The organism is Saprospira grandis str. Lewin (assembly GCF_000250635.1).
In the GTDB taxonomy this organism is placed as follows: Bacteria; Bacteroidota; Bacteroidia; order Chitinophagales; family Saprospiraceae; genus Saprospira; species Saprospira grandis.
On record NC_016940.1, the window covers coordinates 3,659,899 to 3,717,569 of the forward strand.

Genomic DNA, 57,671 nt, shown 5'->3' on the forward strand with positions numbered 1-57,671 from the left:
AACTGGCCCAAAGCCCTCAAAAATCTAGCCCCCACTTTTGTAGAAGAAGAAGTGATCCATTTCGACCGCCAAGGCCAAATCGTTTTCCCCGGCCAAAGAGAATTTCGACCCCTCGATATCCGCAGCTTTAGCCACCGTGGTCCACAGGTCCAAAATCTGGCCCGCACCAATGAGGGCTTCGAGCTGCTGCTCTTTCCCGAAAAAGAACGAAAATATAGCCCTTATCTCTTTACCAACGACCTCAACGGCAAGTTTATCATCGCCTCCTACGATGCCCCCAACCCCGAAGAAAGAGGCGAGTATGGCCAGCTGTTTTTCCAATTCAAAAGCCCCGAATATCCCGATGCCCGCATTTTTGTCTATGGCGGCTTCTCCGACTTTCAAGCCTACCCCCAATACGAACTAAACTACAATGCCGAAAAAGGCCAATACGAAGGCATCCTCCTCTTCAAAAATGGCTTTTATGACTATGGCTACGGCCTGCTCCGAGATGGAGAAAAACAATTGGACCAAGAAGAATTGGAGGGCAATCGCTTTGAAACCGAAAATGATTACTTATTTTTAGTCTATTATCGCCCCTTCGGCGGCCGCTATGACCAGTTGGTGGCCTTCCAAAAAGCTAGTTCTACACATAGATAGTTTTTTGGGGCCTCCCGCCTGCGGCGGGCGCTACGCTTTGGGGCTCGCAAGCCTGCTCGGCCCCGCGGCGGCAAAGCCGCCTTGGTCTGGCCCTTCGGGCCACCCCTCCGCATCGCTAGGCCGTTTGGCCTGCGGCCAGGGCGGCTTCGCCGCCCAATTTTCCTCCCCATTTTGCCAAAATCCCTTTCCTCTTGAGAACAATTTACCAACCCAATAAAACAGCAGCCTGGCCCTATCTACTGGCTATTTTTGTGATTTGTAGTTGGTGGATTGCCCTAGGCCATTTTTATGGACCAAAAAAAACAGCAGAAGGAGTTGTTCCAGTTATAGCTGATACTACTTTGGTCCAAGATAGTACACCCACCCAAGCTCCAAAACAGTATTTTTCGCCTCCCGCCAATCCCGATTCTAGTTGGGCCCTAGCCTTTAATCACTATCTCCAAAAAACAGCGGAAGAAAAAGAATTGGCCCATCTGCAGCAGCTACAAGATAGCGCAGATCAAGCTTGGCTAGCCGCTCAGAAAGCCACTCAGGCCGAAGAAGCCGAAGAAGCCGAACGAATGCGCCTATTGGCCGAGGAAAAAGAACGGCAGGCTAAGGCCATGGAAGAGCTCGCCCGCCAAGCCATGGAAGAAGCCCAAACACTTGAAGAAGAAATACTGGCCGAAGAAGAATTTGATTATAGCGACTACAATAATTATATCCCTCGCTACTGGCAGTTTTTGCTACCTAGCTGGATATTCATTTGGTTGTATTTTTGGCGCAGCCGCCGCAATCGTCGCCAAAAACAAAAGATGGCCGCTCAGTTCCCCTTGGGCCAAAGGCGCCCTTCGGGCGCCCTCAGCCGCGATTTCCAATCTAAAAGTATAGACCCCAGCTGGCGCCGCCAATTGGCCCAAGAACGCAGCCGCCCCCTCTTGTCGGAAAGCAAAGAACAGGACGTACAATGGGCCGAAGGCTTTAAGGGCAGCTATACCACCACCTTCCTTAGACGGGCCATCATTCATTTGTTGCGCTGGCGGCAGCCAGAGCTCGCTCGCCCTGCCGATTTTCGCTATTGGTTAGATGTCTATGATTTGATGTCTCCGCTAGCCGCTGCCCTGCAATGCAGCCTAGCCCTTTGGTTCCTAGATCAAGAACTTTGGCCCTATTTACTTCTGCCTTTAGCCCTGCTCTCTATTTATTATAATGCCGCCGCCCGTCGAAAATCTTGGGCCAAAAATACATACCTGATCCTAGCCTCCAGCCTAGCCCTAATCGCTCATTTCTTCTTTTATCGCAGTAGTTTTGGCTTTAGTGAGCCAGCCCTGTTTCCGGATATTTCAGCTTGGCGCTGGCCGCTGCTGCTGGGCCTGTTTTTGGTCTTCTGGAGCTGGCTAAAGGGAGGCAAACATCTTTTTCAGAAAACCGTCTGGTTCAATGATGAGAGTTTTGTCAAAACTATCCCTTTCTTTATCGCTAGCCTATTTTTCACCATCTTTTGGCCTGGGGTTTTAGGCGAAGCCCTACCCACAGGAAGTCTAGTCGCCTTGCTCTTGGCCTTTGTCCTCTGGATCAGTAGCCCGATGAAAGATGACCGCAAAGCCAAACAATGGCTGCTCTCTGGAGGTACCCTTTTTGGCGGCTTAGTAGGACTCTCTACTTTGCTATTTGTCAATTACAATATTTTTGGTTTAGGATTTATTAGCTATAGCCTTCTCGGTTTTCTTCTCTTAGGAAGCTGGGCCTTTTTCTTCTTTCCCAGAATGGAGAATATTCCCGAAGAACAAAAGCCTATTCCTTGGTGGGAGGACCCCCAAGCTACAATACGAGAAGAGTTGGTCATTAAGGATATGGACCTAGGGCTACAAACAGAGCACTGGAGCAGTTTTAACCGATTTAAGCGACTAAAAACTATTCGTTTAGTCAATACAGAGCTCAAGCATTTGCCTATCCGAATTGCTAACTTGGCCCAATTGGAAGAAATGGACATACGCCATAACCAATTGCGAACAATTCCCTCTATCTTCTTTAAACGCCTACCGAATTTGAAGAAAATCAATTTGGCAGGCAATCCCGTTCCTGCTAAAAAACAGCAGGAATTAAGTCAAAAATACCCCCATATTGAGTTTATTTTTGAGTAGGGGGAAAGATTGTAGTTGCAATCGGCCTAGCGATGCGACGGGGTGGCCGTCAGGCCAGACCAAGCGGGCACAGCCCGCGCAGGGCCGAGCAGACCTGCGAGCCCCAAAGCGTAGCGCCTGCCGCAGGCAGGAGGCCCCAAAAAATATCAAACTAAAGCCAACTGATCTTGAAAAAACTGCACTTCTTCTAAAAAATATTTGAGTGGGGGGGCAAGGTTGTCTTTTGCCCATTGAAGAAATATCTTACGTTTGAAATTAGCGGCTTTGAGTGGAATAATATGGTAGTTTTTTGGCTTTTTCTCTAAAACGGGAATTAAGGAAATGCCAAGGCCTGCGCTAACTAAAGCCCTCGCCATTTCGTCTCCTTTGGCTTTAAATACAGTGTTGATTTTGATTTGGTGGCTTTGGAAGAAGTTTAGAATTTCGTCTCTCTTACTACAATTGCTTCGCTCAATAAAATTGGATTGATCTAAGAGGCGAACATCCACCTGAGGGAGTTGGGCGAAAGGGTGGTTGAGTGGAACGGCCAGCCCCAGCGGGTCTTCTCTAATGAGTTCTTGCTGAACATGCTCTAGAGAAAGAGCCGTTTTGCTGAAAAGCGCATGAATTTCATTCTTTTTTAGCGTTTCTAGCAGCTCCATAGCGCAGCTTTTTTCCACCAATTGGACCTCATAGCTTGGGTAGCGTTTGTGAAATTGCTTGATGAGGGGTAGAATAGCCGTAAAATCAAGGTCTGGGCTAAGGCCTAATTTTAGAACTTGCCGACTTGTTTTTTCTTTAAATGTTTGCATCTCCTCCCAGTTGGCCAGTAGTTTTTTGGCTTTGGGCAAGAGTTCTTGCCCCTCTGTTGTAAGGAATACATTTCTTTTATCTCTGAAGAAAAGAAGACAGTTGAGCTGCTCTTCCAATTTTTTGATGCCCGAGGAGAAGGTAGACTGTACAACATGTGCTCGTTTTGCGGCTAGGGTAAAGCTCTTGCTCTCGGCTAATAGGACAAAGTATTTGACAAACTGCAGGTTCATGATCTATTTCATCGATAACTGTTATTACAATATTCTATTTTGACGATCTAAAGGTATTGCTTTACTTTGCAACAGGCAATATTCTCTTGCCTAAATTTTATTATTTGGCCTGTGAAGGGTTTAAAAACTAGAATCAATGAAAAGTTTTCAAGAAAAAATGGCTGCACTCCAAAAAAAATTAGAGGGGAGAATGCCTGCAGATTATATCCAAATTATGCATAAGGCCACTGCAGATTTGCGGGCTTCTGGGATTCAGGAGGGGGTATTAAAAGTTGGGGATAAATTTCCCGCTTTCACCTTAAAGAATCAAGATGGATCGCCTATTCAAAGTGTAGAGATTTTCAAAAAAGGCCCCGTATTATTTACTTTTTATAGAGGTATTTGGTGCCCTTACTGCAATATGGATTTAGGGTATTTGCAGCAAAATAAAGAAAAGCTAGCCGAATTGGGCGTGCAACTCTTTGCTATATCTCCAGAGCTTCCAGACTTTTTGCAAAAAACCAAACAGCAGCAAAAGCTAGATTTTGATTTGCTGCATGACTTTAAAAGTGAGTTGGGGCAGGAGTTGGGACTTCGGTTCTCTCTACCCACAGAATTAAAGGCATTATATGCCGATAAATTTAAGATTGATTTGGATAAACATCAGGGGCATTCTGATTGGACACTTCCTATGCCTGCTCGTTTTTTGGTGGACCAAGATGGGGTTATTCAATATGTGGAAACTAATCCTGATTATACGACTCGCCCAGCTCTAGATGCTGTATATGCATTAGATTCTCTTAAAAAATAAATGAAGTTTTTTACCTAGAGAAAGTAGGTTTTCTGCTTTGTAATGGAAAAGCCAGTAACTTTTAAGTTACTGGCTTTTTTTATAAAAAGCCCCAACAGTAAACTGTTGAGGCTCAAATCAAAAGCGCTAAGCTTTATAGTTATCCACAGTAATTAATCTAACTTTTGAAGCAAGATGGCTTTTTCTTGGCCCAAACGGAGATAATAGGTTCCTCTTGGCCAATGAGCGCCAATTTCTAGTTGTTGCTCACCCGCAGTCATCTTTTGTTCGGCCATTAATTGGCCCAAACTATTGTAGACCATAATCATTTGGTCTTGGGCCAGGGGCTGCTCTAAACGAAGCATAAAAGAATGCTGACTAGGATTGGGATGTAGCTGAATCTTGTTCTGACTCAGCTGCTGAGGCGCCTCAAGGCCAGTAGGAGAGGCATCCACCACCGAAAAGAGATCAATAGCGCCCTCGGCAATATGGCCGCCATTGCGGTCAAAAGCCAAAACCTCTATCCACATATTATTGACAGGAGGAAGGTAATCGGCAATGCGGAAGCTCTGCAGGTTGGTCCAGCCGTTGGTGTTGGTATAAACCGCCAAAACGGCAGAGTTGAGTCCGTTGTGTAGCGTGACGACCATGGAATCGTTGGGGCTGCCATTTCCACCGCCATTGTAGAACCAGGCGTAGAAGTTAATATAAGCATCGCCATAATCTAAAACATCAAAATTGGGAGAGCGCAGAATAACGTCGCCACCATCAATATCATCGCCGCCAACGGCCCCATTATTTTGGTCTCCAGTAATATAGCAAAGCTCTCCGAGGTCAAAATTGAGGTCGCCATCAGGTGTGGCGGGGCTACCATTGTAGCTAAGGCCCTCAGAGTTGGCGCGGGCCCAATCACCAGAAGTAGCAGTAGAACTGTTGGTCCAGCCCAAATCTAGGGCAAACTCATCGCGGTAACCCGGAACCAATTCTGCGGTCAATTGGCCCGTATTGGCATTGATGTTTTGGCTGAGGAGCTTAGTATGATGTCCCCATTTGCCTACAAGAATGTCATAGTCATCTTGGAACATGCTAGGAACATTGAAATTCCCACTGTTGTCTGTATTGACGCTGTGGCTGTAATCTGGCGATTTTAGCTCGACAATGGCGTTGGCAATAGGGTTGCCACTAAGCGAGTCAATGACCTGTCCCGAAAAGCTAAAGGCCTGCATGGGAACCAATTCTACATCTTCCTGACTGACTTGGCCATGGGCCAAATTGACCGAAATGGTCTTGGGAAAATAGCCTGCCTTGCTAAAGGTGACGCTATAGCTCCCCGCTACGCCATAACCCGTTTTGTACTCTCCCGTGATGCGAGAGTCATCAAAAACAGCAGTATTATTGATTTCTACCCGAGCGCCAAAAATAGGGTTGCCCGAAATGCTATCCCTGACCAAACCCTCTAACCAGCAGGCTCTTTGGTAGTTGGCATCAAAAACATAAAGGCCCGTATTGATGTCGGCAGCCAAGATTTTACCCGAACTAAAGAAGGGGTAAGCTCCCCAGCAACCAAAGAAGCCGCTATTTTGGCCCGTATAAGTATCGTATTTGGCCACTTCCACTAGGTTGTCGGGACGCTGGGCATCGACAACAATTAAGCCGTCGGTATAATAAGAGATAATCAAAAACTCATCTTTGACATGCACATTATGCGGAATCACGCCCTCGCCAATGGTTTCATAAGGCTGCCAGCGGTCTAGTTCTACAATATTACTCATATCAGAAACATCATAGCTACCAATATAGGCATTGGCCCGTTCATCGGTGGTGAAAAGGGTGTTGCCATCATCCGAAATCCAGGCATTATGCGTGAAGTTATCGGGGGTAGATTGACTACCTAATGCAATGGGGTTGGCCTTGTTGCTCACATCATAGCCTGTAAATTCTCCCGCATAAATATCTGAGGTCCAAAGGGTATCGCCTCTAGCATAGACATCATGTGCATAGATAGGAGGCACAAAACCCGCCAAAGTAGGTTGGGCGGGATTGGCATTGAGGTCCAAAAAGAAAGGCTCTCCATTAGAGATATTACTGCCTGCAATATAGGCGTAGCCCCCCTCATCAATATAGATGTTGTGCGCCCGAAGTAGAGTATCGGTATTATTGTTAATGGTCAATTCGGGCTTCCAGAAGTTATAGCTAATGTTGTTGGGCAAGCCCGAAAGGTCAATGATCAACAAACCGTCATTGCCTTGGTCGGTGGTCACATAGGCATAGTTGCCCCAGGTTTTAATATCGCGCCAGATGGAGTTGGAGCCGCTAATCGTCTGCACTTCTACGGGAGCGGCGGGATTGGCCAAACTCACAATAGAGGTTTTCTCCTTGGTGCCCATCAAGGCATATTCTACCCCTGTTGTGGGATGCACCCAGCCCCAAATATCATTGCCATCCTCGGCATAATCAAAATTGGAGAGTAGGTTGAGCCCATAGTTGGTCTGGGCTTGCAAGCCAAACACTAAGGCCAAAAAGGCCAGCGTCAATTTGTACTGCATAAAAAATTGCTTTTCGTTTGATGATGATACTCACTTCAGCCAGAAGCTCAAGGCATTCCGCTTTTAGCAAGTTTGTTTGTTCGTTGTGCTAGTAATCTACTAAATGCCGCCCTATTATAGCCTATTTTTAGCCCCCTTTTTGATTTTGATAAGGCCAAGGGGAAGGAGGAGGATCTTGTTTTGGGGCCTCCTGCCTGCGGCAGGCGCTACGTTTCGCAGCTCGCTGCTCGCTCGGCCCTGCGGCCTGACGGCCTTGGTCTGCGGCTTCGCCGCCCTGCTGCACATCGCTAGGCCTGCGGCCCTACGGGCCTGCTATATGGGCCTGCAGGTTGAAACCTACAGCCAATTAACGAATGTATTTTTATGTTTAATGGAGGGTTGAAACCCTCCATAAATAAACATTTTCAGTCCGTGCTTTATTCTTTGGCGGCTGAGCGGTTTTGGGCCCATGGGCTAAAGCCCTTCTTTGCTGTAAATGATATGGGCCGATGGTTTTAACCTACAGCTATTCATAGCATCCTAGGCTAGTCTCCTTCAAAGGGGCTTGATTTTTCTGTTCGATGGACTTATCTTAGTCCTTAACGGTCTAATACCTTAAAGAAAAATAGATGAATAAAATAATAGCTTATCCGAGAATACATGCTTTAGAAGAGAGGAAGATGGAGTATTTAGGTGAAGATGTAGCAGTCGTAAATCAAGAGCCATATAAAAAATGGTTTATCAAAGCGCTACCTTCTCGCTTAGAGATCGTGCGTAGGCTAATATTACGCAAAGAACTGGATTACAGTTATGAATCCCTATATGAATGCTTTTCTTTTCTAAAGGAGCATTTAGTGAAGCGGGAGACAACTGAAGAAGAAAATTTAAAGCTGAAAGAAGAGCTTCCAGTCTATTATAGAGATTCATTTGAGCCGCAGAAGTATACGATCTTGAGCCCCACTTATTCTATAGCTTATGATATTGGAATTTATTGGGGAGAAATTATGATTAGGAAGTTTAATAAGCAATGGAGTATTTATGAAGATGAAGAGGCTTATAAATATGGTTATCCCATAATTGATTTAGAGTCCAAAAGACATAATGTGGTTTTTTGTCCTATTTGGGTAATGTCAATTACAGCTACAAAGATTGCTCAAGATGATAGTGGATTAGCTGCTTTTAAGGCTTCTGTAAAGACTTGGGATGAAAGTTTTTTAAATGCTTAATTTTTTTGTTGGGAGTAAGGATAACTCTGCTTGGTCTGGCCTTCGGCCACCCTTGCACATCGGTTACTCCCTTTGGTCGTCGAAGACGCCCTAAAGGGCTTGTTGTGGCCGTTTGGCCTTCGGCCATGGCGGCTTTGCCGCTATCTGTAGCCTAAAGGCCGCAGCCATTCTTGTTGGGCCTTGGTCTTTCTCGCCGCAGCGGCTTGAAAGCCCCTGCTTTGTTTGTGGGAAGGATATATTAGGTTTTCAGGTCCTGCGGCTTTTAAGCTGCAGGCCAATTGTTGCTGAGGAACCTGCTCTGCTGTACCTAAATTGGCTGCTGGTTTTAACCTGCAGCCACAGCGAGCAGGCGGCGAAGCCGCCGCAGGCCTAGGGATGGATAGCAGTGGCCGTTAGGCCAGACCAAGGCGCTGAAAGCGCCGAAGGGCCGAGCGAACAGCGAGCTGCGACACAGCCCGGCCGCCAAAGGCGGCAGGCCCCAAAAAAAATAGCTAACCCAAATCATTGGATTAGCTATTTAAGTGGGCGAAAACTGGAGTCGACTAGCGCATACCGCCAGTCACCATAATCGTATCGCCAGTTACATAAGAAGAGAGCTCAGAGGCCAAGAAAAGGCAAACATTGGCAATTTCTTCGCCTTGACCGAGGCGTTGCAGGGCCGTATTCTTGATCATTTGCTCCTTGAGCTCATCGCTGAGTTTGTCCGTCATTTCGGTAGTGATAAAGCCAGGGGCAATAGCATTGCAGCGGATACCTCTAGAGCCCATTTCGTAGGCCAAAGACTTGGTAAATCCGATCATCCCCGCCTTAGATGCGGCATAATTGGCTTGGCCAGGGTTGCCATTGACGCCCACAATAGACGTAATATTGATGATGCTGCCACTGCGGGCCTTGAGCATGGGGCGGGCGGCATGTTTGCACAAATTGAAGACCGACTTGAGGTTTGTAGTCATCACATCATCCCATTGTTGCTCATTCATACGAAGGAGCAGATTGTCGCGAGTGATGCCCGCATTATTGACCAACACATCGATTTGGCCAAACTCCTTCACAATATCCTTAATTAGTTGAGCCGCCTGATCAAAATCAGCAGCATCAGATTGGTAGGCAAGGACCTTAATCCCCTCAGAAAGGGCTTCGGCCTCTTTGGCCAAGGCTTCCGCCTGCTCAGAAGAAGAGCGGTAAGTAAAGACCACATGAGCGCCTTGTTCGGCAAATTTTTTCACAATAGCGGATCCAATTCCACGAGAACCACCAGTGACTAGAGCCACTTTTCCGGCTAGTAATTTCATAGGTTTCTATTTTTAACTTAGCGCAAAGCTAGTAATTTTTAAATCGACTATTATTGTTCGATGCGTTGAATATTGGCCCCAAGGGCATTCAAACGCTCATCAATCCGCTCATAGCCTCGGTCAATTTGATGAATTTGATGAATTCGGCTATTTCCTTTGGCCGAAAGGGCGGCAATGAGCAAAGAAACGCCCGCCCGAATATCGGGAGAGGTCATTTCAATGCCTTTGAGCTGAGATTTTCGCTCTAGGCCAATTACGGTTGCCCGATGCGGGTCGCAAAGAATAATCTGAGCGCCCATATCAATGAGTTTATCGACAAAAAAGAGGCGGCTTTCAAACATTTTTTGATGAATGAGCACGCTACCTCTGGCTTGGGTGGCCACCACCAACAAAATACTCATCAGGTCGGGCGGAAAGCCGGGCCAGGGCGAGTCATAGACATTGAGGACCGAGCCATCAATAAAGTTTTGGATCTCGTAAATATCTTGGGCGGGCACATGAATATCATCGCCTTGGATTTCGAGTTGGATGCCAAAGCGCTCAAAAGTGGGCAAAATATTACCCAACATATCTACCCGAGCTTGCTCAATCGTAATGGCCGATTTGGTCATGGCGGCTAGGCCAATAAAGCTCCCAATTTCAATCATATCGGGTAGGCAGCGGTGGCCCGTACCATAAAGTTGGTCCACCCCCTCTACCACTAGGCGGTTAGAGCCCAAGCCCGTAATTCTGGCCCCCATACTATTGAGCATTTTGGCCAATTGCTGCAAATAAGGCTCGCAGGCGGCATTGTAAATGGTCGTCACGCCTTTGGCCATACTAGCGGCCATAAGGACATTGGCCGTACCCGTTACCGAAATCTCTTCCATCAGGATGAAATTGCCTTTGAGGCCCTCGGTTTCGAGCAAAAAGATATGCTCCTCCCGCACATAGCGGTAGTCTACATTCAAATATTGTAGGCCATTGAGGTGGGTATCCATACGGCGGCGACCAATTTTATCGCCTCCAGGTTTGGGCAAAACCGCCTTGCCAAAACGGGCCAAAAGGGGGCCCATAATCATCACAGAACCCCGAATACTACTGGCTTTTTGCACAAATTCTTGGGTCTGCAGATAATCCAGATCAATGTTTTCGGCTTTAAAGGTATAGCGGTTGTCGCTCACTTTTTCTACCGCTACGCCCAAGCCTTGCAAAAGCTCAATCAAACGGACCACATCCCGAATATTCGGAACATTACTGATGCTTACTTTTTCGGCCGTCAGCAATACGGCACAAATAACTTGCAGGGCCTCATTTTTGGCGCCTTGTGGGCGAATGCTGCCCGATAGTTGGGCATTGCCCTCTACTAAAAAAGATGCTGATTTAGACATGTATATGTTTTTTGGAGGTGGCTACCTCTTTTTATAGAGTTTTTTAATTTTTTTTGGGGCTGCCCCTCCCTTCGGTCGGGTCGGGCTGTGTCGGGCTCGCAGGTCTGCTCGGCCCTTCGCTTTTTCGCTTTGCTCAAAAGCTCGGTCTGGCGCTTTGCGCCACCCTTTCCATCCCTCAGCCGTTTGGCCCTGCGGGCCAATTGGACCAACTTATTTGTTTTTCACCCAACGCAAGCCCGTTAAAAGCTCCGGAATGGCTCTGGCCTCCTTATTATTAGACATAATCACCAAATTGAGGGAAAATAGGCCCAAATAATAAAAGATGTAGAAAGGGACGCCACTGCCCTCATTTAGAAAAATAGCCAATATCCCTAAGTTGAGCAAAAAGCCTTTAATGAGCAGCCGCAAAATAAGCTGTTTAGTACTGGCTTTTTCGCCCTGCATATTCACTAGCCGAAGGCCAAATAAACGCTTGGCCGCAGAAGCTTGCCAGCGGCCTTGTTCCAAAATAAAATGATAGCCTAAGGCAATACCAAGATGAATAATCCAGATGAAGATAAATTCTGCCTCAGATCTAGAAAACTGCCAGAACCGAAAAATACTCTTATCTAAAGTAGTCTCTTCGATGAGATAAAAGCTAGTAAATCCGGTAAGGACGGCTAAAAAGACTGCATCAAATAGGAAGGAGGCAATGCGGTGACTCGCTTCTGGGGGGCTAAGAAGGGATTGGGCCATGGGGAATTGGTTTTAACTAAGTTCTTCAACGAGTTCCATCCACTGCATTTCTTTTTCGTCTAGCTCTTCTTGGATGGCATTGAGTTCTTTAGATAGTTCTACAATTTGCTCGGCGCTCAGGCTGTTATCATTAAAGCCTTCAGAAAGTTTTTGTTTTTTCTCTTCCAGCTTTTCGATTTGGCGCTCTAGCTTTTTGATTTCTTTGCGTTCCTCTTTAGAGGGGTTTCGGCTTTTTTTGACTTCTACTTTTTGCTTTTCGGCCTTTTTTTCGGCTTCTTTTTGTAGTTGTTCGGCTTTTTGGGCCTCGGCTTGGGCTAGGCGATAGTCGGTATAGTTGCCGGGAAAATCACGGACCTGACTGCCCTCGCCCAAAACAAAGACATGTTCTACAATGCGGTCCATAAAATAGCGGTCGTGAGAAACCAAAAGCACGCAGCCAGGAAACTCCTGCAAAAACTCTTCTAGGACCTGCAAACTAACAATATCTAAATCGTTGGTGGGCTCATCCAGAATGAGGAAGTTGGGGTTATCCATGAGGATACAAAGCAAATGCAGACGGCGCAGCTCTCCACCACTCAATTTAGAAATGAAGGTTTGTTGTTTGCTGGGGTCAAATAAAAAGCGCTCCATCAGTTGGGAGGCCGATAGCTTTTTGCCACCATTCATGGGAATATAATCGGCAATATCGCGGACCACATCTAGGGCCTTTTTATCGGTTTTGATTTGCATATTGGCTTGGGTATAATAGCCAATTTTAAGGGTTTCTCCATGCACCACTTTACCTGTATCGGAGGCCAGATTTTGGGTAATAATATTGAGTAGGGTAGATTTCCCTGTACCATTTCGGCCAATAATGCCTAGGCGGTCTCGTTTTCTGAACTTATAATCTAGCTTCTCGAAGAGAACTTGTCCACGATAGCTTTTAGAGACATTATGGAGTTCTAGAATTTTGGAGCCTAGGCGGCTCATTTGGATATCCAGTTCGAGTTCGCCTTCTTCGGTTTTTTTCTTGGCCTTGGCTTCAATTTGGTAGAAATCATCTACTCTAGATTTGGCCTTAGTGCCCCGAGCTTGGGGTTGTCTGCGCATCCATTCCAGCTCTTTTTTATAGAGTTTTTTGGTTCGGGCCAAATTGGCGGCTTCATTGGCTTGGCGCAGGGCTTTTTTCTCTAAAAACTGGCTATAATTGCCGGTGTATTTAAAGAGTTCTTGCTGGTCCAGTTCTAGGATTTGGTTACAAACGGCATCTAAGAAATAGCGGTCGTGGGTAACGGTCAGCAAGGTGATTTTAGCTTGTTTGAGATAATCTTGCAGCCATTCGATCATCTCGAGATCGAGGTGGTTGGTGGGTTCATCTAGGATGAGGAAATCGGGTTCATCGATAAGGACTTTGGCTAGGGCCACCCGTTTTTTTTGTCCACCAGAAAGTTGGCCGAGGGGGCGGTCCAGATAATCCACTTTAAGGACCGAGAGGATCATTTTGACCTTTTGGTCATAATTCCAAGCATTTAGGCGATCCATATCGCTAAGTGCCTGTTGGAGGCGGTCGCCATCTTCTGGATGCTTCATGGCCTTTTCATAGTTGGCCAGGGCTTGCATAATAGGGTTGGCCGATTGGTAGACGGCTTCAAAGACGGTAAGCAGGGGGCTCATATTGGGCTCTTGCTTAAGAAAAACGGTTTGAATATTGGGGTGTAGCCAAACTTTTCCGCCTTCTGGGCTTTCTTCGCCAGCGAGGGTACGGAGCAAAGAGGTTTTGCCCGTTCCATTTTTGGCCACCAAAGCTACTTTGTCGCCTTGGTTGATATAGAAGGTAATATCGGTAAAGAGGACGCGATCGCCATAGGCTTTATTCAGGCCCTCTACACTAAGGTAATTCATTTTTTATCGTAATTTTAGAGGGCCAATTTACGAAAATTAAGGGAACTTCCTGCTTTGCCAGGGGCCAAAACTATTTTGCGTTTAGAAGCGGGCGCAGCCCGCTGGCCTAGCGATGTGCAGGGGTGGCCGAAGGCCAGACCGAGCCAGCTTGCTGGCGCAGGGCCGAGCGAATAGCGAGCTGCGGAACGTAGCGCCGAAGAGCGAAGCGAGGCGGAGGCCCAAAAACAGCAGCGAGCTGCGACAACAAGAACTTTAGTTCGCAGTTCGACGACCAAAGGGAGTAAACGTAGCGCCGAGGAGCGAAGCGAGGCGGAGGCCCCAAAAAACAAAAATAAGATGATAAAAACAGTAAGTACCCTTTTTTTACTGGCTATGTCTAGCTGGCTTTGGGGGCAAAAACAAGCGGCCTTAAAGGCCTTAGAAGCGGCTTATCCCGATGCTTTCTTGGAAGTAAATGAGCGGGAGATTATTTGGAAAGACGGCAGCCGCATGCCCTTTGACGATGGGCGAAAAAAAACATTTTTGCAGCTATTGACGGAGCCAGATTTGGAGGATCAAATTGCGGCCATGCCTTATCCTCGAGGTTGGAGCAAGGCGCCTTTGCGTGGGGAAGATCCTGGTCGGGTGCGTTATGAACCCTTTTTTAAGAAGATGTATGGGGCTTCGGCGGCGGAGGTGCGCAAAAACTTAAAAACCGTAATTTGGTTGCCTAAAACCTTGGGGGTCAAGTTACAAATGACGGAGGTGAATGGGGTAGCTGATAAGTTGCAGGCCTTGTCTAATCGTTTGGATACGATGCCTCATTTGCATAAATACTTGCAAAATCCGGGCGGGACCTTTAATTGGCGAAAAATTGCGGGGACTGATAGGCAGAGCATGCATAGTTTTGGTATGACCATCGATATCAATGTGGCCTATTCGAACTATTGGCGTTGGGCCGTCAAAGGCAATGATCCGGAGGGAAAGCGGATCATTGCCTATAAAAACCGGATTCCGATGGAGCTCGTCCTTTTATTTGAGGAATACGGTTTTATTTGGGGCGGTAAATGGTATCATTATGACACCATGCACTTTGAATATCGGCCCGAATTATTGCAAAAAATGCCTTAGAATTTGAGGTGGCGAACGGTCAAGCCATCGTTCATGATTTGCTTGAGCGAGCCAATGCCCATATCGAGATGTTCCTCAACATAATTGGCGGTCACCTTATGGTCGCTGCTATCGGTTTTTACGCCTTCTGGGGTCATGGGCATATCGGAAACGAGCAAGAGGGCGCCGGCAGAAATCTTATTTTTGAAAGCCGTAATAAATAGGGTAGCGGTTTCCATATCGATAGCGAGGCAGCGCATTTTGCGGAGATACTCCTTAAAATCCTCATCATACTCCCAAACGCGGCGGTTGGTGGTATATACCGTACCGGTCCAATAATCTAGATTGTGGTCGCGGATAGTGGTCGAGATCGCTTTTTGGAGGGCAAAAGAGGGGAGGGCGGGAATTTCTGGTGGAAAATAGTCATTAGAGGTACCTTCTCCACGGATAGCGGCGATAGGCAGGATCCAGTCGCCCACCTTATTTTTACGGTTGCGCAAGCCTCCACATTTGCCCAAGAAAAGGCAGGCTTTGGGTTTGATGGCCGAAAGCAGGTCCATGATTGTGGCTGCGTTGGGGCTTCCCATTCCAAAATTGATGATCGTAATACCGTCGGCGGTGGCGGTTTGCATGGCCTTGCCTTTTCCTTTGACCTCTACGCCATAGCGGTCGGCAAAAAGCTGTACATAATTGCTAAAATTGGTGAGCAAAATATACTTGCCAAATTCTTCTAGTGGGGTATTGGTATAGCGTGGGAGCCAGTTTTCTACAATTGCTTTTTTAGTTTTCATTAGCTATGTTTTTTGGTTAAAAAATATAGGGCATTTTTTCAAACTAATAAAAAAGCTCGGTTTGCAAAAGACTTTTTGAGAAAAAAAAAGGCCGTCTTTAATTTTTTCTAAATTAGAGACGGCTTCTAAGGTAATTACTTCAGTTTGATGAGTTGGTTAGCAATTTTGTCTAGATTAGCCTCATTCAATTCGGGAGCTGGAGCGAGGGGGAAGAGTTGTGCTCCTGCTCTGCTAATAAAGGCTGTACGCCAGTTGGCCCAAATTGCCCCGGCGATATCCCAACCATGAGCGGCAATCAGCATACAATCTTGGGGTTGGACGCCCATTTTCCTAGCGGCCCAATCATAAGCATCTGCATGAGGCTTATACTTTCCAATATCTTCTACACTTAGGCGTTCGTCAAAGTAGTCGAGCAATTGAGCATTGGTAAATTGGGTTTTCACACCAGCATTAGAGGAGTTGGTAAAGGAGACCAGCTTAAATCCGGCTTTTTTGAGTTTAGTTAGTGCCGATTTAACCTCTGGATGAGGGGGTAAAGAGCGGAGTGGGCCAACAATGGCTTGTTTTGCCTCTTCGGCACTTATGGTTATTCCTTGATTAGCCGCCACCATTTGTAGGGCAGCAGCGCCAATAATGCCAAAATCCTGATATTGGCGAGCCGAGGTCATCACCAAAGAATACTGTAACATAGTGGTAAACCAAAGAGGAAGCAGGTCTTCACGGTTATTTAGCGCTTTAGCTACATTTTTGCGCATGGCGGTAAGGTCAAGAAGTGTTTCATTGACATCAAAGAATAAAACTTTAGGACGATTTTCGTTTTTTTCTGTTTGCATATTTTCTTCTTTTTGTTGAAACTGATTGAGCGAAAGGCCGCCTAGGGCAAGTAAGGTGGAGGACTGCTTGATAAAATTTCTCCTGCTATTCATTTATACCTATATTTATATTTGTGAATATATCAATTTTAGACTAAAAATTAACCTTGCCGAAATTTTTCAAGGGGTTTACTTTTTTTTTAACGAGTCTAGATAAATTTTAACAATTTAGTTTAAATAACCGTTTAGTTAATCTATTTTACAGGGGACAAACCTTATGTTTTACGTTTAGAGACTTAATTTATGCTTAGTCGATTTCCCCTGGCTTTATTTATTTGCCTGATCAGTAGTTGTTTGTGGGCGCAGCCTTTGTCTAAAAAGGCGATTAAAAAGTTGCCAGCCTGTGATGCGGCCGATGAGTTATTATCAGCGCATCAGCCTCGAGAAGATCCTTATAAGGGCATGCGGATCCGTTCTTTTTATTTATACATGCGAGATAGTACGGCTTTGGCGATAGATCTGTATTTGCCTAAAAACATAAAGGCGGGAGATCGTTTGCCGACCATTGTACGGCAGACTCGTTATTGGCGGCGGCCGCAGTTGCGCTTTCCCTTTAGTTTGTTTTCTAAGGGCTTATTGGGCCGAACGGGCAAGATGGTACAGCGCTTTTTGGATGAGGGCTATGCAATTGTGAATGTAGATGTCCGGGGTTCTGGGGCTTCTTTTGGGCAGCGCTTGCACCCTTGGAGTCCAGAGGAGCAGGCCGATGGAGCTGAAATTTTGGATTGGATTGTGGCGCAGCCCTGGTCCAATGGCCAGATTGGGAGTTTGGGCGTTTCTTATGGGGGCACGGCTGCCGAGTTTTTGGCTATACAGCAGCATCCTAATCTCAAGGCGGTGGCCCTGATGTTTTCTTTATATGATGTGTATGCGGACAATGCTTTTCCGGGCGGTATTCATAACCGCTGGTTTACTTCTAATTGGGGTGATGCCAATGCCTTGATGGATGCCAATGAGTTGCCCCCAAATGCCGAGGCCTACAAATGGTTGATTAAAGGGGTGGCGCCTGTGCGCAAGAAAAAGAAGCAATTGGGCAAGGCGGTGAGTAGCCATGAAGAGAATAAAAATGTGCATGAAGGGGCTTTAGAGGTTGATTTTCGAGATGATCGTCCTCGGCAAGGGGCGGGCCGCAAAGTCGATTATTTTAGTCCCCACCATTATATTGATGCCCTGCGTGCTTCTGGGGTGGCGGTTTACTCTTATAGCGGCTGGCAGGATGGGGCCTATGCCGAGGCGGCCATCAAGCGGCATTTAGATTTGGGGGCGGGGGCGCATAAATTGATGTTGGGTCCTTGGGAGCATGGCGGCGCCTACAATATTAGTCCCTATTGTCCGTCTTTGGCCCAATTCGATCATGCGGGCGAGCTGCTCAAGTTCTTCGATTATCATTTGAAGGGGCAAAAAAATGCCTTGGTCCAAGAAGCGCCCATACATTATTATAGCATTGGGGCCGAGTGCTGGCGGGCGGCTCAAACTTGGCCTCCTGCGGCAGTCGTTTGGGACAGTTTATTTTTGTCGGATGCGGGTTTGCAGCCTCGTTTTGCCCCCTTAAGTGAGCAAAAAATAGTGGCCGATCATCAGTTTGGTACGGGGAAAGTGAATCGCTGGACCGCCGTGAATGGCAAGGTGAAGAGTCCTTACACTTATGCTGATTGGGCCCAGCGCTCTGCCTCTTTACTGCATTTTGATGGTCCTCTTTTAGAGTCGCCGCTAGAAATTGTAGGGGAGAGCAAATTGCAGTTGCAGCTACAATCTACCGAAGATTTGGCCGATATCTATGTCTATCTTTCCGAGCTCAAGGCCGATGGCAGTGTTCATTATATCACGGAGGGCCAATTGCGGGCCAGTCATCGCCCCAAAACTGCTTGGCAATCGAGCCATTTGCGCAAAGATGCCCAGGCGGTTGTTGCCCAGCAATGGCTAGAATTGCGTTTGCAGCTTTTGCCAGTGGCTTGGCAGTTGCAAAAAGGCTCTCGCCTGCGCCTTTCTTTGGCCTCTAGCGATAAGGACATTTTTGAGGGCGCTTATACCGATAAAGAATACGATTTGTTGTTCCGCTCGATCCAAGAGGCCCGCTCTTTTTTGCTGCTCCCTGTTTATCAAGAGTAAAGCTGCTTTGCCAGCCACACACAACTTTAATCATCATTTAGGCATCTTTTATCTATACCTATCTTATACTAAATAGCTTAATGATGATTAGATTTAGCCTCTTGTTTTTAGTTTTATGTTATGCCCCTTCTATTTTGTATGCGCAAAAAGAGGATAGTAGCGCTAATATTATTGTGGATGGATATCGAGAGCCGCTAACTATAGATGAGTTAATCCCTGAAGTTGTTCGATCAGCGATAGATACAAACTGCTATGATGTTTTTTTACATAAATTAGACTGTATTAAGCTAGGGATACTGTTTAATAAATTTGATCAATGTGAATCAGGGAGTATTTTTTTGCTTAGGCATATAGATGCACCCCAAAAAGTGATCGGTTATGGAGAACTAGAGTCGCTAGAAAACTCTATTTGGTTTTATAGGGAGGAAGATGTTTTATATACCCTTAAAATTGAAGATGGGAATTATAAAGTGCATGCAAAAGCGTTTAAAATAGAAGGTTAGGGGCCTCCCGCCTTCGGCGGGCGCTACGTTTCGGGGCTCGCAGGTCTGCTCGGCCCTGCGGCGCAAAGCGCCTGGGTCTGGCCTTCGGCCACCCCTGCACATCGCTAGGCCGCTCAGCTGTCTTTTTTCTTTGGGCTATTTTCTTCGGCGGCTGGGCAGTTTTGGGTCCTTAGAAGCAATGAAAGCGAACAAGGACTTTAGTCCGTCAGTTCGCTCAAGGCTACAACCCTGGGCTTCAGCCCAGGGCAGTAAGGATAGCGACTTACTAGTCCCTCAACTTTTTCTTGGGAATTTGGAAAAAAGGGAGGGGAAGAGAGAAGAAGCCTTTTCAGAACTAGTTGGTTTTGGGCCCATGGGCTAAAGCCCATGCTTGTGGGGCTATGCAAACTGGCGGGCTAAAGCCCTTGTTTGCTATAAAAATGGAAAAGGTTCGCTCCAAGAAAAAACAATAGCTCAACTACAACGGTAAAGAAAAATCCCCTCGAAGGAGGAAATGGCGATTTTTTAGATAGAAACTCCACCTTAAATTAAGAGCCTCCCGTTGTCTGCAGCTTTGTTGTGACCGAAACTTGGTTTTAGCATTAAATTTAATAATGACTACGCTTTTCGTAAAGTTTACCATTCTTCTTATAGAGGGACTAAGATATTTGATAGAGTAATTGATGGTGATAAAAAAGTTTTAAATCGAAGGTTTGGGCCTTAAAAATATAAATATGAAGTTTCTTTTAGTTTTTTTGATATCTATTCCTTTTGTTTTGAGAGGGCAGGAGTTAGTTGTAACTCCTGAAATGTCGTTAAAGACGATATCTAATGATACAAACTATTATTCAAAGGTTTCTTTTATATTCGGTGAATGTAAGTTCATTTCAGAAGTTGTAGAAAAACATCAAGATGTCTCATCACTAGGTATCGATGTGGCATCATTTAGACAACTTAAAAAGTTTTTGTGCGAGTTTAAGAATTTAGATACATTATCATTAGGGGAATTTACCGATAGAGCTGAAGTACGTTATAAAATACCTAAATGTTTTTCTTCAAAAGGAATAAAGTCTTTTGAAACTTCTTGGAAGTTTAAAAATCGAAAAAGCATTGAAGAATGGTTGATAGTTAATAATTCATGGACCAATCTATTGATGCACAATCAACATGTAAAAAATTCCACATTTCAATATTTAGTAAGATTGCCAAATATTTACGAAATAGCTGTAGGAGGAGATAATATAAAAATGATCAACTTAGATAAAATATCTCCTTCACTTAAAGCACTGTATTTAAATACAGATAAAACCATTTACTTCAATACTTTGAACTATAAAGATTCTATATACATTGATGGTTGTAAACTAGATCTAGAAGACAGTATAACTTCAAAGTTGTTATTGAGTAAAAGAGTATCTGTAACAGGGTTAAACTTAAGAGGGGTGAAACAATTTTCTCCTGTAATTTTGGAATTAGATGATGTCAATTATATAAAGTTAAATTTAGGCGATATTACAGCAACTAATTTAGACATTATGAAGAAAATGAAAGGGCTTAAAACACTCTTTATTTTTGTTACAAAAAACGATTTTCTGAAGAATAAGTCATCGCTACTAAATATAAGAATGTTGAAAGGGGTGGAAAGTATTTTTTTTCAAACTTCTACTAATTCAGTTAGAAAAAAAATCCAAGGATTAGAGAAGAATATGTTTGATCAAATTATTCATAGTTCTTATTACGGGAAGGAGTTGTATTATCAAATTCGATAGTCTTAGGTGCTCATCCATATCAATAGCCCCGTCTGTATTGATTTGCAGTTGGGGCTTCCCGCCTTCGGCGGGCGGTTACTCCCGTTGGTCGTCGAACTGCGAACTAAAGTTCTTGTTGTCGTTCGGTGGCTCGCTGTTACTTGCTTCGCTGCGTCGGCTCCCGTTGGTCGGGTCGCTCGGCTCTGCGCGGGCTGTGCCCGCTGGGTCTGGCCTTCGGCCCCCCCTGCACATCGGTTACTCCCTTTGGTCGTCGAAGACGCCCTAAAGGGCTTGTTGTGGCCTGCGGCCCTAGGGGCCTGCTATATGGGCGGGGCTGTTGAAAAAGACATTAGCTAATTACTTTTACCCAAAAACTATATAGGTATATAGTTGTATAAGTTGTCTATTTTTTGTAAATTTAAGGATGAAAAGAAAAGCTGTATTTCGCAATAGCCAACAAAATCAGATGAGCATGTTTCCTGAGGATTTAGGAGCATGGATTCCAGCAGATCACCCTGTTCGAGTTGTCAATCAAGTGATTGAACAAGTCAACTTGAAACGCCTATATGATAGTTATAAAGGTGGAGGAAGCTCATCTTACGACCCGAAAATGATGATTAAAGTGTTGATTTATGCCTATTTAGACAACACTTATTCTTCTCGAAAAATAGAAAAAGCCTTAAAAGAGAGTATTCCTTTTATTTGGTTGAGTGGCCGTTCTACTCCAGATCATTCTACGATTAGTATATTTCGCTCAAAGCGCCTACAAGGCTTTGAGGGAGAGATGTTTAAAGATATATTTACAGATATCGTTTTGCTACTTGCAGAAGCAGGTCTAGTTGATTTGCAAGATGTTTATACAGATGGGACAAAATTAGAGGCTAATGCAAATCGCTATACTTATGTTTGGGCCAATCGTTTATCTAGTAGTAAAGAAAAAATCAGAGAGCGCCTGGAAGGTTTCTGGGCTTATTTAGAAGGCCTGTATAAGTCTGAGGAACAAGAGATTGAGCCCTTAAATTTAGGGAAAAAGGCTAGCTCAGAAAAGATACAAGAGACTGTTGATAGAATCAATCAGTTAGTATCAGATAAGGAAATAAAAGCAAAGATCGCCAAGGAAGAAAAAAAAACTTAAGGGCGATAAATAAATTTGCAGATCGCTATAAACGTTATGAAGATCAGGAAGCTATTATAGATGGCCGTGGAAGTTATAGTAAAACGGATCATGATGCCACCTTTATGCGAACTAAGGATGATCATTTAAAAAATGGCCAGCTTAAAGCAAATTACAATATTCAATTTTCGACATCCAATAGAGTAATTACTCATTATTCAGTAGAGCGAACATCTTCTGATATGGCCACCTATATCCGTCATTTAGAGGGATTTAAAGAGCGTTATAATTTTTATCCCAAGCAAGTTACCGCAGATGCTGGCTATGGAAGCGAAGAAAATTATCTTTTTTTAGAAGAAAAAGGAATAGAGGGTTTTGTAAAGTATGGCTCTTTTTACAGAGAGCATCGAAGAAATTTTAAAACAAAAGAGTTTGCGAATGCTAGAAACCTTCACTATGATGAAAAAGGTGACTTTTATATTTGTCCTGTTGGGAAAAAAATAAACCGAATAGGAGAGACTAAAAAGACACTTCGGTCAGGCTACATTAAAGAAACAAATATATATGAAGCAGCAGACTGTAAGGGCTGTGCGCTGATGGAGCCCTGCTTAAAACAGAACTCAAATAAAAAAACCTCTACAAATCGAAGAATCCATAGAACGCCTAATCTAGAGCGATTAAGAGCCAAAGCAAGAAAATTACTTTTAAGTGAAGAGGGGATTAGAAAACGAAAACAAAGATCAGTAGATGTTGAAGGCTGTTTTGGAGAGCTAAAACAAAACAAAGGCTTTCGGCGACTGATGCTTCGAGGATTAAAGAAGGTGAATATAGAGGTCGGCTTGCTTGCTATGAGTATGAATATTGCCAAACTAGCAAAGCATAAAGCTCGAACTATGGACGAAGTCTGTCCAAAAACATCAAAAACGACTCTTTTTAACAGAAATAACAAAAGTATTGCCGCAAAAAGAGGGTAATTAAGGGGCAAGTATTGCCTTTTTGTAAAAAAATGGACACTTATTAACATTTTTTATTTTTTTAGTCCTAAAAATGACTTTTGACTTCCTCAACAGCCCCCCAATTAACGAATGCATTTTTGTGTTCAATGGAGGGTTGAAACCCTCCATAAATAAACATTTTTCAGCCCGTGCTTTCTTCTTCGGCGGTTGGGCGGCTTTGGCCCATGGGCTAAAGCCCATGGTTGTGGGGCTATGCAAACTGGCGGGCTAAAGCCCTTGTTTGCTGTTTATTAGAATGCATTATGGGCCGATGGTTTTAACCGTCGGCTCATTTTCATTGCATCCATCTAGTATGGCGACTTTTGTTGCTGTGGGTTTTAACCCACTGGTCCAAAACAACAACCGCCAAACAATAAGCGCAAAGAAAAATCCCCTCGAATGAGGGGATGACGATTTTTTCAATAGCCTAGGGCCTTGGCCCTAGGGTTCCCATAAAATTTATGGGGGAGAAAAAAGAAAATCAAACTACCGAATAAAAAATAACCCTTGTTCAAAGCGGTAGAGGATTTTAATCCTCTCCGCACTATAGATGTAGAATAGGGTTGTTGTATGGCTGCTGGTTTCAACCTGCAGCCACAGCGAGCAGGCGGCGAAGCCGCCGCAGGCCTAGGGGCCTGAAAGGGGGCCGCGCAGCGGCAGACCCAGCCAGCTTGCTGGCGCAGGGCCGAGCAGACCTGCGAGCCCTGAAAGGGCCCGGCCGCCGAAGGCGGCAGGCCCCAAAAAAATAGGATCATTTAAATGACAAATTACTCCTGCAGCTCTTCCCCAAAGCGCAAAATCAAGGCAGGCAAAAGCAATAAATCCGCTAAAAGGGCCAAAAACAAACAAATACTGGTGTATAAGCCAATGTAAAAGGTGCCCATAAAGCTAGAAAAGAGCAGGCAACTAAAGCCGCTAACCAAGATCAAAGTGGTGACGACAATGGCTTTGCCTGTACCCCGAAAACAGCTTCGTAGCGCCTCGGCTTTGCTTTTGGCCTCTTGGCTGGCCAAGCGATAGGCCGCCATAAAATGGATGGAGTCATCGACCGCAATGCCAAAGGCAATAATGAATAGGATAGAGGTGGAAATCTTGATGTCTACGCCATTCCAGGCCATTAGTGCGCCCACCAAGGCCAAGGGCAAAATGTTGGGCAAAAGCGCAATGCTCGCCATCCGCCAAGAGCGAAAGAGGTAGAGCATGAGCAGAAAAATAAAGAGAAAACAGAGCAAGAGCCCATAAAAGACATTATCCGCAATGCACTGGTTGTTGATGTCCATCAGATAGGCAGAGCCCGTCAAGCGATAGTCTATGAGCTGGTCGAGCTCTTGCTCTCGGATAAATTGGGCCAAGGCCGCATGCCGCTTTTGGGCCTCCAAACTGCCCATATCGGGCATTTTTCCAGCAAAACGCCCCCTTTTTCCTTGGGGTAAAACCACCAAGGGATAACGCCCATTGGCCAAGAAATTAGCCTCTATTTTTTGGGCCTTTTTCCATTCGGACCGATTCTGAGGTAGCCGATAATAGTCCGCCTTGCCCGAATGCGTCATCCGATTGGCCATTTTTAATCGGGCCAAAGGACTAAACATACTCCCCAAACCATAATCCTCCAGTAAATAGCGCTCTAGTGGGTCCAAAGCCCGCAAAACTGCCGTATCCGACAGGCTTTTACTGCTGTCTCGCAAGATGATTTCCATCTCAAATTGACGGGTTCCCTTAAACTCATTTTCAAAAAAACGAGAGTCTACAATCTGTGGGTGCCGCTCACTCAAATCATCCAGGACATGCTGGTTGATCCGCAACTGACTACTGCCCCAAAGCCCTAGAGCCATCAGCAAAAGAGAACCGATGATGATTTTCCCATAATGCCCCTCTACCCAAAGCGCCAAACGGCCCAATTGCTGCTGCCAAAAGTCGTCTTTGGCGGCTTTTAGTTGGAAGTTTGCCTGGCTGATCATGAGCAGGGCCGGGAAAAAACTATAGGTTAGTAAAAAGGCATAAATAAGGCCCAAAGCCGCAAAAGCACCTAGGTTAATCAATGGACTCACATTGGAAAATAGTAGGCTCAAAAAGCCGATAATCGTGGTCCCGCTGGTCAAAATAGTAGCCCGCCCAACTTCTTTGATGGCCTGCTTGAGCGCTAGCTTTTTGGCCTGCCCGGCCTGCAAGCCGAGCAAAAATTTACTAAATAAATGAATCACATTAGAAATCCCAATAATGAGGATAATCGTGGGAATCATATTGGAGATAAAGTCTAGCGAAAACCCTAGCCACATCATCGTTCCTAGGGTCCAAAGTACGGTAATTCCTACTACCGAAAGCGGCATCCAAACGCCCCAAAACCTTCTATAACTAAAGAAAAGGGCAATAATAATGACCAAAATAGAGAGGCCGACAAAGGTGGCTACCTCCTGTCTAGACAAGTCGACAAAAGTGGTTTGTCCGTAGCATTTTCCCGCAAAATGCAGGGCCTTAAACTCCTCAAAAGGCTGAATCAGACTATCTATCCGCCCAATTAGCCGCTTGCAATCTTCATATTGCATGCCTTCTTTTTGCTGCATCAAAATCAAGACAGATTGCTGGTCTTCGGCAAAAAGTTGGCCCAACAAATCGGGCCGCTCCACCACCTTTAGGCTATCCTGAGCTAGCCGAGCCGCCGAGCTATCTAGGGCCAATAAAGGGCTGCTATTCATCAGGTCCATAAAAGGAACATAGCGATAAATTTCTTGCTTTGTTGGCCCAATTAGCTGCACAATTTCCTCCAATTGTAGCAAACTATTACTCAAACTATCCACCTCTTTTAGAAAAGCCGGCTGATAAATATGTGCCCCCTTGCATTCTACGCCCAACAAAATATAATTGTTATCCCAGCCAAAACGCTCTACATATCCCTCAAAATATTCGGTTTCTTCATGCTCTAAGGGATAAAAATTTCGCAGGTCAAAATCAAATTGTATTCGGCTAATGATGCCCCAAAGCATAAAAAGGCTAATCAGGGCAGTGGCTAGCAGGATGCTAATATGCTGTTTTTTATTCAAGGGTATATTGTTTTCTATTTTTGGGGCTTCCCCTCGCTTTGCTCGGGTCGGGCTGTGTCGCAGCTCGCAGGTCTGCTCGGCCCTGCAGTTTTTTTCGCTTCGCTTCAAAAAACTTGGGTCTGGCCCTTCGGGCCACTGCTATCCATCCCTAAGCCGGGCGGGCTTCGCCCGCCTCTGGACCAGCTGGTTTCCCCAGATTCGTTTTGCAGGGGCCCAAGTTCGCAAAAATAATAGAGAACTCTGATCCTGTTCGATATTTTGTGTGAACTCCCTTTTTGTAAAGGCTACTTCTTGGAGCGCTATCTTGAGCCCAAACGTTATTTTATTAGTCCCTCAACTTTTTCTGTGGAGATAGTAGAGAGGAGAATGTAAAGGAAAGGGTTTTAACCCACTGCTCCAGAAAAATAAAACCAAAACCGCCGAAGAAAAACAATGGCCTGAAAAAATTAGATGAGCGGCTGAGGGATAGAAAGCAGTGGCCGAAGGCCAGACCCAGTTTTTTTGAGCGTAGCGAAAAAAAACGCAGGGCCGAGCAGACTTGCGAGCTGCGACATAGCCCGACCCGAGCCAAAGGCGAGGGGCAGCCCCAAAAAAACAGAAATGATCAGAAAATCTTTTACAGTTTGTATATTTGGGAGAAAAGAAAGGCATGAAAAAATGGATATATATGCTGGGCTTTGCGCTGGCGCTTTTGTTGGTTTATTGTAGTGGGGGAGCAGAAGAAAAGGGAGTTTCGGCAGATCATCGCTTTCGGAATTTGGGAGATTCGGCGACTTATGTGGGCATGACGAGCTGTCAGAGCTGCCATGGGAATGTGCATCAGAGCTATGTGAAAACGGGCATGGGCAGATCCTTTGCCAAGGCGCATCAGGCCAATTCTGCGGCAGATTGGGCGGGGCATCAAAGCATATTTGATACGGCTAGTCAATACTATTATCTGCCCTTTGCTCGAGACTCGCAGCTTTATGTCTTAGAATATCGTTTGGGGCCAGAAGGCGACACCACTCATAAGCGTTTGGAGCAAATCAGCTACATTATTGGTTCGGGGCATCATACCAACTCCCATTTAATCAACCGCAACGGCTATGTATATCAGGCGCCAGTGACCTACTATACGCAGGATGGGCGTTGGGACTTGGCGCCGGGCTTTGAGGAGGGGCAAAACAGTCGCTTTGATCGTTTGATTGCGCATGAATGTTTGACCTGCCACAACCACTTGCCCAAGGCGGAGGAAGGCGGGCTGAACAAATACCTAGAAATGCCTGAGGGAATAGAGTGCGAGCGTTGTCATGGGCCAGGGAGCATTCATGTTAAAGAGAAATTGGCGGGTTTAATTGTAGACACCAGCAAGCAGATCGATTACAGCATAGTCAATCCGCGGCATTTGTCGAGAGAGCTACAAATGGATCTTTGTCAGCGTTGTCATTTGCAGGGCGTAGCGGTCTTGAATCCGGGCAAAAGCTTCTATGATTTTAAGCCAGGTATGCCCTTATCATCGGTCATGCAAGTCTTTTTGCCTCGTTTTAGCAATTCGGATAAGCGTTTTATTATGGCCTCACAGGCCGACCGGCTGCGTTTGAGTCCCTGCTACCTAAAAAGCGAAGAACTATCATGTATTAGCTGCCATAATCCGCATCATGATGTAAAATCGAGGACCGAAAACCGCTACAATGAAAGCTGTTTGAGTTGTCATGCGCCTACTGCGCCCAACTTCTGTTCGGTAGAACCCGCCAAGCGTTTAGAAAAGCAAGACGATTGCGTGAGTTGTCATATGCCGAGATCGGGCAGCATTGATATTCCGCATGTGACCATTACGGACCACAATATCTCCAAGGCAACGGCTCGTTCGGCCATGGCCCTAACCCAAGAAGAGACCGAAGAAGTAGCGGCCTTTTTGGGTTTAGCTTGTTTGAGCAAAGACTCGCCCAGCAATTTGGATATGGCGAGGGGCTATTTGGCCCTTTACGACAAATTTATGGGGCAATCAGCCGTTTTAGATTCGGCTCGATACTATTTGGATCAGGAAAAGGAAGAAAATGAATTGCAGCGGCAGACCAAAATTCACTTACTTTTTGCTGCGGGCCGTTATACAGCCCTAGAAGAGCTAGCCTTGCAGGCCAAGGCAGCGGAAGAAAAAGATGCTTGGACCGCCTATCGTTTGGGCGAGGCTTGTTATCGGCAGCAGAATTGGGCCAAGGCTTTGCCCTTTTTCAGTCAGGCGGTTGCTTTATTGCCTTACCATTTAGATTTTAGAGAAAAGCTGGGCGTTTGTTATGCGCGTTTGGGGCAAACTGCCAAGGCCGAGCAACTATTTCAGGAGGTCCTTTTAGAGGATCGCAAGCGGCCCTTGACCTATGCCAACCTAGGCTTTATTGCCGCCCAAAAAGGCAACTTTAAGCGGGCCCACTACTTTTATGATAAGGCTTTAGATTTAGACCCCCTGCAAGAATCGGCTGTTTTCAACAAAGCCGCTTTGTCAGTAAGAGAGGGCAATAAGGCAGCTGCCAAAGCCCTTTTGGAACGTTTGGCAGGAAATGCAAAGGCGGCACAGGCCTTGAAGGCGCTGGAGTAGTTCAATTACGCCTTAAAAAAATGTATGAAAAAGAAAATTGTGATTATCGTTGGGCATCCCGATAAGGAAAGCTACAACTTTAGCTTGGCTGCAGCTTATAAAGCGGGGGCCGAGCAATCGGGAGCCGAAGTTCGAGAAATCAATATTCGGGACTTAGATTTTAATCCCAACCTAGAATACGGTTACCGAAAGCGGACCGAATTAGAGCCGGATCTACTCCACAGCCAAGAAACCCTAAAATGGGCCGATCATATTGTTTGGGTGTATCCCGTTTGGTGGGGTTCTGTTCCCGCCATTATGAAAGGCTTTTTAGATCGAGTGTTGTTGCCAGGCTTTGCCTTTAAGAAGCGAGACGACTCTTTGTGGTGGGATAAGTTTTTTACCGGAAAAACCTCTAGAATCATCTCGACCATGGATCAACCTAACTGGTATTATAACTGGATATATAAAGCGCCTAGCCATAATGCCATGAAAAAATTGACCATGAATTTCATTGGCGTGAAATCGGTGAAAATCACTTCTATTGGCCCTGTCCGAATGTCTAAAGATGCCTTTAGAGCCAATTGGCTCAAGAAGGTAGAGGAACTAGGGCGGAAAAATAAGTAGGGGAGAGGAGAAAACTTATTGGGATAATTCCAGTAAGTTTTTTATTTTTTGAGACTTATTTCATCCTCAAAATTTACCCGATGCAAAAACTAAAATGGATTTGGCTGCCCTTTAGCTTAGCCCTATTGGTCATGGCCTGCGGCGGCGAAAAAACACAAGCGCCCCAAGAAAAACAAACAACGGCCGCTACCACCAACAACCAAAGCGAGGGCCCAAGCGAAGCCGCCCCCAAAGAAGCGGCCCCCAAAGGCATCCAACTCATAGGAGAGCAGCCAGAAGCGCTTCCCTTTGACCATCAAGAAAAGGAGTATACAGATGTTTTTGTCTCTTCTAGTCCCGGCCTAGGCAAGGAGCTGCTCAAAATAACCGCCAGCAATAAGCTGATGTATCATTCTAAAAAATACCCCAAAGGGGTAGAACTGCAGTTGGTCGCTGGAAAATGGGACGATATGCTGCTAGAAGATCCCAAAAAGGCCCCCGGCTTTAGCTTCCCCGGCCAAAAAACGGTCTACAAAGTTTACCGCCCCTGTGGCCCCTGTGGCCTAATCTCTATCAATCCCGACGGAAGCAAACAGGAGTTTAAATCACTCTGGGAGGCCGAAGGTAGCCGAGGCATGTTCCGCTGCAAAAATGCAGATGGTAGCACCGAATATCTCTATTTCAAAAATGAAGGGAAAAACATTTATTATGCTTCCGATAAACGCCAGAAGTTCGAAAAACTAATCTCTAGCGAAGAACAACGAACCGATATGGGCGTCTATTACGGCAGTACGGTGCAGTTTCAAGGCAAGCCTCAAAAATATATCCTTAGCTATGCCGGGGGAGAAGGCCCCGGAAATCCACCTGCTGTAGAATGCAAAAATCCAGACGGAACCATCCAAAAGTTTGAATGGCTCAATAGCCTAGATTTTAAAATAGATTAGGAGACCGTCTTTCATGTTAGCCTAATTTTAAATTTTATTTTTCAAGAAAAAGTCAAAGCCTGATATTTCATCGCTTTGGCTTTTTTATTTACATTTGAGCCCCAACTAACTTAAAAGAACATTATATAACTATTCAATCTAAGTAGATGAAAAACCTATCCCTATTCGCTTTCTTGCTTTGCTTCTCTATGCAAGGCCTTTATGCTCAAGTAGACTTGGCCGCTGGCCTAGAGGCTTATTATCCCTGTAATAACAGCGGAGAAGACCTCTCTGGAAGTACTGTAGCCCCTAACGACTTGACCGTAGGAGCCGACCTTACCCTAGTGGCCGACCGCTTTGGTAATGCCGATGCCGCTTTTAGCTATGTCAATAATACCACTAATGGACGCCTGTATGGGGGCAATTTGGGCGGCGGTGTCTTGCTCGATGAAACTCATTATAGTATCGTTGTTTGGGTCAAGCAGGCCGCAACAACAAATGATGGCCGCTTGGTTTATATTAACGGCACTGATATCAGTAACCCTAATGCAGTGAACAGTATAGCACTAGAATTGGCGGGATCTGGCTCTACCGTTACTGTAGATGCTAGCCAAAATTCAGAAGAGGGAACAATTCCTTGCAGTTCGATCGGATCTGTCTCTTCTGATGTGAATACTATGGATATTGGCGATGGAAACTGGCATCTTGTGGCCCTAACTCGAGTCAATGATACCATGCGCCTTTATGTGGACACGGTAATGGTCTCTACCACAGCGCCTAGCCCTAATGTTTGTGGTGGCCCTAGTCTAGAGTTTATCCAGTTTGGTGCTGCCGGTTTTGGCGATGCTGGAGTAGCCGCTTTTGACGATCCTATGATCTATAGCCGCGCTATCAACGCCCAAGAGGTGGCCGCTATCTTCAACCTTACTGCTGCTTATGGCAACCCCACACTATCTAATGATATCATCGCCGAAGCCCAAACCGCTTTCCGCCTTTTCCCTAATCCTACCCAAAATAGCCTAACGGTTAGCTTGAAAGAGGTGGAGGCCGAACAATACCGCATCTATAACGCTTTGGGCCAATTGGTGGCGCAAGGACAGTTTGTCGGCCAACAAGAAGAAATTAACACAGCTAGCCTAAACGCTGGCTTCTACCAGCTCGTTTTGCAAACCACTAACGGCCAGCAACTCAGCCAGCAGTTTGTTAAACAATAAGATCGATCTCTTCTGATCTAAACTATTAGGTCCTTCCTTACCAAGGAGGGACCTTTTTCTTTTTTGGGGCCTCCCGCCTTCGGCGGGCGCTACGTTTACTCCCTTTGGTCGTCGAACTGGCGCCCCTATAGGGGCTGGTTGTCGGGGCTCACTGCTGTTTTGGGGCCTCCGCTGCGGCTTCGCCTTGCGGCGCTACGTTTCGGGGCTCGCAAGTCTGCTCGGCCCTTCGCCGCTTTCAGCGGCTCGGTCTGGCCTGCGGCCACCCCTGCACATCGCTAGGCCAAGGCGCTTCGCGCCTTTCTGGACCAGCAATTATCCGCCGCAAAAAGGCCCAACTCCCCCTTATTTAAAGTCCACTAAGCCAATCTTCTTGACAGAGTTCTTTATTTTTAGGTATGAAAAAACGATTACTTCTCTTCCTCTTTTCTTGCTTGGCCCTAGGCAGTTTTGCCCAAGATAGTAGCCAGCTTTCGTTTTGGCAGCCCGCCCCAAAATTTCATCGGGGCCGCTTTTGGACCGTAACGGGAACGGTCGGCGCAGGCTATTCCGCCACTTCTTATGCCCTGGCCAGAGCTTGGTACGCCAATTACGACCGAAGCTCTTTCCATTTCTTTAATGATAATTATGGCTGGCGACAAATGGATAAAATGGGCCACCTCATGACGACTAACTTTGAGGCCAAATGGCTGGGCCATTTGTACCATTGGGCGGGAATGCCTAAGAAACAGGCGGCTTGGGTCGGCTTTGGCGGCAGCATGCTCTTTCAAGGTACCGTTGAGCTAATGGATGGCTATTCTGAGGCCTGGGGCTTCAGTTGGGGCGATGTTGGCTTTAATACTCTGGGCGCCTCGGCCTATTTGGCCCAAGAACTCTTTTGGGAAGAGCAAAGAGTGCTCTTTAAACTCTCTGTGCACCGACCCAATTACGCCAATTCCCCCATCTACGCCCGAAACAATCCCTTGGCCGAAACAAGTTTGCAAGAACGAGCCAACCAACTCTATGGAAACAGCTTTCCCGAACTCTTTTTTAAGGAATATAATGGGCAAACGATCTGGATGTCGGTCAATATTGCTTCCTTTTTGCCCCAACGCCCAAAATATCTGCCCCCCTGGCTCAATATCGCCTTTGGCTATGGCATAGAAAACGTCTTTGGGGCCGAGCGCAACCGCTGGTACAATGAAGATTTGGCCGTTTTTGAGGCCCCCGCCAATTATCCCCGCATGAGCCAATACTATTTATCTCTAGATGTAGACTTTGAGCGAATCCCAACCAAATCTAAAAGCTTAAAGTCCTTTTTCATGATGCTCAATGTCTTTAAACTGCCTTTTCCTGCCCTAGAATACAACAGCCAAGGACAATGGCGAGGCCATTTTCTCCATTTTTAACAAAGATATAAGTTGCAAAGCTGCCAAAAACTACTAGCTTTGCGGCCAAATGAAGGAAAGATCTTTTTGGACCTAGAAGGCGCTGGCCAGCAGCCAGCGCCTCGGCTGAGGGATGGAAAAGGGTGGCCCAAAGGGCCAGACCCAGGCGGCAAAGCCGCCGCAGGGCCGAGCAGACTTGCGAGCCCTGACACAGCCCGACCCGACCGAAGGGCGGGGCAGCCCCAAAACCAAAACAACTAGATTTTTCCAATTCAAGAACCTAAGGGTCTTGTCCAAAAATGGGCAAGTTAAAAGGGAAAAGGGTGAAACTCCCTTGCTGTCGCGCAACCGTAAAGCCGGATCGCTGCCCTGAGGTTTCCGCCAGAACATCTTCGCGTCAAAGATGGGCGGCTTGGGCCTGCTTTGTCTGCACAAAGGGGGGCGAGCTGTGTATACTTTGCGCTATTTTTTTATACTTAATCTTTATCTATGCGCTTATTAAGTTTATGCTGCTTTGCTCTTTTGAGCACTGGCCTTTGGGGCCAAAAATTATTGGTTTTGAATGGGGGCTTGTTTGGCTCGGCCACAGAAACCGCCAATTTGGGCGTTTATGATCCCGCCGATGATAGCTATCAGTTTTTGGATAGTATGGGGACCAATTCTGTGCAAGATCTTTTGATTGAGGACGATCAATATGCCTATGTGGCGGCTCAAGACAGTATCTATAAATATGATTTGCAAACGGGCGACCGCCTGGCTGCCGCCGCTTTTGGTAGCGTCAGTACCATCAAATTGGGCCTTTATCAGAACAAATTATTGGTGGGCAATTGGTATGGCAGCAGCTCCGATAATCTACGCATCTTTGATAAAAGCGACCTGAGTTTTCAGAGCTCTATCAGCCAAATTGATAAGGGCGTGAAGGATTTTGTTGTGCTTGGCGACACCCTTTATATTGCGCAAAATAGCAGCACCGCTAGCTATACCGATACTTTGGGCTATTTGGCCAAGGTAAATTTGACCGATAACAGCTATCTGGGCAATGATACTTTGAGTAGCACAGGCAGCGAGCTAGGCCGCCTATTCAGCCTAGGCGATAGCCTCGTTGTAGGCATCAATAACGAAAGCAACAGCCTCTCTTATTTGAATATCAATAGCGGACAAAAATGGACGCAGAGCGCTGCCGTAAACTTTCAGGCACCTAGCTATGGCAATGCGGTTCAATTGGACCAAAACGGCATCGCCTACACCGTTTATAATGGCGCTATCGGCAGCTATGATTTTATCAATAATACCGTAATTGATACGGCTTTAATTCCCTACGCTTCTGGTGCTTTTGCCCTAGATGCTCAAAATGGGTTTTTGTATGTAAGTCAAGTAAACTTTGGCAACCAAAGCAGCAACACCGGCATTCGCTACAACCTTTCTGGCGATAGCTTGGGAACATTCCCCGTAGGCTTTTCTCCTGAGGTTTTGGTCATTTGGAATACCCAACTGCTCAACAACTTGACAGAAGTAGAAAGCGCCACTTTTGACTTTGGGCTCTTTCCCAATCCTACTAGCCACAGCCTAACAATCAACTTGGAAGAAGCTCAGCTAGGACAATACCGCATTTACAATAATTTGGGCCAATTGCTAGGGCAAGGACAGTTTTCTGGCCAGCAAAAACAAATTGATGTCCAAAACTTGGAGGCAGGAATCTATCATATCTTGCTAGAAAGCGAGCAAGGCCAACAATTAACAAAGCAGTTTATTAAGCGATAAATCTTAATTGGCCAGCCCCTAAAAAGGTCCTTTCTAGTACAGAAAGGACCTTTTTTTGGCTAAAACTGAAAGTAGATAAAAGGCGCCACATCAGCCGATTGAAACTGAAAAATGAGCAGAAGGGCCAACAAAAATATTAAGGCCTGAAAGGCCCAGGGCAGCTGCCCAAAAAAGTGTTGCATATTCTGCTTGTCCCGATCCGAAAACAAATGCAGCAAAAGGGCCAAGCCCAAAAAGACGACCACAGTAGGCCGCGCCATCCAGAAAGCTTCCCATTGAGCCAACTGCCAATTCGTAAACAAGCGGCCAATCAATAAATTGCTGCCCTCAAAACTGCCCATCCGAAAATAGACCCAAAGAAAGGCCACAAAATGAAAGTTGAGCACCCAAGCCAAAACCGCCCAAATTTTGCCCTTGGGCCGATTGCCCCAAAGTTTCCAGGCTTTGTGCAACATCAAGCCCAAACCATGCATGCCGCCCCAAAATACAAAGGCCCAAGAGGCTCCATGCCAAAACCCACCGACCAACATGGTAATCATCAAAAAGAGGTATTGCTTAAGCGGCCCCTTGCGGTTGCCCCCCAAGGGAATATAGATATAATCGCGCAACCAAGAAGATAAACTGATGTGCCAACGCCGCCAAAAATCCGTAATATTCAAGGCGCGATAGGGCCGACGGAAGTTGTCGGGCAACTCAAAACCTAAAAGCAAGGCAAGGCCAATCGCCATATCCGAATAGCCCGAAAAATCCCCATAAATCTGGATGGTATAGGCATAAATGCCCAGCAAAGCCTCTAAGGCCGTTTGCCCTTCGGGCTGACTAAAGACCAAATCTACATATTGGCCCAAATAATCCGCTAAAAGCGCCTTTTTGAGCAAGCCCTTCAGAATAAGGAAAAGTCCAGTACCCAAAAGCGCTTTATTTAAGAAAAAAGCCTTGCTGTTGGCCTCTTCTTCCCGAGCGGGCCGATAATAAATTTTGCGTCCCAATTGGGGCAGAAAATCAATAGCCCGCACAATAGGCCCCGCGACCAATTGGGGAAAAAAACTGAGGTAAAAGGCAAAATCAAGCAAAGAAGTCGCTACAGGAATCTTTCCCTGCCGCACATCCACCAAATAACTAATCGTCTGAAAGGTGAAAAAGGAAATGCCTACGGGCAAGACCAGATTGTCAATCAAAGGATAATCTAAGCCTAAGCCATTGAGGTTGCCAATAAAAAAATTGGCGTACTTATAATAGAGCAAAAAGCTAAGATTGACCAAAATGCCCAGGCTTAAGAGTGCTGGCGGCGATTTTTCCTCCTCTTTAGGTGGAAGTATTTGGGCAAAAAAGAAATTGAAGAGGATACAAAAGAGCAGCAAGAAGAGAAAGCCCCCACTAGAAATATAGTAGAACAGCAGACTAAAGGCCGTCAAATAGGCTAAGCGAGCCGTTTTATGGCCAACCACCAAGCCATAGGCCGCAAATAAAAGGCTGAAAAAGAAGAGAAAACGGCCGCTATTAAAGATAAAGGGCATATTCTCCTGATAGGTCAGCAGGTCTAAGAGCGCTTGCATCTCGCTTATTTGTTGAGTTCTAGAATACGAACCGAATGCCCCAATGCCCGCTCTGGTAATAGGCTATCTAATTCGGTTTTTACATAGGTTCTTCGTTCTGATTTGGTCAAGGGCGGCCAAATCCAGCAGTGATTTTTATAGGCACTTTGCTCGGCAAACCATTTTAAATAGGCCTTGGCCCAAATGACACTAGCCTTTCGAGTGGGATGCGCCCCATCGCTTTTGCGGGCCAACTGATCGCGCAACTCAATAGAAGGGTAGTAGCAGCTATCGCCAATTTCTTCTTTCAAAATCTGGTTAAAGCCATTATCCTCTTTCCAGTTGGGCGGGCCAATCCAAATAAAGGGAATTCCCTTGGCCTGCGCCTTGATGTCTTTGATATAAGGCCGCCGATCTTCTATATTTCTAAAGAGGGTTTCATTTCCCCCCACCGAAAAGAAAATAATATCGGGCTGATAGTCTTTGATTAACTCCTTGAGCTTTTTCTTTTTGCTCCATTGGGTCGTATGCGAGCCATACCAAATACAGCTAATGATTTGATGTCCATGAGCCCTAGCTTCCTTTTTGATCGTTGCCTTAAAATGCTCAATCATCGAATCGCCAGCCAATAAGATATATTTTGAGCTGCTATCTTGCTGACTTTTGGCCGCCGTTTTATCTTCTTTTTGCTCCTCCTCTTGTTCCAAACTATCGTTTTTTGACCGAGAGTCGGGAATATTTACTTGCTCTTCTACTTCTTCATCTTGCAGCCAGGCTCTTAGGCCAGGCGCATCAAATGAAATGCTCCAACTTGGCGGCAGTTCTATTTTGGCCAAGGCAAAAAGGCCCAGCCAAAGCAAAATCAAGATGCCCAAAATTTGCCAATAATACCGCATCCTACAAAAAGTCTACATCTACCGCATAAGGGTAGGTCATGAGAAAATGAATGGCCCGCTCTAGCTCCATCCCCTTAAACACCACCCGATGCACAATTTCAAAAATGGGGCTATTGATTTCTAGGGCCTGACAAAGCTGGTTGATAATCTCCAAGGTCCGAAACCCCTCTACCATATCGCCATCTGCGCCCACAATTTCTCGCATGGGCGTTCCTTGGGCCAAAGCCACTCCCGCCTTATAATTTCGACTTTTGGTCGAAGAGGCGGTGGCAATCAAGTCGCCAATTCCGGCCACACCCAAAAAGGCTTTTACATCAGCCCCCATGGCTTTGCCAATATGAATCATCTCCGAAAGTCCACGAGTGACCAATAAGGCCCAAATGTTCATGCCTAGTCCCTTTCCGCCCAAAAGTCCAGCCGCCAAAGCGACCACATTTTTTAAGGCACCCGCTAGCTCGGCGCCCAAAATATCATGGGTGCCATAAACCTGAAAACGAGGGCTGCGCAAGGCCGCCTGTCCCATCTTAATGACTTCGGTATATTTGCTGGCAATGAGGGTAGCCGCTGGCTGATGTTCCTGAATTTCGGAGGCCAGGTTAGGGCCAGAAAGGCAGCCCACCCGACAAGCCAAACTCTCCAGTTCAATCAACTGGCTCATGGTTTTAATATGCTCAGGCTTGATTTTTCCTTCCTTAGGTGCCAAAGAACTATCCAAACCCTTGGTGGCATGAATCAAAAAGTGTTGCGGATTGAGCAAGGGGCCCAATTGCTGCATCATATTTCTAAAGCCCTTAGAGGGAACCACCGGAAAAATGAGCTGGCAATCCTTGGCGACTTCTTCCAAAGAGGTCGTTACCCTAATTTTGGGCGAAAGCTGGGCATATTCCCCTTTTCGAGCCTGCATTTTCGCCTTATTTTCCTCTCTGCGGGTATAAATCAGAATATCCTCCACATTTTCAGCCAGCAAACCCGCTATGGTTAGGCCAAAACTACCGGCCCCCACTACACCTACGGCCTGCTTAATCTGTATTTTTTGATACTTACTCACGAGTATTTATTTTTTCTGCTGTTTTTGGGGCTGCCCCTTCCGCTGGCTTGAAAGCCAGCGCAAAGCGGTATCGCTTTGCGAAGATATACAAAATGAGGGTTGAAACCCTCATGAATTATCGGTCGGGTCGGGCTGGGTACTCCCGTTGGTCGTCGAACTGGCGCCCCTTCGGGGCTGGTTGTCGCAGCTCGCAGGTCTGCTCGGCCCTGCGGCGGCTTTGCCGCCTGGGTCTGGCCTGCGGCCACTGCTGTCCATCCCTCAGCCGATGCGGCGATTCCGCCGCCAAAGGCATTTTTATGATATAGCGGCTAAAGCCGCTACTTGGACCAAAAGCCCCTTTTCTTAGGGGCAAAGAAAAGCCATTTTCTGGCAACTTAGACAGAAAATGGCTGAATATTCTTTTTGAGGCCCTTATTTAATCTTCTTCCTCATCTTGGCGCTCCAACTGAAAGCCCGTTTGGCGGAAGGCATAATCTAGGGCATCTTTCATGCTGCCCGTCGTCTTCAATTTGTCAATGTCAATGCCTAGGTCCACAATAGTTTGAGAAACCGCAGGCGTAATACCCGACAAAATAGAGCGGCAACCCATCAAGCGAGTCGCTTTGGCAATTTTAATAAAATGATTGGCCACGAAAGTATCTACTACGGTCACCCCAGAAATATCTAAGATGAAAATTTTGGCCTGACTACGGGCAATTTCATGCAAAACCGTATGCAGTACATCCTCCGCCCGCTTAGCATCCATAAAACCAACCAAAGGAAGTAACAAAATACCCTCCCAAAGCTGGGCAATAGGCGTCGACATCTCGAGTAGCGCACCTTCCTGCTCACGGGTCAAACGCTCTAGCTCTTCATTCTGAGACTCTAGCTCAGAACGACTAACTACAGAAGATTCTAGTTCCTCTGCTAACATATTGATACCTAGAGCAATTGTGTTTAGTGGGTTGTCAGACTCATCAACTAGGGCCTTTTGTGAAAAGTCAAGGCCAGCCATTCCACTAATGACTTCAATGAGGTTATTTAAGCGATCTTCATCGTTAAGAAAGTCCATCTTTATGTTGTTTTATGGCCAGAAGGCCCTTGTAAAACCCAAGGTAACAAAACTAAATAAAAAATGCTAAATTTTTATACTCCTTTAGAGCTGTTTTAACCAGTCAATCGCTTTTTCTTCATTGGTGAAAAGCCTAGTTTCTTGATCTCCTTTTAAGGTGCCTAAGACAAAATTACCAAGCATTTTAGAAAGTTGGCTAGAGGTAATTAGTGCAGTACCTTTAATATAAGGAGAGAAGCTTTTTGCTTCTGCACTACGCATATACTCTCTAGTCTCTTTAGCAATTCTCCGCACTTTAGAAAAATCGACAAGTATTTTTAAGGGCCTGTTTTCTTGAATAGACAGCTCTTTCAAATAGAGATAACTGCTTTTCATATGCTCTAATTCTAAGGGAACATTTTCTTGTTCTGAATTTAAGTATATGAAATTATCGGATGTTCTATAGTACTTTGTTGGGCCAATAGTTTTGAGTAGTTCTAGCTGTTCGTTGTTCATCAGACTTTTTAGTATTGTTCAAGGGCCAAAACTAATGAAACGATTTTATTAGAAGAATGAACTAGCTGTTAATTTTAGACTAATCCTTTAAAGCTGTTTTAGCCAGTCAATCGCTTTTTCCTCAGTAGCAAAGAGCTTTATTACTTGTCCTGTAACTAAAGTCAAAAGAAGATTCCCTAATAACCTAGATAAACTATTAGAGATCACAAGCGCTGTAGCTTTGCTGTTTTCGTGAAATTGACTTACTTCTTTAGAACGAAGATGTTTGCGCACCTCTATAGGTAAAGAGGGCATTTGGTGCAAATTGACAAGTACTAAAAGTGCTTGTCCCTGAATTTTGGCTTGCTCCTCTAATAAAAGTAAACTTTCATCAATGTCTTTTACTGTTAAGCTTTTTTTTGACGCGTCAAATTTGGCATAAATAATTTTATCTGGCCGCAGATAGTAATCTATAGGCCCAATAGATTTTAGACGGATGAGTTCTTCTGTCATCATAATTATTTGGGGATTGATGTTCTTTCCGCTAATGTACATTTTTTTAAATAAAAAAAAATAGTATTTGTTGCCAAGCATAAAAAAAAGCTCAAAACTATTGCTTCGAGCCTTTTTAGACCATAAAGTTTAATATTTCCTTAAGCTTTTGCGAAGGCCGACCGAAGGGAGGCCTGGCCTAGCGATGTGTAGGGGTGGCCGAAGGCCAGACCGAGCTTTTTGAGCAAAGCGAAAAAAGCGAAGGGCCGAGCAGACCTGCGAGCCCCGAAACGTAGCGCCGACGACCGAAGGGAGGCGGAGGCCCCAAAACATCTGCGAGCCCCGACAACCAGCCCCTATAGGGGCGCCAGTTCGACGACCAAAGGGAGTAAACGTAGCGCCGCAAGGCGTAGCCGCAGCGACAACAAGCCCTTTAGGGCGCAGTTCGATGACCAAAGGGAGTAACGCCCCAAAACAACAACAAGAAACAGCGGCCAAATTACTTTCTGATCTGCGGATAATTTTCTTCAAACCAGCTAATCGTTTTCTTTAGGCCCTCATAAACGGGCGTAAATTGAAAGTTGGGCAGCAGCGACCGAATTTTACTGTTATCGCTGGGTTTACGAAACTGCCCATCGGGCTTGTCGCTTTGCCAAATGAGCTTGCCCTTAAAGTTTAAGAGCTCGACAATCATTTCGACCATTTCTTTGATAGAGACCTCCTCTGAAGTAGAGAAAATCAAAGGTTCGGCTTCGGTATAATTGCTGACCGCCCAGTCACTAAGTTGCGCCACATCTTCTGAAAAAATGAACTCTCTGAGCGGTTTGCCCGATCCCCAAACCGATAAATCCTCGCCTTTTTCACGGGCCAAAAAGCAGCGATGAATGAGGGCAGGCACCACATGTCCATTCTCCAAATCAAAGAGGTCGTTGGGCCCATAAATATTGGTGGGAATGACCGAAATATACTCCAAACCATACTGCTCCCGATAGGCCTGCAATTGCACATCGACCATGCGTTTGGCATAGGCGTAGGCATCATTGGAGCGGTGTGGGGGACCCAAATGGATCTTTTGCGGATCGAGAGGATAACTCACTTGGTCGGGAAACACACAGGTGGACAAAAAGGCCAGCAATCGCTTGGTTCCATGCAGTCGAGCGGCCTCAATAACATGGGTGTTCATCAAAACATTTTCTCGAAAGAAATCTCCTTTTTGATGCATATTGGCCCAAACTCCACCCACCTTAGCGGCGGTATGAATGACCTCCTCGGGCTTTTCTTTTTCAAAAAAGGCATTAACGGCCTGCCAATCGCCCAAATTGCAATCTTTGCGGCCAATTTTTAGGTCGGCCGGAATAGCAGAACCCACCATGCCCGTGCCGCCAGTCACTAATCGTTTTGCCATAACTTAACTGCGGATATTAGGATTTTTCTCATAGAAATCAAACCAGTGATCGACCATCTCGTCCATCATCTGCTCAAAGCTATATTCGGGGGTCCAGCCGAGCAATTCTTTAGCTTTGCCAGCATCTCCTTTTAGGTCGTGCAATTCTTCGGGGCGGAAATAGCGCTCAGAAGTCGTCAGCTGCGTCTCGGTATCCAACCCTAAGCGATCAAAAACATAATCGACTAGATATTGGACCGAATGCGAAATGCCCGTAGCGCAAACAAAATCATCGGCCTGCTCATGCTGCAAAATCATCCACATAGCGCGCACATAATCCTTGGCATGTCCCCAATCTCGGGTAGCCTGCGTATTGCCCAAGACCAATTTATCGGTATAGCCCAATTTGATGCGTACCGCTTCTTTAGCTACTTTATTTGTTACAAAATTAACTCCTCGTCTAGGTGACTCATGATTAAAGAGAATGCCATTAGAGATATACATTTTGTAAGAGTTGCGATAATTGCGGCAGATATTATAAGAGAACACCTTGGCACATCCATAAGGCGAAACTGGGTTCATGGGCGTTGTTTCTCTTTGGTAGCCATCGGCATCGATATTATTGCCAAACATCTCCGAAGAGCTTGCTTGATAGATGCGGGCATCGGGGCAAGTTAGGCGGACGGCCTCCAGCAAATTCAGGGTACCCATACCCGTCACCTGAGCCGTATAAATAGGCTGGTCAAAGCTAATGCGAACATGAGATTGGGCGGCCAAATTATAGATTTCGCAGGGCTGGGCCTTTTGCAAAACCTGAATCAACGAGGCCATATCGAGCATATCGGCATAAGCCAATTTTAGGCGCTCGTGTCCATAAATATCATTGAGGCGATAGGTTTGGTTTTCGGCAACAGAATTTCGTTTGAGGATTCCCCAAACTTCATAACCTTTATCAAGGAGAAACTCGGCCAAATAAGAGCCGTCTTGTCCGTTAATACCCGTAATTAATGCTTTTTTCATGAGACGCTAACTTAACTTTAGTGTGAAATTTTACCTCTTTTGATGGCCTGCCCAAAGATTTGAACATGCTCCCAAAGGGTGGGGAAGAGGCCAAAATGCTGGCGAAGAATATGGAATCGCTCAATCAGAGAAGCTCTGCGGTTTCTGGCCGAGAGTCCCCCTTTGAGAAAGGAACAAAGCACCGTTTCGGTATCTCGAAAGCTTTTGGCTTGTTGGAGCGTACGGATCGACCAATCGAGATCGGCCACTAGGCCATAATCCTCAAAGCGGTAATCGGTCCAAATATCTTTATGCGGAAACATCGCCTGATGGCAAATCACCATCCCATTCCGAAAGCTTTTCCAGCTCAACTCCTCTGGGGAGGGATGCTGTTTATGCCAAGGAATTTCGGTCCCGGCTTCATCCAGTACTTTCACTCGGCCATAGACAAAATCTTCATTTTGTCCAGCCGCAAAAGCTTGGCTGAGGGTAGTGGGTTCTAGGGCCAGATCGCCAGCATGCAAAAACCAGACATAATCGCCAGTGGCGTGTTTCATGCCCTTATTCATGGCATCATAATTATTTTTGTCTGGCTCCGAGAGCAAAAAATCCACCTGCTCCCCATATTGCTCTACAATCTTCAGCGTATTATCCTTACTGCCCCCATCAATAATGAGGTATTCCATATTGGGATAATCCTGCGCCGCCACCGATTCCATGGTTTGGGCCAAAACCGCTTCGCAATTATAAGCTACGGTAACAATAGATATTTTGGGTAGTTCCTTCTTTTCCAAATGTTCGCTGTATTAGATTCTCGCAAATGTAAGAAGCCCTAAGCATAAGTAGGGGAGAAATGCCTAAAATATTTTGTGGGGGAGGGATTTGGGGCGTTACTCTCTTCGGTCATCGAGGACAGACAAAAGTCCTTGTTGTTGCAGTTTATTGTTATTTAGGGGCCTCCGTCTCGCTTCGCTCGTCGGCGCTATGCGCCTACCCCAATGCTTAAACAGAAAGTCCCTTAGTTTAAGGTGGAGGTTCTTCAGGGAGGGGAGCTAGCTCCCCTCCCTAGAGAAGATGCTGAAGAAAAATATCTTGAGGAGTTTTATATCCTAAAGAACTATGAAGCCTGTGATTGTTATAATAATTAAAATACTCTTTAAGTCCTTTGTGTAAATCTAAACCATTTTCATAAGCTCTCAAATAAATATGCTCATATTTTACGGACCACCATAATCTTTCTACAAACACATTGTCTAAGGCTCGGCCTTTCCCATCCATGCTGATCTTAATTCCTCTGTTGAGCAACTCAGACGTAAATTCTAGAGAAGTAAATTGGGCTCCTTGATCAGAATTAAATATTTCTGGCTGCCCCCATTTCCAAGCTTCGTCCAGAGCCTCTAGACAAAATCGCTTATCCATGCTGTTCGAAATCCGCCAGCTCAAAACATATCGACTATACCAATCCATGACAACGGTTAAGTACATAAAACCCGCTTGCATAGGAATATAAGTAATGTCAGTTGCCCAAACTTCATTTGAACGGCTCACTTTTAGGCCTCGAAGTAAATAAGGGTATTTCTTATGGCTTTTGGCTGATAATGAGGTATTTGACTTAGGTAAAACAGATCGAATATTCATCTTTTTCATCAAGCGAGCAACTCGTTTTCTATTGCAAGTCAAGCCGGAGGCCCTTAAATACTCGGTCATCCTAGGGTAGCCCCATTCTGGATGTGACAGATGAAACTCGTCAATTTTACGCATCAGCTTTAAGTTTTCTGCACTTTCGCCCACAGCTTGATAGTAGTATTTTGATCGGGAAACCGACATTAACTCACATTGCCGAGCTATGCTAAGTCCTTCTAATACTGCTATTTGGCTCAGTCTTAAAGCTTCATCACATTCCTCTATATTTTTTTTTAAGCCAGTCTAGCTCAAACTGCAACTTGCCTATTTGCTCATATAAACGGGCTTCTTTTTCTTCATCAACATCCACTTTGGGCCCTCGCTTTTTTTCATAAAGCAAAAAACTATTGGCCAAAAGCTCTTTCTTCCAGGCCGATATTTGATTTGCATGTAGCTCATATTTTGTCGCTAATTCTGCCAAGGTCAATTGCTCTTTTAGCGCTTCTAAGGCTACTTTTGCCTTAAATTTAGAACTGAAATTACGACGCTTCTTTCTCATCTCTTTTGTAATTTAGTGCTTCATTATACGACTTTTTTCTTTCGTTTTTCCACCTTAAATTACTGTCCTAATTTTGGGGGTAAGGGCACTACGTTCGGCAGCTCGCTGTTCGCTCGGCCCTGCGCAAAAACAAGTTTTTGCTTGGTCTGCGGCTTTGCCGCACTGCCTACCATCGCTAGGCCAGTCGCTTCGCTCCTTTGTGGCGGCTGTGCCGTTTGTTTGTTGCTAATTGGACGATTAAAGAAAAGCCTATAAGCAAATACAAGCTTATAGACTTTTCTCTACAATTCATTATCGATCTAGGAATAAAAGACCTCGAAGTTTTTCGTCATCTTTTGCGAAGTCAATATCTAATTCTTGACCTTCATCGGCATATGCATTAAGTAAAATGTATTTCCAGATTTTGATTCCTCGTTTGGCAAAATCTTCTTTAGTACAGTCAATAATATCTTCGTAACCAGCTTCAGCTAAAATATTCTTTTTATCTTCTATGGATAGAGCCGATCTAAATTCTTTCAATTTATCACCAGTGAGGTAGTAGTAGTTGCCTAGGCTGTAATGAGCTTTAATACTTTTGTTAGCGGTCTTCCAGTTTGCATCATGTAAGTCTTGTTCATTATAAAGCTGTACGGCTTCGCCATTTTCGGCTAAGTTTAGTTTTTCCAAACCTGAAACTTTTTCTTCATAATAGAAGCGACTAAGGATATGGGACAGTTTGTTGTAACTTTCATATCCAGACTCATTGCGAAAACTCTCTTCTAGACTTAACTTAAGTTGGTTATATCTTAGATATCCATTAGGTGGAATCACCCAATCAGAGATTACTTTTGTCATATGCTGGTCAATATCATTAACTCTTCTCTCCTTGAAAGATTTGGAATTGAGATTGTCCATTGAGATTCTACAATTATAGTAATGAGATGCTAGGTTTCTAAAGTGGCTGCGTCCAGTAAAAGAACGGCGTCCCGATACTTTGTAGATTAGTAGAGTGAAGGCTTCTAATATTTTTAAATACTTCAGAGCTCCATCTAAGCCATTTAAGTCCCGTTCTTCCTCAATTGCCATAAAGTTAGCTAAGAAAAAAGGCGTAAAATTGCTATTCTGTAAATCTATAATCCGTTTTAATCGAACAAAAATCTCCTTACTATAATTTGGAAACAAAATCTCACGATCTTTATCATTCCAAGCATCTTCAGGATGACGGATTAAGTACCAAAATCTAGCTGCACGCTTTAGTGAAAGTGCATAGTGACTAATTTTGTCAATCATTTCGCTGCCGCCTGTAGGGAAATCCAACTCTGCAGGAAAATTCTTATCGACATCAAATATTACATCAAAGAGCGCTTTTTTATAAGGCTCTTTCTCTTTTGAAAAAGAATCTGTTGCAATCCAATGGTTATTTAGTAGGGCATCATCCGTTTCAAATAACCGAGGGTGTTTACCCAGTAGCTCATAAATTTTTGTCCAACTACTATTGACTACTTTAATTGTAGAGTTGACTTTTTCGTCACTACTAGCAGCTACTTGTGTCTTAAGAGAGCACAAATAGAGTAATCTATTTTTGAGTTTTTCTAAATTTGATAAAGCTTTTCCTCGACTATTAACTGTTTCAAAAATCATGTGAGTATTTAACTCAGAATCAATTTCTCGAAAGTCAAATTTGAGGTGATTCATTATTAACTGACAATAGGCTTGGAATTTATCTTCAGTGTCAATATGAGAATCAACTTTGGTTCGCCAAAACTTTTTAGCCATGTCTAATTTCTCTGCATATACACTAGCTTGAACAGTAGTGGGTATATCTTGAAATATAGTTTTGGTAAGATATTCATTTAAAGGGTTTTCACTGTAGTATGATAATTTAAATTTTTTTTCATCATCATTCATGATGAATAAATTAAGACCAAACCCAATGTATTCTCCTTGAAGTGGTTGTCCATTAGCTGGATTCTTTAGAACATATTTAGACTTATTACCTCGCTCGTACAAGGTTAATAAAAATATAAGAATGCTTGTTAGGCGTTGTTGACCATCTACTATATCATAAACTTTTAGGCTACTCATCCCCCCCCACCATTTTTCTTTCCAGATGAGTGGATATTTATTTTCATCAACACAAGTGACCAATAAAGACCCTGTATAATGGTAAAAATTTTCCTTTTTTTTATCTCCTTTTTTATGGTATATTCTTTTGTATAGCCTATTTATGTCTTTCCATAGGTCTTCTAAGTGTTTTTCTTTCCAGCTATAGCCTCTTTGGTAGTTTGGAATAGTGAAAAGTCCTTCATCTAATACTGATCGGAGTGTTTTATACTTTATATCACTCATATTCTATGCTGATTGTTCGTTTATAAATTGTTTGTAGTTTTCTTCCAAGAAATCCTTGATGTCTTGGGGGAAGATTCTTTCTTGGTGGAAGTAATAGGTTAAGTTATTTGTTATTCCCGCAGATTTGGGAGTCAAAAATGCCAACGGTTGCATGGAATTAACTCTGTCTTTTTTTATAAATTCTCCAATAAGGTACTTGTATAAGTATTGATTTTCTTTACCTTTAAATATGCTTAAATAGCTTAGATCTGATGTTTTTTGTAGAATAGTTTCATATTCATTTTGTATTAGTGTGCTGTTTGGATGTGACTTGTTTTGGGAAATAATTGAGTTGAGCTCATTTAAATTAGGGTAGGCATTTTTAAAAGCATTGTTAATACTTTCTTGACTAGCATTGGATAATAACTCTTTGTATATAGTGGGCTTTTTTTTGCTGTCTTCATCCTGTATTTCTACCTTTATTTTATGCTCAACTTCTAATTTGTGTTTTAGAAGTTGAAGAGATCCTATTTTTCTGATGAAATTGAGTACTTGCTCTCCCTCTGATTTTAGAGGAGCTATTTTTGAGGAGAAATCATCTCGACTCAAAAGCTTGCAGCCTGCTATTATTTTTTTATTTTCAGTTTTAGCATTAGAATTCTTCATAGTGTAGTATTCCCTAATACGTTCTAAGAGACGATCAAAAGTACTTCCTTTAATATTAGGCAATGTTTCTAGAAAGTAGCTTTCAAAGGAATAGTATTTTGTGAGAAATAAATTTCTAGCTTTAGTCGACTCATCAATGTAGGATATATCAGAAGAGGTTTTTAACTTGTGGTTAAGTGTACATAATAGTTGATCAAAATCTCTATCTACAAAGTGCATATAATAAATTGTATGCTTTCCAGAATATTTAGCTGGGTTTTTTTTGATTGTTTTGTGCAATGCAAGGTTTTCAGCTTTACCAGAGCTAATTAAAAAACCAACATCTAAAGTGGATAGTGATTCAATTTTATTGCAAAATATTTCGTGAACAAAAGGTCTATAAAAAGGGATATCATCTATTCCCTCGACAACACATATAATTTTATATGAACCTTTTGTGATGGGTTGAATATTGTATTCAAGATCAAAAATAGCTTTTCTTGCGGTACTTTGGTTTCTAAAAGTATGAGCTTGTTTGTCTTTTGTAGTCACTTTGACTTAGGTTTTAGATAGGTGAATTAGTTTTAAATCTATTTACTCCCCATAAATAACTATCGTAATCCTCTGTGATTAGAAAAGGGGAATGACTGGCTAAAAAGATACCTACTAGTTTTTTATTAAGTATACTTATTGACTCAGTAGGTTCAACTTCTTCTACCAAATGGTCTTTTGTCAGCTCATCAAGTGATTTGATAAAGGACTCCTGCCAGTTTCCGTTAAACGAAATCTCTGGCTCATCAATGACCATATAGATACGCTTTTCTTTGGCATATATTAACGGAATTAAGAAGGCAAGCAGCTGTTTTTCTCCTGAAGAAAGCTGGTTAAATTGTTGGAGCACATCTTCTTGAAGCTCAGTAGTCTCTAAGCTTATTTTTGATAAAAGACTAGGGAAATAAGTTCCTAAAAGTTGCTTAAGTAAGGCACTTCTTTCTTCAGCTTGTTCTTCACTTAGGATAATCTGTTGATAAAGTGGCTCCCCTCCAAAGTTAATTACCTCCTCATAGCTTAGATGATCAATATTATCAGAGGTTTGTCTATTTTGGTTTTTACTGTAATATTCTTCTAGCTCATCACCTATAAAAGATTGGATACTATTCTCTTCAAAGTCTTCATTTGCATCTTCTGTATCTTCAAAGTCTTCACTTAGATTTTCTTCTGGAGAGATGAATTTAGAGTACTTGTTAAAGATAGCTGTAGCTAGACTGCCTTTTAGACTTGGAAACACTTCAGAAAAGGAACGTTCACTCTGTCTGTATGTAGGATAGTATAAGATCAGTAAACTGTTTTCCTTTGACAAGGATAGTTTTTGAGTTAATTGTTTATCTAGTTCGAGGCGTTGTGTTCCTTCTGCATGAGTAAGGATCTTGTTTATAAGGTTTGGCGGAAAGTCATAGCTTTCTGTAAGAATGGCTTCATATTTTATAAGGTATTGCTTGAGTGTAAGTAGACTCCCTGCTTTTTGCTTCTCGTAGTTGTGTACTATTTCTTGCCAGCTATCATTTGATCTGGGTTGTTCTTTTAAGAAAGCACTTTGTAAAGCATCCTGATTTACATTAAGATGATTACTGTTAAACTGTAATGTAGAGTCATCTTCGAACTGCATTTCTGCTGACTCTACAGATAAAGTTTGAAGTATTTCCCATTGTCCAGTAAGAAATAAGTAAAAGCTTTTTAATACACGACTTTTACCTTCTCCATTACTCCCAACCAGCATTAAAGTGTTTTTAATAAAGGGGAGGTTGACGAAACTAGGTCCACCTTTAAAATGGACTGAAAAGTGTTTTATGTTCATGATTTGTTTAGTGAAAATAACTAACTAATGATCTTACGCCATGTAATATAGTGTTTTCTTCAACTGTCTCCAAATAAGAACATTTTTTGTGGTAAGTATGCTTAGAACTTATTCGGAATACATCTCCCAAAAACGGCCTAAGCATACCGCTTAGGCCATTTTTTTGCCCGCAGAACTACTCTACAATCCATATCAGCAAGAAACAATAGACTAAAAACTTCAGCATAGCCTAGTTGCTTTTGCAAAAACAGCTCCTTGCCATCAGCAGGATCTAATTATTTTGTGAGGATAGCTCCTTGTCACCTGCAGGGAGTAATTATTTTGTGAGGAGAGCTCCTTGTCACCTGCAGGATCTAATTATTTTGTGAGGATAGCTCCTTGTCACCTGCAGGGAGTAATTATTTTGTGAGGAGAGCTCCTTGTCATCAGCGAGATGTAATTATTTAGCGGGAACAGCTCCTTGTCTTCTAAAAGGGAGCCTGCTCGCTAAAAGAAGTCCCGATTTGCAGAAGAATGCAGACCAAAACTGCCGAGCCGAAAAGCCTAAAGAGAAGAAAAATAGCTTTTCCTCAATAACTAAAGCCGTAATTTTATAAAAAAAGTAGCTCTAAAAGTTACTTTTTTTATCCTGGGCCTTGACTTTATCATTTGCCGACTGTATATTAATAACGTTAATGTATTTCTAAGTATTTAAAGCCCAAAATTATGGACGATTTAGTCAGTTGGTCTCAATTGATCAATTTTTTTATTAGCAGTACCAAGAATTCTAGCCGAAAGATGTATCTACTCGCCTCCGATCATTTGCGCAAGCTAGAGTCGATGGCCAGCCAAGACCCTTTTTTAGAAGATTTATGGTTATTTTTATTGCCCTATTATCAGGCTTTTGTGGCCCAGTACCGCAAAACGAATCAGGATCGTATAGAAGGCGCACAAAAGACGGCTGATTTTACAGAGAAGATAAATCTGCTGTCTTCTCGCTTGATTCGCCGCTGGGATGCTCAAATTCAGCTGGTCTATGATATTGATGACAACCGATATAAGAAGTTTTTTCCCTACGGAAGAAAGCCTTTTCACCGAGAAACTTATGAGTTACGGATTGAGGCTGTCCTCAGTTTAGGAGAACGCCTATTGGCCGAGCCCCAACTTCAGCAGCTGGGCCAAACGGTTTTGGCTTTTGGCCAGCAATTGCAGGCTTTGCGTATTCAGCAACAGGGGTTCAAGGCTTATAACTCGGTTAATGCTAAACGCTTAGAAAAAGAACGACTGCAGTTGGCCCAAGGGTTGTATGCCGTATTTTGTCGACTTAAAGGATACTACTATCAGGAACTACATCAGGTAGAAAAATTCTATAGTCTGCATTATTTTCGAGCAAAAACCAAAACTAAAGCCGCCTCTAGCCAAGAAGAGCGAGTAATTATGCTAGATTTAGCCCCCCATAGCCGCTTGGCCCAATTTCAAGAGCAGCTAAAAGGAGGCGAGGAAATCCATTTGCGCCATATTGAGGGGCCTAGCCTAAAGTATTATACCTTGGCCCATGAAATGGACCAGCCCACTCAAATAAAAGATTTGCCTCCTTTAAGTCAGCAAGCTCTAATCGTTCCAAAAGGCCACCGTCTTTTGCTGCTAGAAAATGATCAGCCACTGCCCGCTAAACTGCAAATAGAAATAGTATAAGGGAGTGGCTCGCTGTTTTGATGGCTGGCTTGATAAAAAACAACTAGCGTACAGATATATATCTACCTAAATTAGAAAAATATATGATTAGGATAAAAGGCTGGTTTATAAGACTGATAGCATTACTCTTGCTAGGGGCTTGTAGTTCAAAAAACGATAGGCCTAAAGAGGACTACTTAGCATTTTATCTAGAGCAAAAAGAAAGTTATTATAGTTTTGCCCCTAGTCAAATTAACCTACGAAAAGTAGACTACTATACTCCAAGGGATAGTGTTAGTGCTCTGTTGTGCTCAACTATTCCTAGTTTGTCTAAGGAGTGTATAGAGAATATAAATGAAGTAGACTTTGGAGAAGGGAAGAAAGTTTATGAAGTGCTGTTTTGTGCTGATTTAGCCTCTTCTTTAGGTGGAGCCGCTTGTGTAATTCCTTTGGCATCAGGCGAAACATTGGTCTTAGTTAGTTCTGATAAGGTATACTACTATGGGGACTCAATAATCCTTAGTAGGAATGTTTTTCGGAATAAGTCTTATTTATATGGAGTACACTTGCTGGATGATCAAACAAATGTTTTTCATTTAAATTCCTTTTCCTATATCTATGAGGACTGTTTTGAGTGGAGCAATGAACCCCAAACAGTTAATTTTGAGGATGGAGTTTTAAGGCTAAGCTCAAGATGTGAGTTAACGTTTAGCTGTGATAGTAATCATGCCGAATTTTATCCCACTAAAATGTTTAAAAACCTACTAGAATATAAAGTTGATATGGAAAACCAATATAAAGTTGAGCTTAAATATGGCCATTGGAGCTCTTCCTCTCTAAGGAAGTAGAGCGATTTTTTGGGGCCTCCCGCCTTCGGCGGGCGCTACGTTTCGGGGCTCGCTGCTCGCTCGGCCCTGCGCGGGCTGCGCCCGCTTGGTCTGGCCTACGGCCCCCCCTGCACATCGCTAGGCCGTTTGGCCTTCGGCCATGGCGGCGAAGCCGCCTGCTGTTCATAGCCTAGGGACAAGCCCCTAGGCTAATCCCATGGAGTCAGCCCTAAAGGGCCTCAAATTATGATTTACGGCTTTGCTCTGTTGTGATTGCAGAGAAGGGCCATATCCAAAGGCCCTCGCAGAGGGCTGTCTGAAAAAGCTAGCCTAGGGGCTTGTCCCTAGGCGCAGGAAAGGGCAGATACAAGATTTTAATATTAGTCCCTCAACTTTTCTTGGACCTTTTAAAAAAGGAGGAGGAAAAGAAAGCGTCTTTTAGCGGTTGGGTAGTTTTGGGATCATGGGCTAAAGCCTATGCTTTTGGGCCTATGCAAACTGGCAGGCTAAAGCCCTTCTTTGCTGGAAAATGGAAAAAATTTAGCTCTAAGAAAAACAATAACCGTCCAACCACAACCGCAAAGAAAAATCCCCTCGAATGAGGGGATGACGATTTTTTCAATAGCCTAGGGCCTTGGCCCTAGGGTTCCTATGAAATTTATGGGGAAATAAAAAACCAAAACTACCGAAGAAAAAATAACCTTTGTTCAAAGCGGTAGAGGATTTTAATCCTCTCCGCACTATAGATGTAGAATGGGGTTGTTGTATGGCTGTAGGTTTCAACCTACAGTTAAAAGGGCCGAAGGCCCGTCGGCCTAGGGGCCTGAAAGGGGGCCGCGCAGCGGCAGACCAAGGGCGAAGCCCGCAGGGCCGAGCAGACCTGCGAGCCCTGTAAGGGCCCGGCCGCCGAAGGCGGCAGGCCCCTAAAAAAACTACTTCAAAATGCCCAAATGCAAAATGCGGCCACCAGAACTATTGACCGGACTGACGCTTTTGCCAATGATAATACCCGCCTGCGGAGCGCGATACTCCGCAATGCGATCGCCAAAGATGTTTTCCTGATGCGCAATGAGCTGCCCCTTTTCAATATAATCGGTCACTTTGGGGTGAACATGCAAAAGCCCGCCCTTGCGAGTGTAAATCCATTTGGAGGACTGACAAACGGGAATGTTGGCCCCCTCCTGAGATTCATAGGCATGATCGAACATATTGAGCATGGCCAAAACATTGTAAACGCCCTCGAGACTTTGGGCAATGATGGCCGGCTGAAATACATTGGGGTTGCCCAACTCTAAGGTGATGGCAGGAATCCCAATTGCCTCGGCCGCCCCTCTTAAGGTGCCATTGACGGCGGGGTTGTGCAAGATAATCTGCGGGTTCTGCCGACGAGCCATTTCAGCACTGACCTGATTGCTCATGTCGGCCCGAATGTAATAGGAGTTGATGCGGCCAAAACTAGCCGTATGAAAATCAATGAGATAGTCGACCTGCTCTACAAATTTGTGGAAAAAAGCATAGGCATAGGCCTGACTCACATTGCCCCGAGCTTTGCCCGGCATAATGTGGTTGAGGTCTACATTGTCCTGAAACCGACGGCGTTTTCGGAGAAAAGAGGGAATATTGACCACAGGCGCAGCCAAAATGGTCCCAGAAAGTTGGTTGGGGTCTAGCTCTCTAAATAGTTGCTGAATTACGGGAATCCCGTTAATCTCATTGCCATGAATGGCCGAACTTAGGCCCAATATAGGCCCAGGCTTGGCGCCCTGCGCCACAAAAATGGGAATAGACAAAGGGTCGCCAAAGCCATCGGAGGTAAGGCTGAGCCAAAAGCGGTAGATCTTCCCTTTTTCTAGAAGATCCAGATCGAGTTGCTTGATTTTAGCTGCTTTCATTAAATAGAATCAAAGTAGTGAATAAGTCCCTCTATCGTATCGTTTAGGGCCGCTGCTCCCGCAGGAGCAATGCCGCCAATACTCAAGGTGTTGAGTTCGGACAGTAGGCGCTGGCCATCTGCCCCCATCAGGGTATCGAGCCCATACAATAAGATGCCTTTTTCCTGAAGAATAGGGTGGAGGGCGGCCACCATGGCTTTTTCTTCGGGGCTAGCCTGACTGGCTTCGGCATGTCCGCCCTGTGCCACATTGCACATCCAAGAATCTTTGGCCGGAAAACGCAGGGCGGCCGTAATAATTTTTCCATTACAAACGACAATGCGCTTGTCGCCCTCGGCCACTCGCTGCATATACTCCATGCCCAGATAATCGAGCTCCTTTTGTTGGCTGGCCCATTCGGCATAGGGTTGTTTGTTGTTGCCCTCCCAAACATAATCGTCGAGAATGCGCAAAACGCCCTGTCCGCCATAGTTGAGCAAAGGCTTGAGCACAATTGGAAAGCGAGCCTTAAAGGCCTCTAATTCTGCCAAAGAGCGAATTCTTGCCATCGGCGGGCAATGCTCAGCAATCTCTAGCAAAAAAGCTTTGGAGCTGGTTTGCAAAATCCCCGAAGGGCGGTTAATAATTCGTTCTTCTGGAAAAACCTGCCCCAACCACTCCAAAAAACCATCGGCTAGGGGGCGGGGCAGACGAAGAAAGATAAAATCATAATCACTCAATTGGCCGGAAAAGCTAGGCGCAAAACAGCTTTGGTCCTCCCTAAAGGCAAAATCCGCCTTTACTTCGGCCAGCTGCAGTTGCTGGCTACTCATCTGATAGAAAAAAGGGGCATTTTGGGTCAAGGCTCTACTCGCTAGATGCACCGCCGCTACCTTAGAATGTTGGCTAAGGGTTCGGGCCAAACCATAAAGAGAGTTGGTCGCTGTATGGCGACTAGGATCCGTGAGGATGAGGATTTTATAAGACATAGATTAGTGTAGAATTTGGTTGAGGAGCTGGCTGTCGTTGTTTAGCGATTCAAATAGCTTTGTACGCATCCGCCCTTTGCTGTTGAGTAGTGTGCTGGCCATTTTATCAATGGCAATCATTGAAAGTGTGGTCTGAATGTAGGCTTCAATCAAGTCATCTAGACCTACCCCCAATTTATTAAAGTCTCTGCGGTCCATCAAAATCAAACGGTTGGTATCGCTGTCCCAACCCCCATCTTCTCGCTTGATCGAGAGGTTGGTGCCTAGCATGCCCCAAGAGTCGGTCCCATCAATGAGTTCTTGGGCCAAGGGGAGGGCCGCTCGACGAGCATAGACGCAAAGCGGGCGAATTCCGTCTGCGGTGGCCTGAACCATTACGCGAAGATCAGCCACAAAGCTTTGTCCTTTGGCATTGGGCAAGGTGCCCACATGATAGAGTTTTCCCAATTTACTGGTCGAGCTCCAGTTGTAGTTACCAATCAAGCTCTGTACAATAAATTGATCGTACTCAAATTCTTGCGCCATGAAATCATCTAGCTCTTTTTGGCTCACAATGGTATAAACACCCTGCCCCGCATTGCTATAAGGCACCTTGATCACGGCTTGTCCACCTAGTTTGCGGACCCAAAGCGGAATCTCATTCTTAGAGACGTCCCAAATGGTTTCGGGCGTAAGGATATTGAGGCCCGAATCGGCAATTTCTGAGTTGTAAATGTCGTAGGCTTTGGCGGCCACCATTTTGTTGCGTCCACCAGCCAAACAGGCAATAGACGGATTGAGAATTTTGGTCTTGCTATAAATCGGCAGACGGTCCCAAGGCCGCTGAGTGAGGTAGCGGAAAGCCGCCCGAATGGGCTGCCAGTTCCCCTCTGCATCTCGAACTTCCATTTGGGCATCCACAAAACGAACCGAGGGATCGGGATCATCTTTGGGAAAAGCCACATAATAGACCTTTTCTTGCATCACATCGGCCATAGCAGCGGCATAGCCAGAGGCTTCCATGGGGTTTTTGTCATAAATAACGGCCAAACCTCCCTTTACTTTTCCTCTTTTGAGTAGGGGGGCAAAGGTTTTTTCCATGAGTAAACGATAACCGCCTTGCTCCTGAAAATCATCGGTCAGGGGCATAGATTTTTGGCCAGAGGGACAAGAGTTGGTCTCAATCACCACCATTTTGCGGTTCCCCTTTTCGGTGGTCACATGAATGAGGTCGGCCCCCGCCCAGCGAAACTGCTGCGGCTGATAGTTGAGAATGGTCCGCAAGCTATCGTAGCTTACTTTGGGGTGAATATGGCAATAGCGTCTTAAAATCCGCTCCTGATCTAAGTTCAAAAAGAAGTTCACCATAGGGTGAATGGTCGCATTTAATGCTTTGGGATACCAGTGTCTGTCGGCTTCAAAATGGCCGGGCTGAATGATTTGGGCAGCTTGGCTTTTGGGTATAGACATATCTTAATGAGGGAATTAGATGCAATTTGTCTTGAATTGCAGCATGAAGTAATGATTTCCGCATTGAAGATGCAGCTTTTCCCCTAAAGTCAAATTTTTTTGCCTCTTTTTTTGAAAATGTTTTTTTTTAGTGCTGTTTTTGGGGCCTCCCGCAGCAAGCTGCGGGCGGTTACTCCCTTCGGTCGTCGAACTGCGCCCTAAAGGGCTTGTTGTCGTTTATTCCCGTTGGTCATCGAACTGGCGCCTCTTCGAGGCTGGTTGTCACAGCTCGCTGCTGTTTTGGGGCCTCCCGCAGCAAGCTGCGGGCGCTACGTTTCAGGGCTCGCAGGTCTGCTCGGCCCTGCGGCCTGACGGCCTTGGTCTGCGGCTTCGCCGCCCCCTTTCACATCGCTAGGCCGTTTGGCCTTCGGCCATGGCGGCTTTGCCGCCTGCTATTCGTCGCCTAGGGACAAGCCCCTAGGCTAATCCAATGGAGTCAGCCCTAAAGGGCCTCAAATTATGATCTACTGCTTTGCTCAATTGTTTTTGTAGAGAAGGGCCATATCTAAAGGCTGGTTTTGCTTTTTGGGTTTTTTAAAAAAAGGAGAGAGGTAAAGAAAGTATCTTTTAGTGACTGGCTGGTTTAGGGCTGAGGCTTAATGGGAAGCTATGAGTAGAAAAAGCGAACAAGGACTTTAGTCCTTCAGTTCGCTCAGTTAATAACCCTGGGCTTCAGCCCAGGGCGGTAAGGATAGCTGCCTGTTAGTCCCTCAACTTTTTCTTGCTAGTTATGAAGGGCGGGAAAGAGATAATAGAGAAGAAGCCTTTTCAGAACTAGTCAGTTTTGGGGCCATGGGCTAAAGCCCATGGTTGTGGGGCTATGCAAACTGGCGGGCTAAAGCCCTTGTTTGCTGATCTGGCCTAGGGAAACAGAAAATCCCCTCGAATGAGGGGATGACGATTTTTTCAATAGCCTAGGGCCTTGGCCCTAGGGTTGGCCGAAGGCCAAATCGGCCTAGGGGCCTGAAAGGGGGCCGCGCAGCGGCAGACCAAGGGCGAAGCCCGCAGGGCCGAGCAGACCTGCGAGCCCTGTAAGGGCCCGGCCGCCGAAGGCGGCAGGCCCCAAAAAAGAAAAAACTTAATCGACCTTTGCACTATCTTGGGCCATCAGTGTTTTGCTACGGATGATGTAATCGACCTTTTTGGGTTGATATTGTAAGTAGCTCACCGATTTGGGCTTGCGCTTCAATTGTAGGCGAATGCTCTTGTTTTGGGTGGGATCAATTTTGGAGAAATCGGCAATAATTTCAAAATCTCTAGCCGATAAACGATCATAATCACTAAGGCCAACAATGCAGCTAATTTCGACCTTTTTGGGCAAGAGGACCAGCAATAAACTGTCTGGAATACCCTTTTTTTGTATCTCCACCGCCAAGCGTTTTTCCGTGGTGGGCTCTACAGTGGCAATCATCTTGACCTCATTGGGTTCAAAGCGGACATTGCTGTTGGGATGCGGCTTGAGGCGCACCGTTTGAATGAGGCTAGAATTTACCTTTTGTTGGATGAGCGGGACGGTGGGCCAACTCTTAATTTCGCTGACTACAGAGGCCGGCCCATGAATTTTTACCGTGGCGGGCTGTAGTTGAATCTCCGATTTGAAATGATGCTGAGGAGCCAACTCCAGCTGATTATCTAGGACCAGAGGAATCTCCTTTTCGGCAGGGGCTTCGGGCTGCAATTGAATAAAATCGGGGCGAATTTCTAGAATTTTGATATCATCGCTCAACTGTCGACTA

Annotated in this window: 45 protein-coding genes and 1 riboswitch (2 of these 46 only partly in view); of the genes, 19 read left to right on the top strand and 26 right to left on the bottom strand. The window is 44.9% G+C overall.

Annotated elements, in window-relative coordinates:
- On the top strand, positions 1-639 hold the 3' portion of the coding sequence (locus SGRA_RS16210; RefSeq protein WP_015693873.1) for a type IX secretion system plug protein. Its footprint begins 645 nt before the window's first position; the window shows 639 of its 1,284 coding nt (coding positions 646-1,284); the start codon falls outside the window, past its left edge; its stop codon occupies positions 637-639.
- Between the two features lie 191 nt (positions 640-830).
- Positions 831-2,762, top strand: a complete 1,932-nt coding sequence (locus tag SGRA_RS16215) for a leucine-rich repeat domain-containing protein (protein ID WP_015693874.1) — start codon at positions 831-833, stop codon at positions 2,760-2,762.
- A gap of 146 nt (positions 2,763-2,908) precedes the next feature.
- Here the strand turns inward: SGRA_RS16215 and SGRA_RS16220 are convergent, their stop codons facing one another.
- Positions 2,909-3,784, bottom strand: coding sequence for a LysR family transcriptional regulator (locus SGRA_RS16220; RefSeq protein ID WP_015693875.1), 876 nt, complete (start codon positions 3,782-3,784; stop codon positions 2,909-2,911).
- Positions 3,785-3,920: 136 nt separating this feature from the next.
- Here SGRA_RS16220 and SGRA_RS16225 point away from each other — a divergent pair, with 136 nt between their 5' ends.
- On the top strand, positions 3,921-4,574 hold the full coding sequence (locus SGRA_RS16225) for a peroxiredoxin-like family protein (RefSeq protein ID WP_015693876.1): 654 nt from the start codon (positions 3,921-3,923) through the stop codon (positions 4,572-4,574).
- Positions 4,575-4,726: 152 nt separating this feature from the next.
- Here the strand turns inward: SGRA_RS16225 and SGRA_RS16230 are convergent, their stop codons facing one another.
- A complete protein-coding gene (locus tag SGRA_RS16230) occupies positions 4,727-7,099 on the bottom strand; it encodes a choice-of-anchor B family protein (RefSeq protein WP_015693877.1) in 2,373 nt (790 codons plus the stop codon).
- 608 nt (positions 7,100-7,707) lie between these two features.
- Here SGRA_RS16230 and SGRA_RS16235 point away from each other — a divergent pair.
- On the top strand, positions 7,708-8,304 hold the full coding sequence (locus tag SGRA_RS16235; RefSeq protein ID WP_041329740.1) for a hypothetical protein: 597 nt from the start codon (positions 7,708-7,710) through the stop codon (positions 8,302-8,304).
- 542 nt (positions 8,305-8,846) lie between these two features.
- Here the strand turns inward: SGRA_RS16235 and fabG are convergent.
- The 4 genes from fabG to SGRA_RS16265 form a co-directional block, all read right to left on the bottom strand.
- Complete coding sequence (fabG, locus tag SGRA_RS16245) at positions 8,847-9,596, bottom strand: 3-oxoacyl-[acyl-carrier-protein] reductase (protein ID WP_015693881.1); 750 nt, start codon at positions 9,594-9,596, stop codon at positions 8,847-8,849.
- Between the two features lie 50 nt (positions 9,597-9,646).
- Complete coding sequence (murA, locus tag SGRA_RS16250; protein ID WP_015693882.1) at positions 9,647-10,966, bottom strand: UDP-N-acetylglucosamine 1-carboxyvinyltransferase; 1,320 nt, start codon at positions 10,964-10,966, stop codon at positions 9,647-9,649.
- Positions 10,967-11,176: 210 nt separating this feature from the next.
- Positions 11,177-11,701 carry an RDD family protein gene (locus tag SGRA_RS16260; RefSeq protein WP_015693884.1) on the bottom strand — a complete coding sequence of 175 codons (525 nt, stop codon included), beginning with the start codon at positions 11,699-11,701 and terminating at the stop codon, positions 11,177-11,179.
- 12 nt (positions 11,702-11,713) lie between these two features.
- Positions 11,714-13,582, bottom strand: a complete 1,869-nt coding sequence (locus tag SGRA_RS16265) for an ABC-F family ATP-binding cassette domain-containing protein (RefSeq protein WP_015693885.1) — start codon at positions 13,580-13,582, stop codon at positions 11,714-11,716.
- A 336-nt stretch (positions 13,583-13,918) separates the two neighbouring features.
- On the opposite strand from SGRA_RS16265, the gene SGRA_RS16270 reads away from it, so the two are divergent.
- The gene (locus SGRA_RS16270) at positions 13,919-14,692 is read left to right on the top strand and encodes a M15 family metallopeptidase (protein ID WP_015693886.1); all 774 of its coding nucleotides are present in this window, start codon (positions 13,919-13,921) and stop codon (positions 14,690-14,692) included.
- On the opposite strand, the gene SGRA_RS16275 is transcribed toward SGRA_RS16270, so the two are convergent.
- Together SGRA_RS16275 and SGRA_RS16280 are read right to left on the bottom strand one after the other, a co-directional pair.
- The gene (locus tag SGRA_RS16275; RefSeq protein WP_015693887.1) at positions 14,689-15,462 is read right to left on the bottom strand and encodes an AMP nucleosidase; all 774 of its coding nucleotides are present in this window, start codon (positions 15,460-15,462) and stop codon (positions 14,689-14,691) included. The two genes, SGRA_RS16270 and SGRA_RS16275, sit on opposite strands and share 4 nt — an antisense overlap.
- A 134-nt stretch (positions 15,463-15,596) precedes the next feature.
- The gene (locus SGRA_RS16280; RefSeq protein ID WP_015693888.1) at positions 15,597-16,388 is read right to left on the bottom strand and encodes a haloacid dehalogenase type II; all 792 of its coding nucleotides are present in this window, start codon (positions 16,386-16,388) and stop codon (positions 15,597-15,599) included.
- Positions 16,389-16,577: 189 nt separating this feature from the next.
- On the opposite strand from SGRA_RS16280, the gene SGRA_RS16285 reads away from it, so the two are divergent.
- The 5 genes from SGRA_RS16285 (at position 16,578) to SGRA_RS24175 (ending at position 22,761) form a co-directional block, all read left to right on the top strand.
- Positions 16,578-18,443 (top strand): CocE/NonD family hydrolase, encoded by a 1,866-nt coding sequence (locus SGRA_RS16285; RefSeq protein WP_015693889.1) that lies wholly within the window; start codon positions 16,578-16,580, stop codon positions 18,441-18,443.
- 80 nt (positions 18,444-18,523) lie between these two features.
- The gene (locus tag SGRA_RS16290; RefSeq protein WP_148268376.1) at positions 18,524-18,946 is read left to right on the top strand and encodes a hypothetical protein; all 423 of its coding nucleotides are present in this window, start codon (positions 18,524-18,526) and stop codon (positions 18,944-18,946) included.
- A 713-nt stretch (positions 18,947-19,659) separates the two neighbouring features.
- Positions 19,660-20,694 (top strand): hypothetical protein, encoded by a 1,035-nt coding sequence (locus SGRA_RS16300; RefSeq protein WP_015693892.1) that lies wholly within the window; start codon positions 19,660-19,662, stop codon positions 20,692-20,694.
- Between the two features lie 451 nt (positions 20,695-21,145).
- Positions 21,146-21,808 carry a transposase gene (locus SGRA_RS24170; RefSeq protein WP_245538569.1) on the top strand — a complete coding sequence of 221 codons (663 nt, stop codon included), beginning with the start codon at positions 21,146-21,148 and terminating at the stop codon, positions 21,806-21,808.
- 104 nt (positions 21,809-21,912) lie between these two features.
- Positions 21,913-22,761: a transposase gene (locus tag SGRA_RS24175; protein WP_015693895.1), complete on the top strand. Its 849-nt coding sequence runs from the start codon at positions 21,913-21,915 to the stop codon at positions 22,759-22,761.
- Between the two features lie 788 nt (positions 22,762-23,549).
- Here the strand turns inward: SGRA_RS24175 and SGRA_RS16320 are convergent.
- Entirely contained in the window at positions 23,550-25,820 is a 2,271-nt protein-coding gene (locus SGRA_RS16320) for an efflux RND transporter permease subunit (RefSeq protein WP_015693898.1), read from the bottom strand.
- 649 nt (positions 25,821-26,469) lie between these two features.
- On the opposite strand from SGRA_RS16320, the gene SGRA_RS16335 reads away from it, so the two are divergent.
- The 6 genes from SGRA_RS16335 (at position 26,470) to SGRA_RS16365 (ending at position 34,239) form a co-directional block, all read left to right on the top strand.
- Entirely contained in the window at positions 26,470-28,392 is a 1,923-nt protein-coding gene (locus SGRA_RS16335; protein WP_245538570.1) for a tetratricopeptide repeat protein, read from the top strand.
- Positions 28,393-28,416: 24 nt separating this feature from the next.
- On the top strand, positions 28,417-28,998 hold the full coding sequence (locus SGRA_RS16340; RefSeq protein WP_015693902.1) for an NAD(P)H-dependent oxidoreductase: 582 nt from the start codon (positions 28,417-28,419) through the stop codon (positions 28,996-28,998).
- Between the two features lie 80 nt (positions 28,999-29,078).
- Complete coding sequence (locus SGRA_RS16345; protein WP_015693903.1) at positions 29,079-29,921, top strand: hypothetical protein; 843 nt, start codon at positions 29,079-29,081, stop codon at positions 29,919-29,921.
- Between the two features lie 146 nt (positions 29,922-30,067).
- Complete coding sequence (locus tag SGRA_RS16350; RefSeq protein ID WP_015693904.1) at positions 30,068-31,114, top strand: LamG-like jellyroll fold domain-containing protein; 1,047 nt, start codon at positions 30,068-30,070, stop codon at positions 31,112-31,114.
- A 395-nt stretch (positions 31,115-31,509) separates the two neighbouring features.
- On the top strand, positions 31,510-32,499 hold the full coding sequence (locus tag SGRA_RS16355) for a DUF2279 domain-containing protein (protein WP_015693905.1): 990 nt from the start codon (positions 31,510-31,512) through the stop codon (positions 32,497-32,499).
- A gap of 246 nt (positions 32,500-32,745) precedes the next feature.
- A riboswitch (cobalamin riboswitch) is annotated at positions 32,746-32,864 on the top strand.
- A 103-nt stretch (positions 32,865-32,967) separates the two neighbouring features.
- Complete coding sequence (locus tag SGRA_RS16365) at positions 32,968-34,239, top strand: T9SS type A sorting domain-containing protein (RefSeq protein ID WP_015693907.1); 1,272 nt, start codon at positions 32,968-32,970, stop codon at positions 34,237-34,239.
- Positions 34,240-34,298: 59 nt separating this feature from the next.
- Here SGRA_RS16365 and SGRA_RS16370 read toward each other — a convergent pair whose 3' ends face one another.
- From SGRA_RS16370 to SGRA_RS16440, 13 genes are all read right to left on the bottom strand, one after another.
- Positions 34,299-35,795: an MBOAT family O-acyltransferase gene (locus SGRA_RS16370; RefSeq protein ID WP_015693908.1), complete on the bottom strand. Its 1,497-nt coding sequence runs from the start codon at positions 35,793-35,795 to the stop codon at positions 34,299-34,301.
- A gap of 5 nt (positions 35,796-35,800) precedes the next feature.
- The gene (locus SGRA_RS16375; protein WP_015693909.1) at positions 35,801-36,670 is read right to left on the bottom strand and encodes an SGNH/GDSL hydrolase family protein; all 870 of its coding nucleotides are present in this window, start codon (positions 36,668-36,670) and stop codon (positions 35,801-35,803) included.
- A gap of 1 nt (position 36,671) precedes the next feature.
- Positions 36,672-37,718 (bottom strand): NAD(P)H-dependent glycerol-3-phosphate dehydrogenase, encoded by a 1,047-nt coding sequence (locus tag SGRA_RS16380; protein WP_015693910.1) that lies wholly within the window; start codon positions 37,716-37,718, stop codon positions 36,672-36,674.
- A gap of 415 nt (positions 37,719-38,133) precedes the next feature.
- On the bottom strand, positions 38,134-38,769 hold the full coding sequence (locus SGRA_RS16390) for an STAS domain-containing protein (RefSeq protein WP_015693911.1): 636 nt from the start codon (positions 38,767-38,769) through the stop codon (positions 38,134-38,136).
- 84 nt (positions 38,770-38,853) lie between these two features.
- Complete coding sequence (locus tag SGRA_RS16395) at positions 38,854-39,264, bottom strand: DUF7793 family protein (RefSeq protein ID WP_015693912.1); 411 nt, start codon at positions 39,262-39,264, stop codon at positions 38,854-38,856.
- A gap of 87 nt (positions 39,265-39,351) precedes the next feature.
- Positions 39,352-39,798, bottom strand: coding sequence for a DUF7793 family protein (locus SGRA_RS16400; RefSeq protein WP_187288172.1), 447 nt, complete (start codon positions 39,796-39,798; stop codon positions 39,352-39,354).
- Positions 39,799-40,234: 436 nt separating this feature from the next.
- On the bottom strand, positions 40,235-41,140 hold the full coding sequence (locus SGRA_RS16405) for a GDP-L-fucose synthase family protein (protein ID WP_015693914.1): 906 nt from the start codon (positions 41,138-41,140) through the stop codon (positions 40,235-40,237).
- Between the two features lie 3 nt (positions 41,141-41,143).
- A complete protein-coding gene (locus SGRA_RS16410; RefSeq protein WP_015693915.1) occupies positions 41,144-42,139 on the bottom strand; it encodes a GDP-mannose 4,6-dehydratase in 996 nt (331 codons plus the stop codon).
- A gap of 17 nt (positions 42,140-42,156) precedes the next feature.
- Positions 42,157-42,912 carry a glycosyltransferase family 2 protein gene (locus tag SGRA_RS16415; RefSeq protein ID WP_015693916.1) on the bottom strand — a complete coding sequence of 252 codons (756 nt, stop codon included), beginning with the start codon at positions 42,910-42,912 and terminating at the stop codon, positions 42,157-42,159.
- A gap of 271 nt (positions 42,913-43,183) precedes the next feature.
- A protein-coding gene (locus tag SGRA_RS16420; protein ID WP_425358654.1) for an IS3 family transposase occupies positions 43,184-44,300 on the bottom strand; the annotation gives its coding sequence in 2 pieces (ribosomal slippage) (positions 43,184-44,014 and positions 44,016-44,300; 1,116 coding nt in all).
- A 291-nt stretch (positions 44,301-44,591) separates the two neighbouring features.
- Positions 44,592-46,628: a DUF262 domain-containing protein gene (locus SGRA_RS16430; protein ID WP_015693918.1), complete on the bottom strand. Its 2,037-nt coding sequence runs from the start codon at positions 46,626-46,628 to the stop codon at positions 44,592-44,594.
- 3 nt (positions 46,629-46,631) lie between these two features.
- Positions 46,632-47,804 carry a hypothetical protein gene (locus tag SGRA_RS16435; protein WP_015693919.1) on the bottom strand — a complete coding sequence of 391 codons (1,173 nt, stop codon included), beginning with the start codon at positions 47,802-47,804 and terminating at the stop codon, positions 46,632-46,634.
- A 13-nt stretch (positions 47,805-47,817) separates the two neighbouring features.
- Positions 47,818-49,107: an AAA family ATPase gene (locus SGRA_RS16440; RefSeq protein WP_015693920.1), complete on the bottom strand. Its 1,290-nt coding sequence runs from the start codon at positions 49,105-49,107 to the stop codon at positions 47,818-47,820.
- A 705-nt stretch (positions 49,108-49,812) separates the two neighbouring features.
- Here SGRA_RS16440 and SGRA_RS16445 point away from each other — a divergent pair.
- The 3 genes from SGRA_RS16445 to SGRA_RS24180 all read left to right on the top strand — a co-directional run bounded on the left by SGRA_RS16445 (position 49,813) and on the right by SGRA_RS24180 (position 52,482).
- On the top strand, positions 49,813-50,781 hold the full coding sequence (locus SGRA_RS16445) for a hypothetical protein (RefSeq protein WP_015693921.1): 969 nt from the start codon (positions 49,813-49,815) through the stop codon (positions 50,779-50,781).
- A gap of 83 nt (positions 50,782-50,864) precedes the next feature.
- Positions 50,865-51,608, top strand: coding sequence for a hypothetical protein (locus SGRA_RS16450; RefSeq protein WP_015693922.1), 744 nt, complete (start codon positions 50,865-50,867; stop codon positions 51,606-51,608).
- A 682-nt stretch (positions 51,609-52,290) separates the two neighbouring features.
- On the top strand, positions 52,291-52,482 hold the full coding sequence (locus tag SGRA_RS24180) for a hypothetical protein (protein WP_015693924.1): 192 nt from the start codon (positions 52,291-52,293) through the stop codon (positions 52,480-52,482).
- Positions 52,483-52,519: 37 nt separating this feature from the next.
- Here SGRA_RS24180 and SGRA_RS16465 read toward each other — a convergent pair whose 3' ends face one another.
- The 4 genes from SGRA_RS16465 to SGRA_RS16485 all read right to left on the bottom strand — a co-directional run.
- On the bottom strand, positions 52,520-53,479 hold the full coding sequence (locus tag SGRA_RS16465; RefSeq protein ID WP_015693925.1) for a succinylglutamate desuccinylase/aspartoacylase family protein: 960 nt from the start codon (positions 53,477-53,479) through the stop codon (positions 52,520-52,522).
- A complete protein-coding gene (locus SGRA_RS16470; protein WP_015693926.1) occupies positions 53,479-54,447 on the bottom strand; it encodes an ATP-grasp domain-containing protein in 969 nt (322 codons plus the stop codon). The genes SGRA_RS16465 and SGRA_RS16470 overlap by 1 nt, the downstream gene beginning before the upstream one ends.
- 3 nt (positions 54,448-54,450) lie before the next feature.
- Positions 54,451-55,896, bottom strand: coding sequence for an ATP-grasp domain-containing protein (locus tag SGRA_RS16475; RefSeq protein ID WP_015693927.1), 1,446 nt, complete (start codon positions 55,894-55,896; stop codon positions 54,451-54,453).
- Positions 55,897-57,013: 1,117 nt separating this feature from the next.
- Positions 57,014-57,671 carry the 3' portion of a CdaR family protein gene (locus SGRA_RS16485; RefSeq protein ID WP_245538571.1) on the bottom strand. The gene runs 323 nt beyond the window's last position, so 658 of the gene's 981 nt are visible here — the last part of the coding sequence; its start codon lies beyond the right edge, outside the window; it ends in the stop codon at positions 57,014-57,016.

Bases quoted from the DNA above. Each gene is read 5' to 3' on its own strand.
- SGRA_RS16290 (WP_148268376.1), top strand. From the start codon at position 18,524: ATGATGATTAGATTTAGCCTCTTGTTTTTAGTTTTATGTTATGCCCCT.
- SGRA_RS16375 (WP_015693909.1), bottom strand. From the start codon at position 36,670: ATGCGGTATTATTGGCAAATTTTGGGCATCTTGATTTTGCTTTGGCTG.
- SGRA_RS16440 (WP_015693920.1), bottom strand. From the start codon at position 49,107: ATGAACATAAAACACTTTTCAGTCCATTTTAAAGGTGGACCTAGTTTC.
- SGRA_RS16475 (WP_015693927.1), bottom strand. From the start codon at position 55,896: ATGTCTATACCCAAAAGCCAAGCTGCCCAAATCATTCAGCCCGGCCAT.
- SGRA_RS16230 (WP_015693877.1), bottom strand. From the start codon at position 7,099: ATGCAGTACAAATTGACGCTGGCCTTTTTGGCCTTAGTGTTTGGCTTG.
- SGRA_RS16370 (WP_015693908.1), bottom strand. From the start codon at position 35,795: ATGCAAGCGCTCTTAGACCTGCTGACCTATCAGGAGAATATGCCCTTT.
- SGRA_RS16335 (WP_245538570.1), top strand. From the start codon at position 26,470: ATGAAAAAATGGATATATATGCTGGGCTTTGCGCTGGCGCTTTTGTTG.
- SGRA_RS16395 (WP_015693912.1), bottom strand. From the start codon at position 39,264: ATGAACAACGAACAGCTAGAACTACTCAAAACTATTGGCCCAACAAAG.
- SGRA_RS16265 (WP_015693885.1), bottom strand. From the start codon at position 13,582: ATGAATTACCTTAGTGTAGAGGGCCTGAATAAAGCCTATGGCGATCGC.
- SGRA_RS24175 (WP_015693895.1), top strand. From the start codon at position 21,913: ATGCGAACTAAGGATGATCATTTAAAAAATGGCCAGCTTAAAGCAAAT.
- fabG (WP_015693881.1), bottom strand. From the start codon at position 9,596: ATGAAATTACTAGCCGGAAAAGTGGCTCTAGTCACTGGTGGTTCTCGT.
- SGRA_RS16465 (WP_015693925.1), bottom strand. From the start codon at position 53,479: ATGAAAGCAGCTAAAATCAAGCAACTCGATCTGGATCTTCTAGAAAAA.
- SGRA_RS16470 (WP_015693926.1), bottom strand. From the start codon at position 54,447: ATGTCTTATAAAATCCTCATCCTCACGGATCCTAGTCGCCATACAGCG.
- SGRA_RS16390 (WP_015693911.1), bottom strand. From the start codon at position 38,769: ATGGACTTTCTTAACGATGAAGATCGCTTAAATAACCTCATTGAAGTC.
- SGRA_RS16280 (WP_015693888.1), bottom strand. From the start codon at position 16,388: ATGAATAGCAGGAGAAATTTTATCAAGCAGTCCTCCACCTTACTTGCC.
- SGRA_RS16340 (WP_015693902.1), top strand. From the start codon at position 28,417: ATGAAAAAGAAAATTGTGATTATCGTTGGGCATCCCGATAAGGAAAGC.
- SGRA_RS16270 (WP_015693886.1), top strand. From the start codon at position 13,919: ATGATAAAAACAGTAAGTACCCTTTTTTTACTGGCTATGTCTAGCTGG.
- SGRA_RS16450 (WP_015693922.1), top strand. From the start codon at position 50,865: ATGATTAGGATAAAAGGCTGGTTTATAAGACTGATAGCATTACTCTTG.
- SGRA_RS16220 (WP_015693875.1), bottom strand. From the start codon at position 3,784: ATGAACCTGCAGTTTGTCAAATACTTTGTCCTATTAGCCGAGAGCAAG.
- SGRA_RS16365 (WP_015693907.1), top strand. From the start codon at position 32,968: ATGCGCTTATTAAGTTTATGCTGCTTTGCTCTTTTGAGCACTGGCCTT.
- SGRA_RS16275 (WP_015693887.1), bottom strand. From the start codon at position 15,462: ATGAAAACTAAAAAAGCAATTGTAGAAAACTGGCTCCCACGCTATACC.
- SGRA_RS16285 (WP_015693889.1), top strand. From the start codon at position 16,578: ATGCTTAGTCGATTTCCCCTGGCTTTATTTATTTGCCTGATCAGTAGT.
- SGRA_RS16445 (WP_015693921.1), top strand. From the start codon at position 49,813: ATGGACGATTTAGTCAGTTGGTCTCAATTGATCAATTTTTTTATTAGC.
- SGRA_RS16430 (WP_015693918.1), bottom strand. From the start codon at position 46,628: ATGAGTGATATAAAGTATAAAACACTCCGATCAGTATTAGATGAAGGA.
- SGRA_RS16405 (WP_015693914.1), bottom strand. From the start codon at position 41,140: ATGGCAAAACGATTAGTGACTGGCGGCACGGGCATGGTGGGTTCTGCT.
- SGRA_RS16400 (WP_187288172.1), bottom strand. From the start codon at position 39,798: ATGTACATTAGCGGAAAGAACATCAATCCCCAAATAATTATGATGACA.
- SGRA_RS16225 (WP_015693876.1), top strand. From the start codon at position 3,921: ATGAAAAGTTTTCAAGAAAAAATGGCTGCACTCCAAAAAAAATTAGAG.
- SGRA_RS16345 (WP_015693903.1), top strand. From the start codon at position 29,079: ATGCAAAAACTAAAATGGATTTGGCTGCCCTTTAGCTTAGCCCTATTG.
- SGRA_RS16260 (WP_015693884.1), bottom strand. From the start codon at position 11,701: ATGGCCCAATCCCTTCTTAGCCCCCCAGAAGCGAGTCACCGCATTGCC.
- SGRA_RS24170 (WP_245538569.1), top strand. From the start codon at position 21,146: ATGTTTCCTGAGGATTTAGGAGCATGGATTCCAGCAGATCACCCTGTT.
- SGRA_RS16355 (WP_015693905.1), top strand. From the start codon at position 31,510: ATGAAAAAACGATTACTTCTCTTCCTCTTTTCTTGCTTGGCCCTAGGC.
- SGRA_RS16350 (WP_015693904.1), top strand. From the start codon at position 30,068: ATGAAAAACCTATCCCTATTCGCTTTCTTGCTTTGCTTCTCTATGCAA.
- SGRA_RS16300 (WP_015693892.1), top strand. From the start codon at position 19,660: ATGAAGTTTCTTTTAGTTTTTTTGATATCTATTCCTTTTGTTTTGAGA.
- SGRA_RS16410 (WP_015693915.1), bottom strand. From the start codon at position 42,139: ATGAAAAAAGCATTAATTACGGGTATTAACGGACAAGACGGCTCTTAT.
- SGRA_RS16235 (WP_041329740.1), top strand. From the start codon at position 7,708: ATGAATAAAATAATAGCTTATCCGAGAATACATGCTTTAGAAGAGAGG.
- murA (WP_015693882.1), bottom strand. From the start codon at position 10,966: ATGTCTAAATCAGCATCTTTTTTAGTAGAGGGCAATGCCCAACTATCG.